This window comes from Peribacillus sp. FW305-BF15 (assembly GCF_058783805.1).
The window spans coordinates 1-57,671 of the sequence record NZ_JBYSYV010000008.1 but is presented as its reverse complement, the minus strand read 5'-3'; the positions used below and the strand labels follow the sequence as shown (position 1 = coordinate 57,671).

At 42.0% G+C, this 57,671-nt stretch carries 48 protein-coding genes (1 of these 48 running past the window's edge); 46 read left to right on the top strand and 2 right to left on the bottom strand.

All coding sequences use genetic code 11. The features are described from left to right. The 19 genes from infB to AC3WLU_RS10100 all read left to right on the top strand — a co-directional run. A protein-coding gene (gene infB, locus AC3WLU_RS10190; protein ID WP_413000437.1) for a translation initiation factor IF-2 crosses the window boundary here: on the top strand, positions 1-1,319 show its 3' portion. The gene continues 835 nt to the left of window position 1, outside the view; the window shows 1,319 of its 2,154 coding nt (coding positions 836-2,154); its start codon lies beyond the left edge, outside the window; it ends in the stop codon at positions 1,317-1,319. Next, positions 1,316-1,597: a DUF503 domain-containing protein gene (locus AC3WLU_RS10185; protein WP_034313609.1), complete on the top strand. Its 282-nt coding sequence runs from the start codon at positions 1,316-1,318 to the stop codon at positions 1,595-1,597. Before infB ends, AC3WLU_RS10185 begins: the two co-directional genes overlap by 4 nt. Positions 1,598-1,614: 17 nt before the next feature. Then, positions 1,615-1,983: a 30S ribosome-binding factor RbfA gene (gene rbfA, locus AC3WLU_RS10180; RefSeq protein WP_034313607.1), complete on the top strand. Its 369-nt coding sequence runs from the start codon at positions 1,615-1,617 to the stop codon at positions 1,981-1,983. A gap of 152 nt (positions 1,984-2,135) precedes the next feature. Then, positions 2,136-3,056, top strand: a complete 921-nt coding sequence (gene truB / locus AC3WLU_RS10175; protein ID WP_095678838.1) for a tRNA pseudouridine(55) synthase TruB — start codon at positions 2,136-2,138, stop codon at positions 3,054-3,056. 33 nt (positions 3,057-3,089) lie between these two features. Then, positions 3,090-4,040 (top strand): bifunctional riboflavin kinase/FAD synthetase, encoded by a 951-nt coding sequence (gene ribF / locus AC3WLU_RS10170; protein ID WP_057278396.1) that lies wholly within the window; start codon positions 3,090-3,092, stop codon positions 4,038-4,040. A gap of 135 nt (positions 4,041-4,175) precedes the next feature. Further along, positions 4,176-4,445 carry a 30S ribosomal protein S15 gene (gene rpsO / locus AC3WLU_RS10165; protein WP_034313598.1) on the top strand — a complete coding sequence of 90 codons (270 nt, stop codon included), beginning with the start codon at positions 4,176-4,178 and terminating at the stop codon, positions 4,443-4,445. 310 nt (positions 4,446-4,755) lie between these two features. After that, positions 4,756-6,873: a polyribonucleotide nucleotidyltransferase gene (gene pnp, locus AC3WLU_RS10160; RefSeq protein ID WP_492597221.1), complete on the top strand. Its 2,118-nt coding sequence runs from the start codon at positions 4,756-4,758 to the stop codon at positions 6,871-6,873. Between the two features lie 157 nt (positions 6,874-7,030). Continuing rightward, positions 7,031-7,990: a polysaccharide deacetylase family protein gene (locus AC3WLU_RS10155; protein ID WP_492597220.1), complete on the top strand. Its 960-nt coding sequence runs from the start codon at positions 7,031-7,033 to the stop codon at positions 7,988-7,990. Positions 7,991-8,036: 46 nt separating this feature from the next. Continuing rightward, positions 8,037-9,263: a M16 family metallopeptidase gene (locus AC3WLU_RS10150; protein WP_057278395.1), complete on the top strand. Its 1,227-nt coding sequence runs from the start codon at positions 8,037-8,039 to the stop codon at positions 9,261-9,263. Between the two features lie 157 nt (positions 9,264-9,420). Then, on the top strand, positions 9,421-9,690 hold the full coding sequence (locus AC3WLU_RS10145) for a YlmC/YmxH family sporulation protein (protein WP_048684753.1): 270 nt from the start codon (positions 9,421-9,423) through the stop codon (positions 9,688-9,690). Between the two features lie 228 nt (positions 9,691-9,918). Next, a complete protein-coding gene (gene dpaA / locus AC3WLU_RS10140) occupies positions 9,919-10,821 on the top strand; it encodes a dipicolinic acid synthetase subunit A (RefSeq protein ID WP_048684752.1) in 903 nt (300 codons plus the stop codon). Beyond that, positions 10,818-11,420, top strand: coding sequence for a dipicolinate synthase subunit B (locus AC3WLU_RS10135; protein WP_034313581.1), 603 nt, complete (start codon positions 10,818-10,820; stop codon positions 11,418-11,420). The genes dpaA and AC3WLU_RS10135 overlap by 4 nt, the downstream gene beginning before the upstream one ends. Before the next feature lie 210 nt (positions 11,421-11,630). After that, positions 11,631-12,686, top strand: a complete 1,056-nt coding sequence (gene asd, locus AC3WLU_RS10130) for an aspartate-semialdehyde dehydrogenase (RefSeq protein WP_440438629.1) — start codon at positions 11,631-11,633, stop codon at positions 12,684-12,686. 105 nt (positions 12,687-12,791) lie between these two features. Continuing rightward, entirely contained in the window at positions 12,792-14,018 is a 1,227-nt protein-coding gene (gene dapG / locus AC3WLU_RS10125; protein WP_057278394.1) for an aspartate kinase, read from the top strand. 43 nt (positions 14,019-14,061) lie between these two features. Further along, a complete protein-coding gene (gene dapA, locus AC3WLU_RS10120) occupies positions 14,062-14,931 on the top strand; it encodes a 4-hydroxy-tetrahydrodipicolinate synthase (protein WP_063576877.1) in 870 nt (289 codons plus the stop codon). Between the two features lie 264 nt (positions 14,932-15,195). Beyond that, complete coding sequence (locus AC3WLU_RS10115; protein WP_492597219.1) at positions 15,196-16,866, top strand: ribonuclease J; 1,671 nt, start codon at positions 15,196-15,198, stop codon at positions 16,864-16,866. 122 nt (positions 16,867-16,988) lie between these two features. Then, on the top strand, positions 16,989-17,735 hold the full coding sequence (locus AC3WLU_RS10110) for a ClpP family protease (RefSeq protein ID WP_034313566.1): 747 nt from the start codon (positions 16,989-16,991) through the stop codon (positions 17,733-17,735). Continuing rightward, positions 17,732-17,959 (top strand): YlzJ-like family protein, encoded by a 228-nt coding sequence (locus AC3WLU_RS10105; RefSeq protein ID WP_034313564.1) that lies wholly within the window; start codon positions 17,732-17,734, stop codon positions 17,957-17,959. The genes AC3WLU_RS10110 and AC3WLU_RS10105 overlap by 4 nt, the downstream gene beginning before the upstream one ends. Before the next feature lie 238 nt (positions 17,960-18,197). Beyond that, positions 18,198-20,525, top strand: a complete 2,328-nt coding sequence (locus AC3WLU_RS10100) for a DNA translocase FtsK (RefSeq protein WP_492597218.1) — start codon at positions 18,198-18,200, stop codon at positions 20,523-20,525. Between the two features lie 32 nt (positions 20,526-20,557). On the opposite strand, the gene AC3WLU_RS10095 is transcribed toward AC3WLU_RS10100, so the two are convergent. Then, complete coding sequence (locus tag AC3WLU_RS10095; protein ID WP_057278391.1) at positions 20,558-20,857, bottom strand: DUF6509 family protein; 300 nt, start codon at positions 20,855-20,857, stop codon at positions 20,558-20,560. 302 nt (positions 20,858-21,159) lie between these two features. On the opposite strand from AC3WLU_RS10095, the gene AC3WLU_RS10090 reads away from it, so the two are divergent. The 26 genes from AC3WLU_RS10090 (at position 21,160) to mutL (ending at position 52,804) form a co-directional block, all read left to right on the top strand. Continuing rightward, on the top strand, positions 21,160-21,885 hold the full coding sequence (locus AC3WLU_RS10090) for a GntR family transcriptional regulator (protein WP_034313556.1): 726 nt from the start codon (positions 21,160-21,162) through the stop codon (positions 21,883-21,885). 161 nt (positions 21,886-22,046) lie between these two features. Continuing rightward, entirely contained in the window at positions 22,047-23,135 is a 1,089-nt protein-coding gene (locus AC3WLU_RS10085; protein ID WP_048684735.1) for a BMP family lipoprotein, read from the top strand. Positions 23,136-23,340: 205 nt separating this feature from the next. Beyond that, positions 23,341-24,876, top strand: a complete 1,536-nt coding sequence (locus AC3WLU_RS10080) for an ABC transporter ATP-binding protein (RefSeq protein WP_268936690.1) — start codon at positions 23,341-23,343, stop codon at positions 24,874-24,876. Then, the gene (locus AC3WLU_RS10075; RefSeq protein ID WP_034313547.1) at positions 24,869-25,912 is read left to right on the top strand and encodes an ABC transporter permease; all 1,044 of its coding nucleotides are present in this window, start codon (positions 24,869-24,871) and stop codon (positions 25,910-25,912) included. Before AC3WLU_RS10080 ends, AC3WLU_RS10075 begins: the two co-directional genes overlap by 8 nt. 39 nt (positions 25,913-25,951) lie before the next feature. After that, positions 25,952-26,872: an ABC transporter permease gene (locus AC3WLU_RS10070; protein WP_048684941.1), complete on the top strand. Its 921-nt coding sequence runs from the start codon at positions 25,952-25,954 to the stop codon at positions 26,870-26,872. A gap of 210 nt (positions 26,873-27,082) precedes the next feature. Further along, on the top strand, positions 27,083-28,363 hold the full coding sequence (yfmF, locus tag AC3WLU_RS10065; protein WP_057278388.1) for an EF-P 5-aminopentanol modification-associated protein YfmF: 1,281 nt from the start codon (positions 27,083-27,085) through the stop codon (positions 28,361-28,363). Further along, the gene (yfmH, locus tag AC3WLU_RS10060; protein ID WP_492597217.1) at positions 28,363-29,649 is read left to right on the top strand and encodes an EF-P 5-aminopentanol modification-associated protein YfmH; all 1,287 of its coding nucleotides are present in this window, start codon (positions 28,363-28,365) and stop codon (positions 29,647-29,649) included. Before yfmF ends, yfmH begins: the two co-directional genes overlap by 1 nt. Positions 29,650-29,667: 18 nt before the next feature. Next, positions 29,668-30,393: an elongation factor P 5-aminopentanone reductase gene (ymfI, locus tag AC3WLU_RS10055; protein ID WP_048684725.1), complete on the top strand. Its 726-nt coding sequence runs from the start codon at positions 29,668-29,670 to the stop codon at positions 30,391-30,393. Between the two features lie 79 nt (positions 30,394-30,472). Continuing rightward, a complete protein-coding gene (locus AC3WLU_RS10050; protein ID WP_057278386.1) occupies positions 30,473-30,730 on the top strand; it encodes a DUF3243 domain-containing protein in 258 nt (85 codons plus the stop codon). Positions 30,731-30,973: 243 nt separating this feature from the next. Beyond that, positions 30,974-31,765 carry a DUF3388 domain-containing protein gene (locus AC3WLU_RS10045; protein ID WP_034313530.1) on the top strand — a complete coding sequence of 264 codons (792 nt, stop codon included), beginning with the start codon at positions 30,974-30,976 and terminating at the stop codon, positions 31,763-31,765. Positions 31,766-31,782: 17 nt separating this feature from the next. Further along, a complete protein-coding gene (locus AC3WLU_RS10040; protein WP_057278385.1) occupies positions 31,783-32,682 on the top strand; it encodes a helix-turn-helix domain-containing protein in 900 nt (299 codons plus the stop codon). 164 nt (positions 32,683-32,846) lie between these two features. Beyond that, a complete protein-coding gene (gene pgsA / locus AC3WLU_RS10035) occupies positions 32,847-33,431 on the top strand; it encodes a CDP-diacylglycerol--glycerol-3-phosphate 3-phosphatidyltransferase (RefSeq protein WP_492597216.1) in 585 nt (194 codons plus the stop codon). A 23-nt stretch (positions 33,432-33,454) separates the two neighbouring features. Further along, entirely contained in the window at positions 33,455-34,687 is a 1,233-nt protein-coding gene (locus AC3WLU_RS10030) for a competence/damage-inducible protein A (protein WP_492597215.1), read from the top strand. A 348-nt stretch (positions 34,688-35,035) separates the two neighbouring features. Further along, the gene (gene recA / locus AC3WLU_RS10025) at positions 35,036-36,082 is read left to right on the top strand and encodes a recombinase RecA (protein WP_034313522.1); all 1,047 of its coding nucleotides are present in this window, start codon (positions 35,036-35,038) and stop codon (positions 36,080-36,082) included. 353 nt (positions 36,083-36,435) lie between these two features. After that, positions 36,436-37,995, top strand: coding sequence for a ribonuclease Y (rny, locus tag AC3WLU_RS10020; protein ID WP_034313519.1), 1,560 nt, complete (start codon positions 36,436-36,438; stop codon positions 37,993-37,995). 153 nt (positions 37,996-38,148) lie between these two features. Continuing rightward, positions 38,149-38,946, top strand: coding sequence for a TIGR00282 family metallophosphoesterase (locus AC3WLU_RS10015; protein ID WP_413005421.1), 798 nt, complete (start codon positions 38,149-38,151; stop codon positions 38,944-38,946). 173 nt (positions 38,947-39,119) lie between these two features. Then, positions 39,120-39,380, top strand: a complete 261-nt coding sequence (gene spoVS / locus AC3WLU_RS10010) for a stage V sporulation protein SpoVS (RefSeq protein WP_029281188.1) — start codon at positions 39,120-39,122, stop codon at positions 39,378-39,380. Positions 39,381-39,513: 133 nt separating this feature from the next. Beyond that, entirely contained in the window at positions 39,514-40,446 is a 933-nt protein-coding gene (locus AC3WLU_RS10005) for a dipeptidase (protein WP_411739775.1), read from the top strand. Positions 40,447-40,661: 215 nt separating this feature from the next. Then, positions 40,662-42,419 (top strand): 2-oxoacid:acceptor oxidoreductase subunit alpha, encoded by a 1,758-nt coding sequence (locus AC3WLU_RS10000; protein ID WP_492597214.1) that lies wholly within the window; start codon positions 40,662-40,664, stop codon positions 42,417-42,419. Beyond that, positions 42,406-43,272, top strand: a complete 867-nt coding sequence (locus AC3WLU_RS09995; protein WP_057278380.1) for a 2-oxoacid:ferredoxin oxidoreductase subunit beta — start codon at positions 42,406-42,408, stop codon at positions 43,270-43,272. The genes AC3WLU_RS10000 and AC3WLU_RS09995 overlap by 14 nt, the downstream gene beginning before the upstream one ends. Before the next feature lie 613 nt (positions 43,273-43,885). Continuing rightward, positions 43,886-44,926 carry an L-threonine 3-dehydrogenase gene (tdh, locus tag AC3WLU_RS09990; RefSeq protein ID WP_413002056.1) on the top strand — a complete coding sequence of 347 codons (1,041 nt, stop codon included), beginning with the start codon at positions 43,886-43,888 and terminating at the stop codon, positions 44,924-44,926. A gap of 342 nt (positions 44,927-45,268) precedes the next feature. Further along, on the top strand, positions 45,269-46,813 hold the full coding sequence (gene miaB, locus AC3WLU_RS09985; RefSeq protein WP_048684706.1) for a tRNA (N6-isopentenyl adenosine(37)-C2)-methylthiotransferase MiaB: 1,545 nt from the start codon (positions 45,269-45,271) through the stop codon (positions 46,811-46,813). A 1-nt stretch (position 46,814) separates the two neighbouring features. After that, positions 46,815-47,243, top strand: coding sequence for a YlbF/YmcA family competence regulator (locus tag AC3WLU_RS09980; protein WP_034313499.1), 429 nt, complete (start codon positions 46,815-46,817; stop codon positions 47,241-47,243). A gap of 213 nt (positions 47,244-47,456) precedes the next feature. Further along, positions 47,457-47,996: an outer spore coat protein CotE gene (locus AC3WLU_RS09975; RefSeq protein ID WP_057278378.1), complete on the top strand. Its 540-nt coding sequence runs from the start codon at positions 47,457-47,459 to the stop codon at positions 47,994-47,996. A gap of 217 nt (positions 47,997-48,213) precedes the next feature. Beyond that, positions 48,214-50,838, top strand: a complete 2,625-nt coding sequence (gene mutS, locus AC3WLU_RS09970; RefSeq protein ID WP_413001898.1) for a DNA mismatch repair protein MutS — start codon at positions 48,214-48,216, stop codon at positions 50,836-50,838. Positions 50,839-50,860: 22 nt separating this feature from the next. Continuing rightward, a complete protein-coding gene (mutL, locus tag AC3WLU_RS09965; RefSeq protein WP_413001900.1) occupies positions 50,861-52,804 on the top strand; it encodes a DNA mismatch repair endonuclease MutL in 1,944 nt (647 codons plus the stop codon). Positions 52,805-53,235: 431 nt separating this feature from the next. Here the strand turns inward: mutL and AC3WLU_RS09960 are convergent, their stop codons facing one another. After that, positions 53,236-53,439, bottom strand: a complete 204-nt coding sequence (locus AC3WLU_RS09960; RefSeq protein ID WP_492597213.1) for a hypothetical protein — start codon at positions 53,437-53,439, stop codon at positions 53,236-53,238. Positions 53,440-53,928: 489 nt separating this feature from the next. On the opposite strand from AC3WLU_RS09960, the gene AC3WLU_RS09955 reads away from it, so the two are divergent. After that, on the top strand, positions 53,929-56,793 hold the full coding sequence (locus AC3WLU_RS09955) for a peptidase G2 autoproteolytic cleavage domain-containing protein (protein ID WP_492597212.1): 2,865 nt from the start codon (positions 53,929-53,931) through the stop codon (positions 56,791-56,793). The last annotated feature ends 878 nt before the right edge of the window (positions 56,794-57,671 follow it).

The window sequence follows — 57,671 nt, the reverse complement described above, 5'->3', positions numbered from 1 at the left end:
CGTTTACAACAATGCGTGCCCGCGGTGCACAAGTTACCGATATCACCATTCTTGTCGTCGCTGCGGATGATGGCGTCATGCCTCAAACGATTGAAGCGATCAACCATGCTAAAGCGGCAGAAGTTCCAATTATCGTCGCTGTCAATAAGATGGATAAAGAAGCTGCCAATCCGGATCGTGTCATGCAAGAATTGACAGAACATGGTTTAGTTTCTGAAGCATGGGGCGGAGACACAATTTTCGTACCAATTTCAGCTAAGAACGGTGAGGGTATCGATAGCTTGCTTGAAATGATTCTTCTTGTCAGTGAAGTGGAGGAGTATAAAGCGAATCCATCTCGTAAAGCAAATGGAACGGTTATCGAAGCACGTTTGGATAAAGGGCGCGGATCGGTTGCCACATTGCTTGTTCAAAACGGAACGTTGAAAATCGGGGATCCGATCGTTATCGGTAATACATTCGGACGTGTTCGTGCGATGGTTAACGATCTTGGACGCCGTGTTAAGGATGCAGGTCCTTCAACACCGGTTGAAATCACTGGATTGAACGAAGTGCCGCAAGCCGGCGATCGTTTCATCGTCTTTGAAGATGAGAAAACGGCCCGACAAGTCGGGGAAGTGCGTGCACAGAGACAACTTGCTTCACAACGCAATGAGAAATCCCGTGTAACCCTAGATACTTTGTTTGAACAAATGAAAGAAGGGGAAATTAAAGAATTGAACATCATTCTAAAAGCTGATGTTCAAGGTTCTGCGGAAGCAGTAGCCGCTTCCCTGAATAAAATAGAAGTGGAAGGCGCTAAAGTGAAAATCATTCACACAGGCGTTGGTGCCATTACAGAGTCTGACATCATCCTTGCTACAGCTTCGAATGCAATCGTCATCGGTTTTAACGTCCGTCCTGACGTGAATGCGAAGCGTGCAGCTGAATCAGAAAATGTTGATGTCCGCCTACACCGCATCATCTATAAAGCGATCGAAGAGATCGAGTCTGCTATGAAAGGGATGCTTGACCCTGAATTCGAAGAAAAAATTATCGGTCAGGCTGAGGTTCGTACGACTTTCAAAGTATCCAAGGTAGGAACGATTGCCGGTTCTTACGTAACAGAAGGAAAAATTACACGTGATAGCGGAATTCGCTTAATTCGTGAAGGTGTCGTCATTTACGAAGGTGAAATTGATGCATTGAAACGTTTTAAAGATGATGTTAAAGAAGTGGCAACGAACTATGAGTGCGGTATTACGATTAAAAATTACAACGACCTTAAAGAAGGCGATGTAATTGAAGCGTATGTAATGGAAGAGATCGAACGTAAATGATCGTTGGCTCCGTCCAATGTGAATGCATCATCCATGACACCCATTCTTTAAAAGAAAAAAGGGCCGTGCTTCAGCGTGTCATGACACGGCTTAAGCAGAAGTTCAATATTTCTGTAGCAGAGACCGATTTTCAGGATTTATGGCAGCGGACAAAGATTTCAATCGTAACCGTAACATCCTCAAGGAAGGCTACTGAACGGGAACTTCAAAATGCCCTTAAATTTCTAGATTCTTTTCCGGAACTAGAGCGAACAATAACAGATATAGACTGGCTTTAGGCTATCGAGGTGATATTATGAGCCTTCGTTCAAATCGTGTTGGCGAACAAATGAAAAAAGAGCTGAGTGAAATTATCGGCCGAAAAATTAAAGATCCAAGAATCGGATTTGTTACAGTGACGGATGTCGCGGTTACAGGCGATTTACAACAGGCAACAGTTTATATTTCCGTTTTGGGTGACCAGGAACAAAGGGAGAAAACCCTGCAAGGTCTAGCTAAGGCAAAAGGATTCATGCGTTCAGAAATTGGGCAGCGAATCCGCCTGCGCAAAACCCCTGAGCTGTTTTTTGAATTTGATGAATCGGTCGATTATGGTAATCGTATCGAGTCGTTGATTTCCCAAATCAATTCAGAGGATAAACCGGCTGAAAAAGACGAGGAATAAGCAAGCAGTAAAAGGAGGCCGACTCAATAAGTGCTTTGCACTTCTTGAAGTCGGTCTCTTTTTTTTGAAACCGAATATGAAAAAAGGAAAAACACCTTTCGGGACAGGGTTCATAATCGTTTAAGGTGTTTTATAAAAGATGAGGTGAAAGCGTGAACGGTATTCTTCCATTATGGAAACCCAAGGGATTGACATCCCATGATTGTGTTTTTAAATTAAGAAAGATTTTAAAGACAAAAAAGGTTGGTCACACAGGTACTTTAGATCCTGATGTAACAGGGGTTTTACCTATTTGTATTGGCAGGGCAACAAAGATAGCCGAATATCTGACAGAAGCCGGTAAAGCTTATGAAGGAGAAGTGACCCTTGGTTTTTCAACGACAACTGAAGACGCAAGCGGAGAAAAAGTCGAAGAGAAAAAGATTGATCAAGTGATTCAGCGTAAACGGATTCTGGAAGTGCTTGAATCATTGACTGGAAAAATTGAACAGACGCCGCCGATGTTTTCAGCGGTAAAGGTGAACGGGAAGAAATTATATGAATATGCCCGTGCAGGGATAGATGTGGAGAGGCCGACAAGGGAGGTCACCATCTATGATATTACCCTTCTCGATGATCGTTCTGAATTTAAAGGGGAAACCATATCTTTTCGTTTTCGCGTAAATTGCAGCAAAGGAACGTATATTCGGACACTTGCAGTCATGATGGGTGAAGAACTGGGTTTTCCTGCTCATATGTCAGACTTGACGCGTATTGAATCAGCAGGTTTTAAGCAGGAGGACTGTTTCACATTTTCTGAAGTGGAAGAGTTCATGGAAAATGGTCAAACGGATGAATTTCTGTTGCCTTTGGAGCGGGGATTATTTCATTTGCCCAAATTTCAGATTAGTGATAAAGTAGCAAAGAAAGTACTTAACGGCGCGGTATTGGAACAAACAAAGGATGTTGTTGTTGAAAAAGGAATGCCATTTGTGATGGTCGATCCAGCAGATAAGGCCATTGCCATTTATCAAATACATCCGACAAAAGAGGGATTAATTAAACCTGTAAAAGTATTGGCACAAGAAATATAGACCGTTTTACCGCCGGAAAGAGGAGATTGAAAGGTGAAAGTGATCGCAATAGAGCATCCTCATCAATTTAATACGGATGATTTTCCCGAGCTTGTAATGGCGCTTGGATTTTTTGATGGCATACATAAAGGCCATCAAATTGTCATTCAAACCGCCAAGCAAAAAGCCGATGAAATGAATCTTAAGTCAGCAGTCATGACATTTGACCCGCATCCTTCTGCAGTACTGGGTAGGAAAACGGAAAATATCCGCTATATCACTCCACTTGAAGATAAGGTGGATATCATAGAGTCGATGGGGATCGATTATTTATTCATTGTCCATTTCAGCAAGGAATTTGCTTCGGTACTGCCGGAACGGTTCGTTGACGAATACATTGCCGGGCTGAATGTCCGTCATGTAGTTGCAGGCTTTGATTATTCATACGGTCGCTATGGTCAAGGGTCGATGGAAGATTTGCCTGTTTACGCACAGGGCAGATTTTCGCAGACAGTCGTTGCAAAACAGACACTTGAAGATGAAAAGGTTAGCTCGACGAGAATCAGGGAAACTCTCGGTAATGGCAACTTCTCCGACTTTTATCATTTGGCTGGACGACGCTATTTAACGAAAGGTCATGTCGTTCACGGTGAAAAGCGGGGCAGGAAGTTGGGTTTCCCCACCGCTAATATTGAAGTAAGTGACGATTATATCTTCCCTGCTGCAGGCGTGTATGCCGTCAGGATCAAAATAAGCGGTAAATGGTATAACGGGGTTTGCAATGTCGGATACAAACCTACGTTCCACGAGGAAAAACCTAAATATCCCACTGTAGAGGTCCATGCCTTGGAGTTCTCGGGAGATATTTATGGCAACCAGGTTTCGGTTGAATGGCATACAAGACTTCGTAGTGAGCAGAAATTTTCCGGACTTGAAGCATTGGTCGCACAGATCGAAACGGATAAGCAAAATGCAATAGCCTATTTTGCAAAGCTTGAAGCATAAAAGACAAGACTTGCAATTTTGCTGAAAAACATGTATTCTATTGTATGTATGAGAATAACCATTGCTTGGCTAGTCGAGACTCCGACGCTGGCTCGGTAATTGGTGATTTTACAGAATTTTAGGAGGAATAATAACATGGCAATTACACAAGTACGCAAAAACGAACTTATCGCAGAATTCAGAACTCACGATACTGACACTGGATCTCCAGAAGTTCAAATCGCAGTATTAACAGAAGAAATCAACAACTTGAACGATCACTTACGCACACACAAAAAAGACCACCATTCACGTCGCGGTCTTCTAAAAATGGTAGGTAAACGTCGTAATCTTTTAACTTACCTACGTAACAAAGACGTTACTCGTTACCGTACACTAATTAACAAATTAGGTCTACGTAGATAATTTTTTCAGGAAGGCGGGAAATTTCCCGCTTTTTTGGTGTTAATCAAATGATTTGGACGTGTTCTACTTAAGGCTGGGCCTTCGTCCTTGGGACTCGGCAGGAGCCGGGTCCTTTTCCATTTATAAATGATCAGGATATACATAATCAAATTTTTATTCATTTTACTGTTAATGCTTGTTTTTTTCGTGCATAATAGGAATAGTTTGGTTTTAACTCGAGTTTAGTTACTTTCACATATAAATGATTTAATCCAATACAGGTTTAGGTAAACTAAGCCTCTAAGTGAAGATTCAGAGAGGGGTTTAATAAATGGGACAGGAAAAACATACGTATTCATTTGACTGGGCCGGCCGTAATGTAACGGTAGAGATAGGGCAATTAGCCAAACAAGCGAACGGGGCAGTTTTAGTCCGTTATGGAGAAACTGCTGTATTAAGTACTGCGACAGCTTCGAAGGAACCTAGAAATGTTGACTTCTTCCCTTTGACAGTCAACTACGAAGAAAGACTTTATGCAGTCGGTAAAATTCCGGGAGGCTTCATCAAACGTGAAGGACGACCGAGTGAAAGAGCAATTCTTGCAAGCCGTTTAATCGATCGTCCAATCCGTCCGCTTTTCGCCGATGGCTTCAGGAACGATGTTCAGATCATCAGCATGGTCATGAGTGTCGATCAAGATTGCTCTACGGAAATGGCAGCCATGCTAGGTTCTTCCCTTGCACTTTCAGTTTCCGATATTCCGTTCGAAGGTCCGATTGCTGGAGTTGTAGTGGGGAGAATCAATAATGAATTCATTATTAACCCTACTGTTGACCAATTAGCTAAAAGTGACATCAATCTGACGGTTGCCGGCACTAAAGATGCCATCAACATGGTTGAAGCCGGAGCGAATGAAGTACCAGAGGAAACAATGCTTGAAGCAATCATGTTCGGACATGATGAAATCAAGAAGATCATTGCATTCCAAGAGAAAATCGTTGCTGAAATCGGCAAGGGAAAAATGCAGGTCACTTTATACCAAGTGGATGCTGAACTGGAAGCAGAAGTGAAAGGCCTATGTGAAGCAGACTTGAACAAAGCTGTACAAGTTCAGGAAAAACATGCTCGTGAAGACGCGATCAAAGCAGTAAAAGATCGTGTATTGGTTCATTATGAAGAAGAAACTAATGAAGAAAAATTAAAGCAAATTAAAGAAATCCTTAATAAATTGGTTAAATCCGAAGTCCGCCGTTTGATCACGGAAGAAAAAGTGCGCCCGGATGGCCGTAATCCTGACGAAATCAGACCATTATCATCTGAAGTCACCATTCTGCCCCGTACACATGGTTCCGGATTGTTCACACGCGGACAAACCCAAGCACTATCCATCTGTACATTAGGTGCACTTGGTGATGTGCAGATTCTGGACGGACTTGGGACCGAAGAGTCAAAACGTTTTATGCATCACTATAATTTCCCGCATTTCAGTGTAGGTGAAACTGGTCCTATCCGTGGGGCAGGACGCCGTGAAATCGGTCACGGTGCACTTGGTGAAAGAGCATTGGAGCCTGTCATTCCAAACGATAAAGACTTCCCATATACAATCAGACTTGTATCTGAAGTCCTTGAATCGAACGGATCAACATCACAAGCAAGTATCTGTGCAAGCACTTTGGCAATGATGGATGCCGGAGTTCCATTGAAAGCTCCAGTTGCCGGTATTGCCATGGGCCTAGTCAAATCAGGTGAGCACTATACAATCTTAACGGATATTCAAGGTATGGAAGATCATCTGGGAGACATGGACTTTAAAGTCGCAGGGACTTCAAAAGGTGTTACTGCCCTACAAATGGATATTAAGATTGAAGGACTTTCAAGAGAGATTCTTGAAGAAGCTTTACTTCAAGCCAAACATGGCCGGATGCACATTTTGGAATCAATGATGTCAACGATCAATCAACCGCGTGAGCAGTTATCCAAATATGCTCCAAAAATCGTTACAATGTCCATAAATCCGGATAAGATCCGTGATGTCATTGGACCGAGCGGAAAACATATCAACAAAATCATTGAAGAAACTGGCGTGAAAATCGACATCGAACAAGATGGAACGGTATTCATATCTTCCACTGATGAACCAATGATTCAAAAAGCGAAGAAAATCATTGAAGATATCGTACGTGAAGTCGTAGTGGGCGAACTATACTTAGGTAAAGTTAAACGTATCGAAAAGTTCGGTGCCTTCGTTGAAATCTTCAATGGTAAAGACGGTTTGGTACATATTTCTGAACTGGCTGAAGAAAGAGTCGGAAAAGTGGAAGATGTCGTTTCACTTGGCGATGAATTATTGGTCAAAGTCACTGAGATCGATAAGCAAGGAAGGGTTAACCTTTCCCGTAAAGCAGTCTTGAAAGAGCAAAAAGAGGCAGCCAACCCTTCTCAATCGTAATGAAAAATAGAAATCCGGCATGCGATTCCTTGTGAATCTGCATGCTTTTTTTGTTTAAAGGTATTGGAATATCCATTGGGAGAATGGCGTCAAAAGGATGTCATGTTCTACCTTGTCCGTTTTCTTCATACATTTTGGTATGAAGGGGGCGTAAAAAATGAATAATAAATGGAAGCAGATAGTTGCGATAAGTGCCATTGCAGGTATATCATGGTTATTAGTGCAAAATCCATATACACAAATTTATTTGACCCAATTAACCGATGATTCAGTTGCTTCTATGAAGCAAGAAGACGAGCTTCTTTTACAAATAAAAGAATTAACAAAAAAATATGAGATTGCACCACAGGATGCACGAATAGATTCTGTTTGGAAAACCGTTCCTGCATATAACGGCATGAAGGTAAATATTGATGATTCGTATAAAGCCATGAAGAAGGAGGGCGTGTTCGATAAGAATAAGCTGGTATTTCAGCAGGTCCCTGCAAAGATACATATGGAGGATCTGGAGCCGGCGCCCATTTACCGGGCCCATCCCGAAAAGCCAGTGGTATCATTTTTAATCAATGTGGCCTGGGGGAATGAATACCTACAAGATATGTTGGCCGTGTTAAAAAAGAATAATGTTAAGGCCACGTTTTTCCTTGAAGGTAATTGGACCAAGAAAAATCCAGAATTGGCCAAGATGATTAAGGGTGGCGGGCACGAAATTGGAAATCATTCTTATTCACATCCAGATATGAAAAACATATCCGCACAAGCTACACGTGAGGAAATTCGAAAAACGAATGAAGTCATTGAAGCTGTGACAGGTTTGAAAATGAAATGGTTCGCACCACCAAGTGGAAGCTACCGGGATGAAACGGTGAAAATCGCGGATTCTTTCGGTATGGAGACCGCCATGTGGAGTGTGGATACGATCGACTGGCAAAAGCCAAGCCCTGAAGTCCTTCAACAAAGAGTGCTTTCTAAGGTACACCCTGGAGCATTTATATTGATGCATCCGACTGAATCTACTGCAAAATCATTGGAAACGTTAATAATTGAAATAAAAAAGAAAGATTTAGATGTTGTTACCGTTTCGGAAGCAGTAGATGAAGAGCGATCGAATCCATAATGTATTGGTAACGATATCAGCATAGAATGATTGGGAGGAATGTTAGTTGATTAAGAAATACACGTGTCAAAATGGAGTTAGGATTGTATTGGAAAATATTCCAACTGTACGTTCAGCGGCAATTGGAGTATGGATCAAAACAGGTTCAAGAAATGAAACGCCAGAATTGAATGGGGTTTCACATTTTCTGGAGCATATGTTCTTTAAAGGGACAACTAAGAGAAATGCGCGTGAAATTGCCGAATCGTTCGACAGTATCGGTGGACAGGTGAATGCATTCACTTCAAAAGAATATACATGCTATTATGCTAAAGTAATGGATAACCATGCAAGCTATGCGCTTGAAATCCTGGCTGATATGTTCTTCAACTCAACATTTGATGGGGAAGAATTGAAAAAAGAAAAAAATGTCGTCTATGAAGAAATAAAAATGTACGAAGACACACCAGATGATATTGTCCATGACCTCTTAAGCAAGGCTGTATATGAAAATCACCCCCTTGGTTATCCAATACTAGGGACGGAAAATACGCTTGAAACCTTCAATAGTGATACATTAAAAAAATACGTCCATGACATGTATACACCCGATAAGGTAGTCGTGTCCATTGCTGGGAATGTGGATGAAAAATTGATCAAGGAAGTCGAAAGCTACTTTGGCTCTTATCAAGGAGGGGATGACCGTCTTGAATTGGTCAAACCTTCCTTCCACGAAAATAGGATCACCCGTAAAAAAGATACGGAACAAGCCCACTTATGCCTTGGTTACAACGGATTGGAAATCGGCAATGATAAAACATACAGCCTGATTACCTTGAATAATATCCTTGGGGGAAGCATGAGCAGCCGTCTATTCCAGGACGTCAGGGAGCAGCGCGGCCTTGCCTATTCCGTTTACTCTTATCATTCCAGCTATCAAGATAGCGGTATGGTGACAGTATATGGGGGGACAGGCACAAATCAGCTTGACAGCCTGTATGAAACCATTCAGGAAACATTGGATACTTTAAAAAGGGATGGCATTACGGAAAAGGAATTACGGAATAGCAAAGAGCAACTTAAAGGAAGCTTGATGCTCAGCCTTGAAAGCACGAATAGCCGCATGAGCCGGAACGGAAAAAATGAGCTTATGTTGGGTGAGCACCGTTCCCTTGATGATATCATCATCAAGATTGACGAAGTGACTGAGGATACCGTCAATGAATTGGCAAATCAAATCTTTACGGAACATTCCTTGTCATTAGTGAGCCCGCTGGAAAATTGGGACAAATAATATCGAACAAGTCTGAACCTTCTTTAATGGGAGGTCAGGCTTTTTTTCTTTGAATGCGGGAGTGTCCAGTGTTATGGACAATATTTGGTTAAATGCCTTCTAAGTTTACCTTTTTCGGATATAGATTGAATAGAAGACGAAAAAGGGGGAACCAAAATTGAGGTTAAGCGAACTGAGCGGTAAGGAAATAGTCGATGTGAATAGGGCGGAAAGATTAGGAATCCTTGGTCAGACGGATTTGGAAATAGATGAAACTGGACAAATTACCTCGTTGATCATTCCATCTGTCAAATGGTTCGGCCTTTTAAGGAATGGCAGTGAAATAAGAGTGCCATGGGAACATATAAAAAAAATCGGTGCGGATATGGTCATCATTGATTTTCAGGAAGGACTTTCGCTTAAAGACGGAGAGCATATGGACGGATAATGACGCTCGCTTCATACTCCTTGGAACTTTTCGAAATGCACTCTCGAAAACGCCTTAGCTGGCAATAGCTATGGCGTTTTTTCTTTTCTTATCACCGTTTTTTAAGTAAAAACATAAGATGGCAGGGTAACTAGAGAATGTAGCAAAAACCGAATTGCTTCCTGAAGGAATTGTATCATGGGGCAAGGAATGTTTAGGATCTTTTATATAAAGAAGGTGACGGTTTTAATGCTTACAGGCATGCAAATCGCTGTAATTGGTGGAGATGCGCGTCAGCTTGAAGTTGTCCGTAAACTGACAGAGCTTGATGCAAAGCTATTATTGGTAGGTTTTGAACAGCTCGACCATGCTTTTACCGGAGCTGTTAAGGAAAAAATGGAAGATATAAACTTCAAGGAATTGGATTCAGTTATTTTACCTGTCCGGGGTACGGATTCAGATGGGAAAGTAGAAACGATCTTTTCCAGTGAAGAGGTTGTTTTGACTGAAGAAATGATAAAAAATACCCCGGAACATTGCACTTTTTATGCAGGAATCAGTAACGATTACCTCGATGAGATATTCAAGAAGGTGGATCGCAAACTTGTTCTATTGTTCGAACGTGATGATGTCGCTATTTATAATTCGATTCCCACTGTTGAGGGTGCGATCATGATGGCCATTCAACATACGGATTTTACTATCCATGGATCAAATGTAGCCGTTCTAGGACTGGGAAGGGTCGGTATGAGTGTAGCCCGGTCATTCCAGGCACTTGGAGCAAAAGTAAAGGTGGGGGCAAGAAAAAGCGAAGATATAGCAAGGATCAGTGAAATGGCATTAGCCCCTTTTCATTTAAATGATCTTGCTGCAGAAATGAAAAATGTTGATATATGTATCAATACGATCCCTTTTCCTATAATTACCGCAAAAGTCATCGCTAATATGCCCGTTCATACATTAATCATCGACCTTGCTTCAAAACCGGGGGGGACGGATTTTCGTTACGCTGAAAAAAGGGGAATTAAGGCGCTGTTGGCACCGAGCCTGCCGGGGATAGTCGCTCCGAAAACAGCTGGTCAGATATTAGCGAATGCACTGGGACTATTGATTCAAGGCGAGTTCTTGAAAAGGAAGGGGAAAATGATATGAGTCTCAAAGGTAAACGGATTGGTTTCGGATTAACAGGATCACATTGCACATATGATGAAGTGTTTCCGGAAATAGAAAAACTTGTAAATGAAGGGGCGGAAGTCATCCCAATCGTAACATCGACTGTTCAAAACACGGAAACCCGTTTTGGAAAGGGCGAAGACTGGGTCGAAAGAATAGAAAAATTGACGGGGAATCACGTCGTTGATACAATCGTCAAAGCGGAGCCTTTAGGACCTAAATTGCCACTCGATTGTATGGTGATCGCTCCTTTAACGGGTAACTCAATGAGTAAAATGGCAAATGCACTTACCGATTCGCCTGTACTTATGGCTGCAAAAGCGACGATGAGGAATCACCGTCCAGTCGTGGTCGCGATATCAACAAATGATGCACTTGGGTTAAATGGTGTCAATCTAATGAGGCTGATGGCAGCAAAAGATATTTATTTTGTTCCATATGGCCAGGATAATCCCACTGGCAAACCAAGTTCCATGGTTGCAAGGATGAGCATGATAAGGGATACGATCATATCGGCACTGGAGAGGGAACAGATTCAACCTGTCATCGTCGAAAGGTTCAAGGATGATTTAGCCTGAACAAGTTTTTGCCACGGATCTGCTTTCAACGACTGACATATATGCATAAATTTGTGGGTTGAAGTTATAAAAAACCACTCCACTACCAGAATATTTTGTTAAAGTCCGACCCTTTGGAATGTTAATGTGATAAAATAAATGATATTCTGAACAAGAAGTAATGAATCCAACAAATAACTAATTTAAGAGATAGAAAAGGAGTATGTATAAATGACTGAGACACAGGGATTGCGTATTGCAGTTGTGGGAGCAACTGGAGCAGTAGGACAACAAATGATTTCAACACTCGAACAAAGGGACTTACCGATTAAGAAAATCATCTTTTTATCATCGGCTCGTTCCGCAGGCATCAAACTTACGTTTAAGGGCGAAGAAATCGAAGTGCAGGAAGCAAAACCTGAAAGCTTTGAAGGCATCGATATCGCTTTATTCAGTGCTGGAGGAAGCGTGTCTAAGGAATTGGCTCCAGAAGCAGTGAAACGCGGTGCGATAGTGGTGGATAATACGAGCGCTTTCCGCATGGATGAAAATGTGCCGCTAGTCGTTCCTGAAGTAAATGAAGAAGACTTGAAGCAGCATAATGGGATCATTGCAAACCCGAATTGTTCAACTATCCAAATGGTTGTGGCATTAGAGCCTATCCGCCAGACATATGGCTTATCAAAAATTGTCGTTTCTACCTACCAGGCTGTTTCTGGTGCAGGTGCAGCAGCGATAAATGAATTAAAGGAACAGGCTCGCGACTTGCTTGATGAAAAAGAGATCGATCCGAAAATATTACCGGTAAAAGGGGACCAAAAGCATTATCAAATCGCATTTAACGTCATTCCCCAAATCGATAAATTCCAAGATAATGGGTACACATTCGAAGAGATGAAAATGATTAATGAAACAAAGAAAATCATGCATATGCAAGACCTGCCAGTGGCTGCAACTTGCGTGAGGCTTCCTGTTGTAACAGGTCATTCGGAATCTGTATACATTGAAGTTGAAAAAGAAGGCATAGCGGCTTCTCAAATCAAGGATTTAATGAGAACGGCACCTGGAATAGTGTTGGAAGACGAACCGGAACAACAAGTTTACCCAACACCTGCTTCATCCGTCGGCAAGAATGATGTATTCGTCGGTCGAATTCGCAAAGATTTGGATGAAGATAAAGGCTTCCATTTATGGGTGGTTTCCGATAATCTATTAAAAGGTGCAGCTTGGAATTCCGTTCAAATTGCTGAAAGCCTTTTGAAATTAGGTTTGGTTACCGTTAAGTAATAATTTATTCTTAATGAACTCGACAGAAAAATAAATTCCAATAGGATAGAGAGTTTTTGTCAGCTTCCCGGATCGGGGAGCTGGCTTATATTTGGGGTGCATATTATGAAAATTATCGTCCAGAAATACGGTGGGACATCCGTTCGTGATGAGGAAAGCCGTTCATTTGCCAAGGGGCATATCGAAAAAGCGATTAAAGAAGGATATAAAGTAGTGGTTGTGGTATCAGCAATGGGAAGAAAAGGGGATCCTTATGCAACGGATACCTTACTTTCCCTTGTAAATGGAGCCAAAGCCAGCCTTTCAAAGCGAGAACAGGATTTACTTATGTCTGTCGGAGAAACGATATCATCTGTAGTATTTACTAACATGCTCTTGGAACATGGTATTGATGCGGTTGCTTATACTGGAGCTCAAGCAGGATTCATGACGAATACCGACTATTCCAGTGCGAAAATAATCGAAATGAAATGCGATCGCCTCATGAAAGAACTTGAGGTGAAGGATGTTGTCGTTGTAGCAGGTTTCCAGGGAGCTGCTAAAAATGGTGACATCACGACCATCGGCCGTGGTGGAAGTGATACTTCAGCAGCTGCATTAGGTGCCGCTTTGCAAGCTGAACGGGTCGATATTTTTACGGATGTGGAAGGAATCATGACAGCAGATCCGCGGATTGCCGATCAAGCTCGTCCATTATCAATCGTTTCATATACGGAAGTTTGCAACATGGCATATCAAGGGGCGAAGGTCATTCATCCGAGAGCTGTTGAAATTGCGATGCAGGCGAAAGTCCCGATTCGGATAAGGTCAACATACAGCGAAGGTTTGGGAACCCTTGTTACAGGCATGAACAAGGGAAGCCAGGGCAGTGACATACGTGAAAGGCTTGTGACCGGGATTGCCCATGTACCAAAGATCACTCAAATCAAGGTCCGTGCGAAAAAAGATCAATATAATCTACAGGCTGAAGTTTTCAAAGCGATGGCAAATGCCTCCATTTCAGTTGACTTTATAAATATATATCCAAGTGGTGTAGTTTATACCGTATCGGAAGAGATGACAGAACTTGCCCTCTCGATTTTGGCCGAGCTTGGTCATGAACCGGTCATTGAAAGGAATTGTGCCAAGGTATCGGTAGTCGGTGCAGGCATCAATGGAGTACCTGGCGTGGCAGCGAAGATTGTCACAGCGCTTTCCGAAAAGGAAATTGCCATTCTCCAGTCAGCGGACAGCCATACGACAATTTGGGTACTCGTAAAAGAAGAAGATTTAATAGAAGCCGTTAATTCCCTGCACTATGCATTTCAATTGCATGAAGGGGAAGTCCAATAATCAGGTTTTTTAAGTAATGTTTTAAAAATTAAAGAGGTGTTAGATGATGATATTTGGTAGAGTATCAACCGCGATGGTCACCCCTTTCGATAGCAAGGGAAATATTGATTTTCAAAAGACGACTTCATTGGTTAATTACTTATTAACGAATGGAACCGATTCGCTTGTGCTGTCGGGAACGACAGGGGAATCTCCAACTTTATCTTCGGAGGAGAAAATCGCGTTATTGCGTCATGTTTCTAAGGTTGTTGAAAAACGTGTGCCCATCATCATGGGTACAGGAAGCAACAATACGTATGCTTCCATCGAGTTGACAAAAAAGGCGGAACAAAATGGCGCCGATGCGATAATGCTGGTTGCCCCATATTATAGTAAAACGAATCAAGAAGGGCTGTACCAGCATTTTAAGGCTATTGCAGCCAGTACGAAGCTCCCTGTTATGGTATATAATATCCCTGGGAGGGCTTCAGTTAACATTGAACCGGAAACGATCATCCGCCTTTCGAAAATTCCTAATATCGTAGCCGTTAAGGAAGCGAGCGGGGATTTAAACGCTATGACCCAAATCATAGCCGGCACGGATGAAGATTTTGCATTATATAGCGGGGACGATGCTTTAACACTACCGGTGTTGGCGATTGGTGGTGTGGGTGTAGTATCGGTTGCTTCACATATTGCTGGCAAGGAGCTGCAGAAAATAGTGGAGGCCTTCATCAGTGGGAACTTGAAAGAGGCAGCCCGTCTGCATCAGGAACTGTTACCGCTTATAAAAGGTTTGTTTGCAGCGCCAAGCCCTGCACCTGTCAAAACAGCTCTTCAGTTATATGGAATTGACGTTGGATCGGTGAGACTCCCAATCGTGCCATTGACGGAGCAGGAACGCCTGGCATTAACCAAGGTATTAAAAAAATAAAAAGACACGGAACAAGCTGATCGTTGAAGATTGGCTTGTTTTTACATAATGATGTATATGAACGGGATATACTTTCCGATTTCGGGATGATAGTATTGGAATTTTTTATGATCAATTGAAACATCTCTTACATAATAGGTTGTTTTTTTGAATTATATGAAAAAGTACCTCTGAAAATGGTAAGTGTTGTCATGTTTTTTGAACATCGGTTATAATGAAATCATCGGGAAATTATGAACGGGATTTTTTAAGGAGGATATTCGATTGGGTAAAGATAAAAATAATGGAATAAAAGTGATTTCTCTTGGAGGACAAGGGGAGCTTGGTAAAAATATGTACGTCGTTGAGGTGAACGAGGACATCTATCTTCTTGATGCAGGATTAATGCTGCCGGAAGACGAAATGCTCGGAATCGATGCGGTCATCCCAGATATTTCTTATTTGATGGATAATAAGGAACGGGTGCAGGGGATATTCATTACCCATGGTCATGAAGACCATATGGGAGCGCTTGCTTATGTCTTGAAATATTTACCGGCTCCTGTTTATGGAACTAAGCTTACACTTGCTTTAATCAAAACGAAATTAAAGGAAGATGGCTTTAACGGCAGGGCAACTTTCACTGAAATCGATTCGGATTCCCTTTTAAGTTTCCCTCAAGCAGCCGTGTCCTTTTTCCGGACTAACCATAGCATTCCCGATTCTGTCGGAGTCGTGATCCACACTCGTGAAGGTGCAATCGTTTATACAGGGGATTTCAAATTCGACCAGGCAGCAACGGATCTATATAAACCGGAAATCGGTAAGATGGCCAGTATCGGTGAAGAAGGTGTCCTATGCCTGCTTTCGGATAGCACCGGTGCCGAGAGGCCAGGTTATACGACTTCAGAAGCAGTTGTGGCCAAAGATATTACAGAGGCTTTCCATGCTGCCTCCGGAAGGATCATCGTTGCGTGCTTCGCTTCGAACATCAACCGGATTCAACATGTTTTCAATGCAGCGGCAGCAAGTCGCAGAAAAGTGGCAGTTGTAGGAAAAAGCCTTCAACGCGTTTATGAAACAGCCTTGAATCTTGGCTACTTAAAGGTCGATGAAGAGCTGATAATCCCGATTAATGAAATTGGCCAGTATGACGACCGTGAAATCGTCGTGTTATCGACAGGTCATCAGGGCGAACCCATTGCAGCACTTCAAAAAATGGCAAAGCAGACCCACAAGCAGGTAACGATCAAAAAGGGAGACACCGTTTTGATCAGTGCATCACCCCTGCAGGGCGGTGAACTTATTTTATCCAAAACCGTCGATTTACTATACAGGGTAGGTGCTGAAGTGGTATCTGCCAATAAATATAAAGTGCATGTAACAGGGCATGGCAGCCAGGAAGAGCTAAAAATGATGATCAATTTGATGAATCCTAAATTCTTAATCCCTGTACATGGGGAATATCGCCATTTATATGCCCATCAAAAAGTTGGGGTTGCTGCGGGAATTAAGCGTGAAAACATCATAATTGCCGAAAAAGGGGATGTCATCGAACTTAAGGGCAATAAAATGGGGCTTTCCGGCAAAGTCTCTGCAGGAAATATCTTGATAGATGGCAGCGGTGTTGGAGATGTGGGTAATATCGTTCTTCGTGATCGGCGCTTGTTATCACAAGATGGCATTTTGATTGTAGTTGTCACGTTGAACCGTCAGGATAAAAGCATTGCAGCAGGCCCTGAAATCATTTCAAGGGGCTTCGTATATGTTCGCGAATCAGAAAAAATGATTGCGGAAGCAACTGAAATAGTAAGTGAAATCGTAAAGAAAAATGGGTCGCGCCAGCCTTTTGATTGGTCCACGCTGAAGCAGGAAATGCGTGATGCGTTAAACCAATTCTTCTATGAAAAAACGAAACGCCGCCCAATGATTTTACCGATCATAATGGAATATTAAGTATGGAACCCCTGATTTGAACAGTCAGGGGTTCTTTTTTCTGACTCTTATATCTTGAAGAATGAAGTCCGAGGCTCGAGACATAATAAAGCTATAGGCTAAAAGAGAAAGGGGTTGGCATAGTGGATAATGCACCATTACCAAATGAAAATGAAGGCAAGCAGGAAGGTAAGAATTCAACTTTAATCGAAAAGATCCAGCAGCTGGGGGCTACTAATGTTCCGCAACTATCTCAAGACTCAAAAATCCATTGTTTGACGATCATTGGACAAATTGAAGGACATATGCAGCTGCCGCCTCAAAATAAAACGACCAAATATGAACATGTTATTCCGCAAATTGTGGCAATTGAACAAAATCCCAATATAGAGGGGCTGCTTGTCATATTAAATACAGTCGGAGGAGATGTCGAAGCGGGACTGGCAATCGCAGAAATGCTGGCTTCCCTATCAAAGCCATCCGTCTCGATTGTACTTGGGGGAGGGCACTCGATCGGTGTGCCGATTGCGGTTTCGTGTGACCATAGCTATATAGCAGAAACAGCAACGATGACGATTCATCCAATTCGTTTGACGGGGCTAGTCATTGGCGTGCCTCAAACCTTTGAATACTTGGATAAAATGCAGGAAAGAGTGATTAAATTTGTTACGCGCCACTCCAACGTTACGGAAGAAAGTTTTAAGGATTTAATGTTTGCCAAAGGAAACTTGACACGTGATATCGGTACGAATGTTATCGGGGCCGAGGCAGTTGAAATCGGTATGATCGATGATGTAGGAGGAGTGGGCCAGGCCATGAGAAAACTAAATAGCTTCATGGAAGAAAGAAGGCCAAAAATTGCCGGGGAAGAGGAGGGGCTTCTGCAATGACGCTTTATACGATCGTTCCTGAAGAAATAATTTTCCCTCATCACCATGAGAAGACGGCAAATTTAATAGAAATGATCTACAATGGTGTACATGTGATGGTTGAACATGACGGTGGCCGTACGTTTCGCATTGATCGAATCGTCAGCACCGATCCTGAAGATTATATGAATGTACACATTCAGCCGGGAGCTGTCATAAATGTGTTCGAACATATGAACCATTAGTAAATACGACTAACTGAGGTAAATTATGATATACTGGAATGAAAATCAGCAGCCGCTTGGCTGCTTTATTCATTATATGGGAAAAATGTCCGCCTAAAGAATGAATGGTATATATATCAAGGACAGGGTCATATTTATTTGGTATAATCAGTAGCGAACGTTTGTTTCGTGAAGGGAAATCAAGTAGTGATGTTGAATAGGAAAGTTAGAATAGTTTCATGAAGAATCAGGTGATATTATGGCAAAGAAGAAACGCAGAAAAAAGAATAGTACAGAAAAGTTAAAACTAACGCTTAAATATGAATTGATTGGCCTTACCATAATAGGTTTGGCCATCATTGCCATTGCCAAGCTTGGAGCAGTGGGAAACGGGACGGTCTTTTTAATCCGCTTCTTCATGGGGGAATGGTATATCCTCTTTTTGTTGGGAGCAATTGCAGCTGGTTTCTATTTGATGATAAAGAGAGAGGTCCCGTACCTGTTGAAACGGCAATTGGTCGGGATGTACTTCCTTGTTGCGAGCATGCTCCTGCTAAGTCATGTTACTCTGTTTAACATGCTTGCAGATGGGGGACCATTTACGAAGCCCAGCGTCATTTCGAATACATGGGAACTATTCTGGATGGAAGTGACCGGCAAGGCCAGCTCAAAGGACCTTGGGGGCGGTATGATTGGAGCGATATTATTTGCCGCTTCATACTTTTTATTCGACGAAGCTGGATCGAAAATCGTTTCATTCCTCTTTATCATTGTAGGTGCCGTCCTATTGACCGGGAAAACGTTAGGTGAAACCCTCGGGAAGTTTTTCAGGGGTCTTGGAGGCTTTTTCATAAAGCAATGGTCCGCATTCAGAGATGATGTGAAAACGTGGAATGAAGACAAAAAAGAAAAGAAAAAGAATCCCGTGAAAAAGAAGAAACGGCAAAACGAACCGGTGGAAGATACGGATCAGGCCCCTCTAGAAGAGGAAACACAGGAAATGGCGACGGAACGGATCATTTCCAGCTTTGCTGATAAAGCCTATAATGACGAAAACGAAATAATTCCCGCTGTTCCGGAAACTGCAGCTGAAAATGCAGGGGACCAGGATGATGCCGTTCCGCCTATGAATTTTACGGAGGTGGAGAATAAAGAATATCTTTTGCCGCCTCTTTCTTTGTTATTGCAGCCTAAAAAAACCGACCAAAGCGGAGAGTACCAATTGATTCATGAAAATGCGGCAAAACTTGAGCGCACCTTTCATAGCTTTGGAGTGAAAGCGAGGGTCACTCAAGTTCATTTAGGTCCTGCCGTAACCAAATACGAAGTACATCCGGATGTAGGGGTGAAGGTAAGTAAAATTGTCAGCCTATCCGATGACTTGGCCCTTGCACTTGCCGCAAAGGATATTAGGATCGAAGCGCCAATTCCCGGAAAATCGGCAATCGGAATAGAAGTGCCTAACTCCGAAGTGGCGATGGTGTCATTAAGGGAAGTTTTGGAGGCCAAAGAAGTTGACAAGCCTGACGCAAAACTGCAAATAGGCTTAGGGCGGAATATTTCCGGTGAAGCGGTTAAGGCGGAGCTCAATAAAATGCCGCATTTACTAGTGGCTGGTGCTACGGGCAGCGGGAAATCCGTTTGTATCAATGGGATTATTACGAGTATTCTGATGCGGGCAAAACCGCATGAAGTGAAAATGATGATGATCGATCCAAAAATGGTCGAGTTGAATGTCTATAATGGAATTCCCCACTTACTCGCACCTGTAGTGACCAATCCGAAGAAAGCTGCACAGGCTCTGCAAAAAGTGGTCAGTGAAATGGAAAGGCGCTATGAGCTATTTTCTCATTCCGGTACGCGAAATATTGAAGGCTACAATGATTACATTAACCGGTATAACATTGAAGAAGACGCCAAACAACCGCTCTTGCCTTATATCGTGGTCATTGTCGATGAGCTGGCAGATTTGATGATGGTCGCTTCTAACGATGTAGAGGATGCCATCACAAGGCTTGCACAAATGGCACGTGCAGCTGGCATCCACTTGATAATTGCCACTCAGCGGCCATCCGTAGATGTAATTACAGGGGTCATTAAAGCGAACATCCCATCTAGGATTGCCTTTAGTGTCTCATCAATGACCGATTCGAGAACGATCCTCGACATGGGCGGGGCCGAAAAACTGTTAGGCCGGGGTGACATGCTCTTCCTGCCTTCAGGAGCTTCAAAACCGGTCCGCGTCCAAGGGGCCTTTTTATCCGACAATGAAGTCGAGGAAGTTGTCACATATGTCATCTCACAGCAAAAAGCACAATACAACGAAGAAATGATACCCGATGAAATTGCAGAAACCTCAAATGGTGAAGTCGAAGATGATTTATATGGGGATGCGGTATCCTTGATCGTAGAAATGCAGACTGCATCCGTTTCCATGCTGCAGCGCCGTTTCCGGATTGGCTATACCCGGGCAGCCAGATTGATTGATGAAATGGAGGCTAGGGGAATTGTCGGTCCATATGAAGGCAGTAAACCACGAACTGTATTGGTTACAAAAGATGAACAAGATGAAGCGCATTCATCATAGGTAAAGAAAAAACCGGGCAGCTGCCCGGTTTTTTAAATATTCATCGCCTCGTCTAAATGTTGAAGGCAGAAGTCGGTAATCATCGCTTCTTCATCTTCTTCTAAATCGAATTCGAGTGCGCCTTCGTTCCCTTTTTCAAAAATATCATATTTAATCAATTTGCCTTTTTGTTCTTCTACAGCAAAAAGCACCCGGATATATAAACCATTTTCTGAAAAGAGCTCATCCTCTTCAGGCACTTCAATATCCAAGAACAACTCGTAACGTTCCCCGGACAAAATACCAAATGGATCATTCAATTTTTCGATTGTGTATTCTGTAATCTTTAACATCTTGTGTACATCCCTTCAAAGAAGATAAATCCTATTATACAGGAAAAAAGATCTTGAACATAGCTGCATGCATCTTGCATTTTTTTATAAATTTATCTGATTTAGGAGAATAATCGTACAAATTACGCGGCCACATCTAGATTGAAAGACACAGGGAAGGGTAATTTCTCCTAAATTCTTTTAAAGTAAATAGTAAAACACTATTTATTTATATTAAAAAAAATGTTATATTATTTTCGATTAGTAGGAATGATTCAACATCAGAGGTCTGATGTCTTTAGAAATTAGCTGGGGGAAACTGTATGTCAATAAAATCAGATAGTCGACATTTATATTTGCAGGTCATTGATTACCTGAAGCAGGATATTGAAGCTGGAGTCTATCAGGAAAATGAAAAATTCCCTTCAGAATTCGATCTTGCGAAAAAATTGGGAGTTAGTAGGGCGACACTTCGAGAAGCGCTGCGAATTTTGGAAGAAGAAAACATTATCATTCGCCGCCATGGAGTTGGGACTTTCGTCAATCCGAAACCTCGGTTCACTTCAGGTATCGAGCAATTAAAAAGTGTCACGAACATGATTGAAGAGGCAGGGATGAAGCCGGGTACGATTTTCTTAAGCTCGACGGCCCAAGAACCTACAGAAGAGGATATACGCAGGTTTTCTTGTTCAACAGACGAACGCATCGTCAGCATCGAACGAGTAAGGACAGCGAATGGGGAGCCAGTCGTCTACTGTATTGACAAAATTCCTGAATCTATTCTTTCAGAAAATTTTGACCGTAATGATGAGTCTCTTTTTGATATTTTGGAAAGAGATGCGCATCGGAAAATTACGCATGCCGTAGCGGAGATTGAGCCCATTGGATATCATGAGAAAGTTTCTCCTATCCTTAAATGCTCGCCAGAAGCCGCGCTACTCGTTTTAAAGCAGATGCATCTGGATGATTGGGACCAGCCTATCCTGTATTCTGTTAACTACTTTAAAGCCAATATGTTCAGCTTTCATGTTCTTCGTAAACGTGTGTAGGCCTTGACTCTGCAAACGGATGAATGCAAGCGATTGTTTCGATTCCAAAAAAGTCGATCAAAACGTATGCAAAAAAAATTAACGAGAAGTGAAAACGCAAACATGAATGACTTTTCAGAACATTCCTGCTCAAAAAACTATGTAAATTAGGGGGATAAAAATTGAAAAAGCGCAAATTAGGACTAGCTCTTTCACTTGTTCTTGCAGCCGGTACGCTACTGGGAGCATGTGGTAATTCAGAGAATGATGATAAAGAATCTTCAAATGGGAAAAACAAAGATAACTTCACTGTTGCGATGGTAACTGATACTGGCGGCGTGGATGACGAGTCGTTCAACCAATCCGCTTGGAAGGGCATTCAGGAATTCGGTAAGGATAATGGTCTGGAAAAAGGTAAAGATGGCTACAACTACCTGCAATCTAAATCTGATGCCGATTACGCTAAGAACCTGAATACGCTTGTACGTGAAGATTACCAACTAATCTATGGTATCGGTTTTCTTTTAGCGGAAGCTGTTGGTGAAGTGGCTGACCAACGTCCGGATTCACACTTTGCCATCGTGGATACAGTTGTAGACAAAAAGAATGTAGCCAGCATTAATTTTAAAGAGCAGCAAGGTTCTTTCCTAGTAGGTGTAATTGCCGGAATGCAAACGAAAACAAACAAAGTCGGTTTTATCGGCGGAGTTGAATCTGAGTTAATCAAGAAATTCGAAGTTGGCTTTAAGGCTGGGGTTTTATCTGTAAATCCGGATGCAAAAGTTGAAGTTAAATATGCCGGGGATTTCAATAAAGCTGACATCGGTAAATCAACTGCAGGCTCCATGTATTCTTCAGGTATCGATATCATTTATCATGCTGCTGGTGGAACTGGAAAAGGTGTATTCACTGAAGCAGTAGAGCAAAAGCAAAAAGATCCTAAGAGAGAAATCTATGTTATCGGTGTAGATAGCGACCAAGCTAAATTGGGAGCAGTTCCTGGAACAGACGACAACATCACTCTGACTTCCATGCTAAAACGAGTTGACGTGGCAGTTAAAGACCTTTCCGAGAAGGCGAAAGAAGGAAACTTCCCAGGCGGAAAAGTAATTGAGTACGGTATCGAAGAAAATGGTGTAGGCATTTCCGAAACAAAAGATAACGTAACAGAAGAATCTTTAAAAGCGGTCGAAGAATGGACAGAAAAAATTAAATCAGGTGAATTCGTCGTTCCGGGTACGGATGAAGAATTCGAAAAACTTGATTTATAAGCTGTAATGCCAGAAAGAATAGGGAGGCAGAATTGCCCTCTATTCTTTCTTTTCCCAATCACGCTTTGAAACTGAAAAAATATCGAATGAAAAACTATGAAAGAATCGTAGTTTTTCATTTGGTTTTTTTTAAAAAATCAATAAGCTAGTAAAAGCAATTAAATGATTTAAGAATATTTACACTCATTTTAGGAGTTGATAATACGTGGAATATGTAATTGAGATGCTTAATATCCGTAAGGAATTCCCCGGCATCGTCGCAAATGATAACGTTACACTTCAGGTTAAAAAAGGGGAGATTCACGCATTATTAGGTGAAAATGGCGCAGGTAAATCCACTTTGATGAATGTTTTATTCGGCTTATACCAGCCTGAGCAGGGAGAAATCCGTGTGAATGGCAAGCCAGTCAAGATTACCAGTCCCAACATTGCCAATGATTTAGGAATTGGGATGGTCCATCAGCATTTTATGCTCGTTGACCCTTTTACAGTAACGGAAAATATCATTTTAGGAAAAGAACCATCCAAAGCGGGTAAGATCGATTTAAAAGAAGCGAGCGAGGAAGTTAGGAAACTATCAGAACAATATCAGCTTCGTGTTGACCCCTATGCAAAAATTGCCGATATTTCAATAGGGATGCAGCAGCGTGTCGAGATTCTTAAGACGCTTTACCGTGGTGCGGAAATATTGATTTTTGATGAACCGACCGCTGTATTGACTCCTCAAGAAATCAAGGAATTGATTTATATTATGAAAGCCCTTATCAAAGAGGGTAAATCTATCATTTTAATCACACACAAACTTAAGGAAATCATGGAGGTTTGTGACCGGGTAACGGTTATCCGCAAAGGGCAAGGAATTGGTACAGTGAACGTCAACGAAACGAATCCTAACGAATTGGCGAGCTTGATGGTCGGTAGGGAAGTTCTATTCAAGACGGAAAAAACGGCCGCTACTCCTTCGGATGTAGTTCTCGAGGTTCAGGAACTGGAAGTAAAGGATTCCCGGGGCGTTTCAGCTGTTCGGAACTTGGATTTAACAGTCCGTGCAGGAGAAATTGTCGGTATTGCCGGTGTAGATGGAAACGGTCAATCCGAACTGATTGAGGCATTGGCTGGCCTAAGGAAGACAACAGCTGGTTCGATCATGCTAAATGGAAAAGAAATCAGGAATCTGAAGCCGCGTAAAATCACTGAAGCAGGTGTCGGCCATATTCCAGAAGACAGGCATAAGCATGGATTGGTTCTCGATTACAGCATTGGGGAAAATATTGTCTTGCAAACCTACTATCAAAGGCCTTTTTCAAAAGCCGGTATCTTGAACTCAAAGAAAATATTTGAAAAAGCCCGTTCATTGATCAAAAGCTATGATGTTCGGACTCCGAGTGAATATACCCCGGCAAGGGCTCTTTCTGGCGGGAATCAACAAAAAGCGATCATCGGCCGGGAAGTTGATAGGAACCCGGATTTATTGATTGCCGCACAGCCAACACGCGGGCTTGATGTAGGAGCGATCGAGTTTATCCATAAACGGCTCATTGAACAGCGTGATGCAGGAAAAGCAGTACTTCTCATTTCATTTGAATTGGAAGAAATCATGAATGTGAGCGATAGGATTGCGGTTATATACGAAGGGGAAATCGTCGCAATTGTCAATCCGAAAGAAACGACTGAACAGGAGCTTGGCCTTCTAATGGCCGGCAGTAAACGGACGGAAGCAGGTGGAAAACAAAATGTCTAAGTATTTATCTAAATTAACGAGTCCGTTAATAGCAGTTATCCTCGGCTTAGTCGTTGGGGCCATAATCATGTTGGTAAGCGGCTATGACCCAGTTGCCGGCTATGGCTCCATGGTAAATGGAATTATCGGGGATTCTTATTATGTAGGGGAATCCGTCAGGACAATCATCCCTTATATCCTTGCCGGTTTGGCAGTGGCTTTTGCTTTTCGCACGGGCCTTTTCAATATCGGTGTAGAAGGGCAATTAATTGTAGGCTGGCTGGCTGCAGTTTGGGTCGGAATCGCTTTTGATCTTCCAAGGATCATCCATTTGCCATTGGCCATATTAGCTGGTGCAGCTGCTGGGGCATTGTGGGCTTTTATCCCTGGTTATTTAAAAGCTAAGTTCCGTGTACATGAAGTAATCGTTTCCATCATGTTGAATTATACAGCTTTATATGTGACGAATTATTTAATTAGGAATGTAATGACTGACAAGCTGGATAAAACAGAAAGAATTGCTGATACAGCATCACTGCGGTCTCCTTTTTTTGAAAGCATTACGGATTTTTCCCGGATGCATTGGGGAATAGTGGTAGCGATTATTTGCGTAATCATCATGTGGTTCCTGCTTGAAAGGACCAAAACCGGCTTTGAACTGAAAGCGGTAGGTTTCAATCAGCACGCGTCCGAGTATGCAGGGATGAGTGTCAATAAGAACATTATACTTTCCATGGTTATTTCAGGTGCTTTTGCAGGACTTGCGGGTGCGATGGAAGGCCTTGGAACTTTCGGTTATGCCGCGGTCAAAGGCGGGTTCACAGGTATGGGCTTTGATGGGATTGCAGTAGCCTTATTAGGGGCGAATACGGCTATTGGTGTTGTGCTTGCAGCCTTATTATTTGGGGGACTGAAAGCCGGGGCCTTAAATATGCCGCTAGAAACCGGAATACCTAGTGAAATTGTGGATATTGTCATAGCATTGATCATTTTCTTCGTAGCATCCAGTTATTTTATTCGTTGGATTGCCGCTCGATTTAAGAAAGGGGTGAAATAAGTGGATTTTTTCCAAGTATTACAAATTATTATTCCATCTATGATAGCTCTAGCTGCTCCACTTATTTTTACTTCACTCGGAGGAGTGTTTTCTGAACGGGCTGGTGTCATAAACATCGGTTTAGAAGGTTTGATGGTCATTGGTGCCTTTACAGGGATTGTTTTTAACTTAATGTTTGCTGATGTATTTGGGGAATGGACTCCTTGGCTCGCAGTCTTAGCGGCAATGATTGCCGGCTTGCTGTTTTCCATTCTGCACGCTGTGGCATGCATTACGTTCAGGGCGGACCAAACGGTTAGTGGGGTTGCCATCAACTTGTTGGCAGTAGGTCTGACCATGTTTTTGGTGAAGCTGATTTTTGACAAAGGTCAAACTGATAGAATCACAGAAACATTCCCAAGGATTGATGTTCCATTATTAAGTGATATTCCATTTATTGGGCCCATCTTTTTCGCAAATGGTTATTACATCGTATATATAGCGATTCTCATATCTTTTGTCGTTTGGTATGTTCTTTATAAAACACCTTTCGGGTTAAGGATTCGTGCAGTGGGAGAACATCCCATGGCTGCTGATACGATGGGTGTCAATGTTACGAAAATCCGATATGCCGCCGTTTTATTATCAGGTGCTTTTGGAGGTATCGGCGGAGCGATTTATGCTACCATCTTTTCAAATGAATTCAATCATGCGACAATAAATGGTCAAGGTTTCATGGCCATTGCCGCCATGATTTTTGGTAAGTGGCACCCGATCGGGGCAATGGGAGCAGCTTTATTCTTTGGTTTGGCTCAAAGTTTAAGTATCGTTGGCTCGAGCCTTCCCTTCTTCAAGGATATTCCATCAGTTTACCTCTTGATCGCTCCATATGTTCTGACGATCATTGCGCTAACTGGTTTCATTGGACGTGCTGATGCTCCAAAAGCATCCGGACAGCCATACATCAAAGGGAAAAGATAAGTGTCTAACCGGTCAGCAAACTGTGCTGGCCGGTTTTTTCTTTAGAGATTGAGCCATAAATGATGGTGAGCTGGTGAAAAACCAAAAAAAGTAGCTGTAACTTGCATGATTTTTCCTTTCACATGTATATTTTAAGTAGATGTTTAAAAGGGTTCCAATCTACAAACAATAAGCTAATAAAGGTGATTTATATTATGAGGAGGATTATTCATGTCTATTGCTTCCGATACAATTACGGAAAAAAGCGGCTACAAGCTTCATGTGGTCCGGACGGATAAATATAAAACGAATACTCTCGTGCTGAAGATGAAGGCCGCTTTGACAAAAGAGGACGTTACATATCGTGCACTGCTGCCATATGTGTTACAAAGCAATACAAGTAAATATCCTACAACACCCGAGCTTCGATCTTATCTTGATGATTTATATGGAGCAGGGTTTTATGTCGATGTAGCTAAAAAAGGAGAATATCAAATCATAAGTTTTACGATTGATATCGTCAATGAAAAATTCCTTAGTGATTCAACCCCGCTTCTCGAAAAGGCTTTTGGGTTATTATCAGAGGTGATCTTCAATCCGAAGAAAAACGGCGAAGCCTTTGACTCTAAAACGGTTTCCAATGAAATCCGTTCCTTAAAACAGCGGATTCAATCCATTTCCGATGACAAAATGCGATATTCAGCTACACGTCTTGTAGAGGAAATGTGCAAAAACGAACCATATGCTTTAGAAGCGAGCGGTAATCTTCAAGACTTGGAAACGATAACTCCAGAGTCCCTATTCGCCTACTATAAAAAAATGCTGTCGGAAGATGAAATCGATTTATATGTAATCGGCGACATCGATGGATCGGAAGTGGAGGCACTTGCTGACAAGTATGTGTCGTTGCAAGAACGTGAGCCTGTTAGACTGCCGAGGGATACGGGCAAGGCAGTGGAGAAGGAAAAAGAAATCATCGAGAATTCGGATGTGAAACAAGGGAAATTGAATATCGGTTATCGAACCCAAGTTGCATACGGTGATCCGGATTATTATGCTCTTCAGCTTTTCAATGGGATTTTTGGTGGCTTTTCACATTCAAAACTTTTCATTAATGTCAGGGAGAAAGCAAGCCTTGCTTATTATGCAGCTTCAAGGCTTGAAAGTCATAAAGGACTATTGATGGTCATGGCTGGCATTGAAAATGCCAACTACAAGCAGGCATTGGATATCATTCATGCACAAATGAAGGAAATGAAGCAAGGTAACTTTTCCGATGAAGAACTTGCACAGACAAAGGCGGTCGTTAAGAACCAGCTCCTTGAAACCATTGACGTTTCGAGAGGGCTTGTGGAAATTTTATATCATAATGTGATTTCCGGGCAGGATATATCACTCGACGAGTGGTTTACAAAAACAGAGCGGACTACAAAGGAAGAAATCATTGCAGTTGGTCAAAAGATCCAGCTTGATACGATTTATTTCCTAACGGAAGCGGAGGTGCAAGGGTAATGGAAAAAATAGCATTCACTCAATTGAAAGAAGAGCTTTTCCATGAAAAAATGGATAATGGTCTCGAAGTATATATTCTTCCGAAAAGCGGGTTCAATAAATCATTTGCGACTTTCACGACGAATTATGGTTCAATCGACAACCATTTCAAACCATTGAATGAAACGGAATTCTCTAAAGTACCAGATGGGATTGCCCATTTTCTTGAACATAAGCTATTTGAAAAGGAAGATGGTGATGTTTTTCAGCAATTTTCAAAGCAGGGAGCATCTGCAAATGCCTTTACCTCTTTTACCCGTACAGCTTATTTATTTTCCAGCACGTCTGATTTCGAGAGGAATCTTACTACCTTAATTGACTTTGTCCAGGACCCTTACTTTTCGGAAAAGACGGTAGAAAAGGAAAAAGGAATCATTGGGCAGGAAATCAACATGTATGATGATAATTCAGACTGGCGGTTATATTTTGGGACGATTGCCAATATGTATCATCAGCATCCAGTGAAAATCGATATTGCCGGTACTGTGGAATCGATTGCAGGTATTACGAAAGATATGCTTTATGAATGTTATAATACGTTTTACCATCCTAGCAACATGCTCCTATTTGTTGTAGGACCGGTAGATGTCGAAAGTACCATGAAACTGATTCGGGATAACCAAAATGATAAAGGGTACAAGGAACAACCAGCAGTGGAACGTAAATTTGACGAAGAGCCGGAAATCGTTGCCAAGGATAAGGAAGTCTTAAGGATGAATGTCCAGACACCAAAAGTGATGCTGGGCATCAAGGCCATCAATGTAAACCAATCCGGTTTACAGCTTTTGAAAAGGGAATTGGCGACCAATATTTATTTGGAAATGCTGTTTGGCAAAAGTTCGCCTTTGCATGAGGAGCTGTATGAGGAAGGGTTGATCGATCAAAGCTTCTCATATGATTACACACAGGAACAAGGTTTTGGGTTTGCGTTAATTGGCGGGGACAGTGCCAAACCTGATGAGTTGATGGAGTCTTTATTCGGTATCCTGCAAAAATCAAAAGCCGGAACCGGCCTGAATGAAGAAAGCCTGCAAAGGACTATCAAGAAAAAAATCGGTTCTTTCCTTCGTTCCTTGAATTCGCCGGAATATATAGCGAATCAATTCACCAGATATGCATTCAATGATATGAACTTGTTCGATGTTGTATCAGTATTGGAAAAACTAACTATCGAAGATATTAGGGAGGTCGCCAAGGACTTAATTTCCGATGAACGGATGACAGTCTGTCAGGTACTTCCGAAATAATATAAAGGGGGCGTGAAAGTGGGGAAACGTTTTGCCCTTATTACAGGAGCCAGTGGAGGAATCGGCAGGGAAATCGCTATAAAGCTCGCCGAGGAGAATTACTCACTTTATTTACATTATAACAGCAATGAAGAAGCGATACTTGCCCTGATTGAAGAACTAAAGCCTCATCAAGTCGAACTTATTCCGATACAAGCGGATTTGGCTGCACCGGACGGCTATAAGAAATTGGCGGAAAATATTTTTGCCCTTCATGCAATCGTCCTTAATAGTGGCAATAGCTATTATGGGCTTATATCTGATATGGATGAGACTATCGTTACTGAAATGGTTCAGCTGCATGTAACGAGCCCTTTCCAATTAACAAAGGAACTGCTTCCAAAGCTTATGTACCAAGAACAGGCTGCCATCGTTGCCGTCACATCAATTTGGGGGCAGACAGGTGCATCTTGTGAAGTATTATATTCAATGGTCAAAGGCAGTCAAAATGCTTTTATCAAGGCGCTTAGCAAAGAAGTATCGCTTAATGGAATCCGGGTGAATGCCGTTGCCCCCGGTGCGATTTCCACTTCCATGCTCGAATCCTTCAGTGCAGAAGATCTGGAAATCATCAAAGGCGATATCCCGATGGGCAGGATGGGGCATTCCAAAGAGGTCGCGGAGGCCGTATACTATTTGCTTTCCGACAAGTCGTCCTATATAACCGGGCAGATTTTAGGCGTAAATGGCGGATGGTACACATGATTTTTTAAAGACATGTATAATTCCCTCAATTTCTTCACAAAATATCTTTGTACTATTTTGAAGGAAAGGGTGACCATTCATGTCTGTACTGGACAATTGGGATCAATGGAAAAACTTCTTAGGCGACAGATTACATCAAGGTGAACAACAAGGCTTGTCAGAAGGCGCTGTTACCAACTTGGCTTACGAAATCGGTGATTACCTAGCTAATCAGGTTGAGCCCCAGAATGACCAAGAGAAAGTGCTTGCTGATCTTTGGTCAGTGGCAAGCGATCAAGAAAAACATGCCATGGCAAGTGTCATGGTCAAGTTAGTCGAGAACAATGGAACGAAGTAAAATATCAATCCAAAAGGCCCTGTTATTAATTAACAGGGCCTTTTGGATTCGAGGGGGATGACTATTTGTCCTCTTATATAAAAATGAATACTTTTATAGGGTTTTTCCTTTTAACTTATCACGAAATGCTATATTATAGAAGCTAGACAATTAATATTAAAGTGTTCAGACCTTGAAATTTACGATGGATAAGTTTTTTGCCCATGATTAGGGTAAAAGCTTTTAGGCTTAAGGAGTGTTATCGTGGATAATAAAGAATGGTATTTTGAATATGAAATTCAAGTCAACCGTCCTGGTTTATTAGGGGATATTTCATCCCTTCTGGGTATGCTTTCCATTAATATCATCACCATTAACGGGGTCGATGAAGGAAGGCGTGGGTTACTTTTGTTGGCCAAAGACAGCCGTAATATAGAAAGATTCGAGTCAATTCTCCGTACGATGGATACGATAAAGGTCATTAAGCTTAGGGAACCTAAATTACGTGATCGCCTCGCAGTCAGGCATGGACGCTATATTCAGCGCGATGCCGATGAGAAAAACACTTTTAGGTTTGTTCGTGATGAACTAGGCTTGCTTGTCGATTTCCTGGCCGAGCTATTTAAACAGGAAGGTCATAAATTGATCGGGATCCGAGGGATGCCCCGTGTCGGAAAAACTGAATCTATCGTGGCATCGAGTGTTTGTGCTAATAAGAGATGGTTGTTTGTGTCCTCGACCCTTTTAAAGCAGACTATCCGCAGCCAGCTTATTGAGGATGAATATAATAATGATAATTTGTTCATTTTAGATGGAATTGTTTCCACTCGCCGTGCAAATGAGCGTCATTGGCAGTTGATTCGTGAAATAATGAGGCTTGATGCTGTCAAAGTAATCGAACATCCGGATGTTTTTGTCCAAAATACGGAGTATACCCTCGAAGACTTTGATTATATTATTGAATTGCGAAACAATCCTGAAGAAGAAATAACATATGAAGTTGTCGACCAAAAAGACCAGTTTTCAGGGTCCGATTTTGGTTCCTTTGACTTTTAAAATGGCAGGTGTTTTATTTGACTGAGTTGGGTAATCGATTAAAGGAAGCTAGGGAAGCCAAAGGTCTTAGCCTAGAAGATTTGCAGGAATTAACGAAGATCCAAAAGCGTTACCTCATTGGCATTGAAGAGGGAAATTACAGTATGATGCCAGGAAAGTTCTATGTACGGGCATTCATAAAGCAATATTGTGAAGCGGTCGGACTGGATTCAGAAGAGATTTTCGAACAATATAAGAGTGAAATACCATCGGTCTATAGTGAGGAATTGCCAGAACAGCTTTCACGGGTCCAATCCCGGAAAACCATTCCGGCAGGAGATTCAAAGGTAGTGGAATTGTTACCGAAGATCTTGGCAGCGGTTTTAGTCATTGGTGCGGCCGTATTGATTTGGGTTCTGGTATTGAACTATATGAGTAATCCGGATAACGAGGACAAAAAGGACGCGAAACAAAGCGATGCCGTGGGTTACAATAAAAGTGAAGAGTTTAACAAAGAAGAAGAGAATGCAGACCAAAAACAGAATGAAGAAAAATCAGATTCATCTGAAAAGAAGAATGAAGATGATACAGCAGTCAAAGATGAAGAGAAAGAGCAAAATCTTGCCGTCACAAGTTCCAGCGGTAAAAATAGTACGTATGAATTAAAAAATACCGATACTTTTAAATTAAAGGTGACCTCCAAAGGCTCACCATGGGTCGGCATAAAAAATGGTGAAGGTAAATTACTTTTCCAAGGCACTATCGAAAAGGACAAAAGCCAGGAAATTGATTTCACCAATGAAAAAGAAGCTGTCATCAATATAGGCAGGGCATATGAAACAGAGATTTATGTGAATGATGAGAAGCTGGAGTATTCCATTTCACCGACTGAAGTGAATACGCAATTGGTTACGATACAATTTACGAAAGCCGAATAGTCATCTTATAGATGACTATTTTTGCTCTATTTAATGGTAAGGCGGCGGGAAATGATCCACTCGGCATATAAGATTGGATTTTGAGTTAAATTATACATATAAGCATTATTTTAGATCTAAGACGCAGGCCCGAATGGCAGGCGTAAATTTTGGAGGTAAAAGTTTTGAATCTGCCTAATAAGATTACAGTAGCAAGAATCTGTTTAATACCAGTATTTTTAATCATCATGCTCGTTCCTTTTTCATGGGGGACTCTGGCTTGGGGAGAATACAGTTTGCCAGTGGCACACCTGGCTGGAGCCATCCTCTTTATAATCGCTTCCACTACGGATTGGATCGATGGCCATTTTGCCAGAAAATATAATATGATTACTGATTTAGGGAAATTTTTAGATCCATTGGCAGATAAACTTCTTGTTTCGGCTGCCTTAATCGTTTTGGTTGATCTGGATTTAATGTACGGTCAATCTTGGATTGCCATCGTGATCATAAGTCGCGAATTTGCAGTCACTGGATTGCGTTTGGTGTTAGCGGGTACAGGGGAAGTGGTTGCAGCGAACCAGCTAGGTAAAATTAAAACATGGGCACAAATTGTTTCTATTTCGGCTTTATTGCTGCATAACCTTCCATTTGCCCTCATTTCACTTCCATTTGCCAATATCGCATTATGGATTGCATTAATCTTTACAATCTGGTCAGGTTTGGATTATTTTATAAAAAACAAAGAAGTATTTGTTAATTCAAAGTAAAAACGAATGGTGGTTTTGAAAAGATGGATGCAGAAATCATTGCAGTGGGCTCAGAGCTTCTTTTAGGTCAAATCAATAACACTAATGGAAGATTCTTATCGCAGCAGTTTGCGGAAATGGGGATCAACGTTTTTTACCATACTGTGGTCGGGGATAACGACCGTCGATTACAACAAGCTATAGAAATCGCTGAATCGAGGGCGAACTTGATTGTTTTTACCGGTGGGCTTGGTCCTACCAAAGATGACTTAACGAAAGAAACGATTGCTCGCCATATCGGGAAAAAGCTCGTTTTTAATGATGAAGCTTTGCAATCCATTGAAGCTTACTTCCAAAAACGGGAACGGCCGATGACGGAAAACAACAAAAAGCAGGCCCTTGTCTTAGAAGGCAGTGAAGTGTTGGCAAACGATCATGGCATGGCCCCAGGAATGGTTTTGTCCAAATCCGGGATTACATATATGCTCCTGCCTGGTCCACCAAGTGAAATGGAGCCGATGTTTTTAAGTTATGGTTATGAAAAGATCATGAATAAATTGGAAAAGCATGAACGGATCGATTCCAAGGTTTTACGGTTCTACGGTATAGGTGAAGCCGAACTGGAAACGGTGATTGAAGATCTCCTTGTCAATCAAACGAATCCGACAATCGCTCCGCTGGCAGCCGAAGGGGAAGTGACGTTAAGGATCACCGCCAAAGGCCCTTCCAAAGAAAAATGCGAAGAACTTATTTTAGAAACGGAAAAAGAAATTCTTGGCAGGGTCGGCAAGTTCCATTATGGAAGTGATAATACTTCGCTAATAAAGGAACTTGTAAAAGAATTAACGGTCCGCAAGCTTTCAATCGCAGCAGCTGAAAGCTTGACCGGGGGGATGTTCCAAGAACAGCTGACAACCATCCCGGGCGCCGGTAAAGTCTTCAAGGGCGGAATGGTCTGCTATACGAATGATGCGAAGTCCAATGTCCTCAGCGTCAGTGATGATACCATATCTGAGTATGGGGTGGTCAGCGGTGAGTGTGCAATGGAAATGGCCTCTAATGTCCGGAGTAAGCTCGATACGGATGTAGGCATAAGCTTTACGGGTGTTGCAGGGCCGGATGAACAAGAAGGCAAGCCTGTTGGTACAGTATTTATTGGCATTTCCTATCGCGATGGAAACACTCATTTCAAGGAGTTGAATCTTTCCGGTAGCAGGGCGCAAAACCGTATTCGGAGTGTGAAATACGGCTGTCATTACCTATTAAGGGATTTATAAACGCCATAAGCAGAGCTTTAATACAGCTCTGCTTTTTATTTGGTTTTAGAAGTTTGTTTCTTGAAAAATAGGGAAAAAAGAAAAAAGTTAATTCAATAAAAATGTATTTTTTAGGGAGTAAGTGAAGCGAAATGGAAATTTCCTTAAGCTAAAACGCTTTTTTACAAAGAATATCCCGAAAGAAAAAAACGAATGAATGTTCGACTTTTTGCTTGGCAAAATAGTAAAAAGAGTATATAGTAAAGATAGGTTTTGAGACAGGGTACAAACCTTGAACTCGAATAATTGCTAACGTAAGTACACCTTTAATCGGACAGCCGATTAGTTGAATATAGAGGAGGAAATTAAGTGAGTGATCGTCAAGCGGCTTTAGATATGGCGTTAAAACAAATTGAGAAACAATTTGGTAAAGGTTCGATTATGAAACTTGGGGAACAGACTGATCGTAGAATTTCAACGATCTCAAGCGGTTCTTTAGCATTGGACGTAGCGTTGGGAGTAGGCGGATATCCAAGAGGCCGGGTCATTGAGATATATGGACCTGAAAGCTCCGGTAAAACGACTGTAGCATTACATGCCATTGCAGAGGTACAAAAGACTGGCGGAACGGCTGCATTCATTGATGCCGAGCATGCTTTAGATCCAGCATATTCAGAAAAACTTGGTGTGAATATCGATGAGTTACTGCTTTCACAGCCTGATACGGGTGAACAGGCCCTAGAGATCGCTGAAGCGTTAGTTCGAAGCGGAGCGGTAGATATCATTGTCATTGACTCCGTGGCGGCACTTGTACCAAAAGCTGAAATCGAAGGCGAAATGGGAGATTCCCATATGGGTCTCCAAGCCCGGATGATGTCTCAGGCACTTAGAAAACTGTCTGGTTCCATTAATAAATCAAATACCATTGCCATTTTCATTAACCAAGTCCGTGAAAAAATCGGTGTTATGTTTGGGAATCCAGAAACGACTCCGGGAGGCCGGGCACTGAAGTTCTATTCAACTGTTCGTCTGGAAGTGCGCCGTGCGGAGCAATTAAAACAAGGTAATGAAATCGTCGGTAATAAAACGAAAATCAAAGTTGTAAAAAACAAGGTTGCTCCACCATTCCGCCAAGCTGAAGTTGACATCATGTATGGTCAAGGGATTTCGCAGGAAGGTGAAATCATCGATATGGGTGCAGACCTTGATATCGTCCTTAAAAGCGGCTCATGGTATTCATACAATGAAGAGCGTGTCGGACAAGGCCGTGAAAATGCGAAGCTTTTCCTGAAAGAAAATCAGGATATCGCTCAGGAAATTTCTCAGAAAATCAGAGATCACTATAATCTTGATGGAGAGCATGAATTACCACCAGAAGAAAATGAAACAGAAGAGCATTTTGAATTGCTTGATTAATGATATTTGGAAAAGGCCTAAGCTTATTCGCTTAGGCCTTTTATGTATATTTTAAGAAAAATGCGAAATTTTCAGCGGATTAAATGGCATTGTAATCAGATTTACAGACTGCTTCCATAATGTATGCTGTACATTATGATGGTTAATATTAAGAAAACTTGAATAATCATTGATACATAAGGGACAAACGCTTGACAATAAAAATTCTCAACTATACAATTAATATGTATATTTTACAATTTTTCAAACTAAAATTTTGAAAATTAAGTGCTGTATATTGAATTTATGTGCAATGTACTTGCCGACAGTTCAACATTTTATGTAAAAAGTTCATAGCAAGGGGAGGTGAAACGATGGAACCCATGACAATCATCTTCACTTTGCTTGGCCTAATCGTCGGTGCAGTTGTTGGTTATTTTATTCACAAATCAAAATTTGAGAGTAGAATAGCAGGGGCAAAGGGCTCTGCAGAACACATCCTTGAGGATGCAAAACGTGAAGCGGAAGCACTTAAGAAAGAAGCCTTGTTGGAAGCAAAAGATGAAATTCATAAAGTTCGTGCCGATTCGGATCGGGAAGCCCGTGAAAGAAGGAACGAATTACAAAAACAAGAAAATCGGTTATTGCAAAGAGAAGAGAATCTGGACCGTAAGGATGAAACGTTAGACAAACGTGAGAGCCTTTTGGAGAAAAAAGATGATTCTCTAAACCAAAGACAACAGCATATTGAAGAGATGGAAAGCAAAGTGGAAGAGATGGTTCGTAAGCAGCAAACAGAGCTTGAACGTGTTTCCGGTTTAACTCGTGAAGAGGCTAAAGCAATCATTATAGACCGAATGGAAAACGAGCTTGCTCACGATGTAGCGCTTATGATTAAAGAAAGTGATACCCGTGCCAAAGAAGAAGCTGATAAAAAAGCAAAAGAAGTCCTTTCTCTTGCCATTCAGCGTTGTGCGGCTGATCATGTTGCAGAGACCACCGTTTCTGTAGTAAATCTTCCAAACGATGAAATGAAAGGACGGATAATCGGACGTGAAGGACGAAATATCCGGACGTTAGAAACGCTAACAGGTATTGACCTTATTATTGATGATACTCCTGAAGCTGTCATTTTATCTGGATTCGATCCAATTAGACGGGAAACGGCACGCTTGGCTCTTGAGAAACTTGTTCAGGACGGACGGATCCATCCGGCTCGCATTGAAGAAATGGTTGACAAAGCAAGACGTGAGGTAGATGAACATATTCGTGAAATTGGTGAACAGACTACTTTTGAAGTTGGAGTTCACGGTCTCCATCCAGATCTCATCAAAATACTAGGACGTTTGAAATTCCGTACCAGTTATGGGCAAAACGTACTTAAACATTCAATTGAAGTGGCCCAGCTTTCAGGTTTACTGGCCGCTGAGCTCGGTGAGGATGAAGTTCTTGCCCGCCGTGCAGGTTTATTGCATGATATTGGGAAAGCGATCGATCATGAAGTGGAAGGCAGTCACGTTGAAATTGGCGTTGAATTAGCAACCAAATATAAAGAGCATCCAACTGTCATTAACAGCATCGCTTCACATCATGGCGATACGGAACCAACTTCCATCATTTCAGTGCTTGTGGCTGCCGCTGATGCATTATCAGCTGCAAGACCGGGAGCAAGAAGTGAAACGCTTGAAAATTACATTAGAAGACTTGAAAAGCTTGAGGAAATTTCCGAGTCCTATGATGGAGTGGAGAAATCTTTTGCGATTCAAGCCGGACGAGAAGTGCGGATTCTAGTGAAACCAGAACAAATCGATGACCTTTCGGCACATCGACTCGCACGTGATATCCGGAAAAGGATTGAAGAAGAGCTCGATTACCCAGGTCATATAAAAGTCACGGTCATCCGTGAAACAAGAGCAGTCGAATATGCCAAATAATTGTTAGTGAAAGACGAAGTGGTGCAAACCACTTCGTTTTTTTCTTTTTCCGATATGAATCGTTAAGCATAATTCTTATAATTACCCCCAATTATGTTACAATACATACTTGAATAATTCATATAATCAGGTGAATCCAGAAAGGGTTTTACAATGAAATTGCTATTTATAGGGGATGTAGTGGGATCTCCAGGTCGTGACATGATCCAAGAATACCTTCCTAAGTTAAAAGAAAAGTATCGTCCGCATATCACGGTCATCAATGGCGAGAATGCAGCAAGTGGCCGGGGGATTACAGAAAAGATTTACCGCAGTTTTTTAGAGTGGGGAGCGCAGGCAGTGACCATGGGAAACCATACATGGGATAATCGTGATATTTTCAACTTTATTGATGAAGCGAAATATCTTGTCCGTCCAGCAAACTTTCCAGACGGGGTACCCGGAGAAGGTATGAAATTTTTAAAATTTAACCAGCATGAAATAGCGGTCATCAATTTGCAAGCGAGAACGTTCATGCCGGATTTGGACTGTCCGTTTAAAAAGGCGGAAGAACTAGTGGCGGAGGCTCGAAAAAAGACACCGATTATCTTTGTCGATTTTCATGGTGAAGCGACAAGTGAAAAGCAAGCCATGGGTTGGTTCCTGGATGGTAAGGTTACAGCAGTCGTTGGTACACACACACACGTCCAGACAGCAGATAACCGTATATTACCTGCAGGCACCGCTTACATATCAGATGTAGGCATGACAGGACCATATGATGGCATCCTTGGTATGGAAAGAGAGGCAGTCATCCATCGGTTCCTGACCAGCCTTCCAGTTCGTTTCGAAGTCCCAAAAGAGGGACGTACCCTATTAAGCGGGGTTCTCCTTGAAATTGATGAGAAAACTGGCAAGGCAAAGAAGATAGAAAGGATCCTGATTAACGAAGATCATCCCTTTTACCATTGATTCGAACGGATGGACAGTCAAACTGCCATCCGTTTTTCCATTCTTTAATAAATGGTGTACAATCCAGGTTTTCTTTGTCATACAAGTTTTACTTGATGAATATAGTAGCAGTGGAAAGTGTTATAACTATTGAGCCAAGTTAGAATCGGCAGGGAAAACAAGGAGGACTAGGAATGGAAATATTAAAAGTTTCAGCAAAATCTAATCCTAATTCTGTAGCAGGCGCACTAGCGGGAGTGCTCAGGGAAAGAGGAGCAGCCGAAATTCAAGCAATCGGTGCAGGTGCGTTAAATCAAGCCGTCAAGGCAGTAGCAATCGCAAGAGGGTTTGTCGCACCTAGTGGAGTTGACTTGATTTGTATTCCTGCCTTTACAGATATACTTATTGATGGCGAAGAGAGAACGGCAATAAAACTAATCATTGAACCAAGATAATTGCAAGTTTGGGTGTCCTGTTTGTCGGATGGCGAGCAGGCTCTTTTTTGTCGTGAATTCCAAATGACGAAAGGCCCGTGTCGCTTTATAATGGTATATATAATCATAAAAAAGTACAGGAAGGGGGATTACATTGGAGATTTTTGATGCACATTGTGATGTGCTGATGAAGATGTTCATCGATCCGGATATTTCTTTTACAAATAGTGATAAATTACATATAACAAAGCGGGGTTTATTGGACGAAGGGGGAAAAGTCCAATGTTTTGCCATATATATACCTGAAAAAGTCCACCCTGATATGAGATTTCAAGCGGCTTTGGCGATGGTGGATATTTTTCATGAAAAGATTTTGTCGGAGCCGGAAATGAAATTTATAAAGACCAAGGCAGATATCGAATCTTTAAAAGAAAAGGAAATCGGTGCAATGCTAACTTTGGAGGGGTGCGATTGCATTGGGAATGATTTGTTGAAACTGAAAACCCTTATTCATCTTGGAGTATCCTCCGTAGGTTTGACTTGGAATCACGCTAACTTGGTAGCGGATGGGGCATTGGAAACAAGAGGGGGAGGCTTGACCGGGTTTGGAACGGAAGTGGTCGCGCTACTGAATGAGAAGTCAATTTGGTGTGATTTATCCCATTTATCTGAAGCTGGATTTTGGGACACCCTAAAGTTGGCGAAATTCCCGATCGCCTCCCATTCGAATGCTTATCAGCTTTGTCCGCATCCGCGAAATTTAAAGGACGGGCAGATAAAAGCCCTTTTACAGAAAAATGGGATGATCGGAGTAACCTTTGTCCCGCAATTTCTAGCAAATGGCCCGGTTACGATAAAGGATATCTTGAAACATATAGAGCATATATGCAGTTTGGGCGGGGAAAGACAAATTGGATTAGGGTCCGACTTCGATGGAATCGATCATATGGTAGAGAAGTTAACGTCATATAAGGATTATCATAACTTAATAAATGAATTGAACAGGCTTTATTCCAGTGAGTTTGTAAAAGGTCTCCTTTTTGATAATTTCACTCGTAATTTTCCGCTTGAAAAGGAAATATCTTAAGTGATTTTCAATTCTTACTATATAGATATGAATAAATATTCTGAAAATATAAAAAATAAAAGCAAAAAGGTTGCAATTTGATGATTTAACCGATAGAATTGAAAGCGTTTAGTACACCTTTCCTAAATTAGAACGATAATTATACATAGTTGAATGTTCTAAGAGAGGTGCGGTTAAATGCATTTATATACGAACGTCCTAAAGGAGTGTAAGACATGATCAATCAACTTTCATGGAAAGTTGGCGGACAACAAGGTGAAGGTATTGAAAGTACAGGAGAAATATTCTGTATTGCCCTCAATCGCTTAGGTTATTACTTGTATGGCTACCGTCATTTCTCATCCCGAATCAAGGGTGGACACACGAATAACAAAATTCGTGTAAGTACTACGGAAACTCGTGCTATCTCTGATGATTTAGACATCTTAGTTGCTTTTGACCAAGAAACAATTGAGGTCAATTATAAAGAATTACATGAGGGTGGCATCATAATTGCAGATGCAAAATTCAAACCTGTCTGCCCAGAAGATACAAAGGCAGAATTATATATTGTTCCTTTTACGGAAATAGCAGCCGAATTAGGAACATCATTAATGAAAAATATGGTTGCCATCGGTGCAACATGTGCTGTTCTCGGAATGGAAATTTCCGTATTCAACGATGTGGTTGATGAAATATTCGGCCGTAAAGGTGAAGAAATCGTTAAGAAGAATATGGATGCCATTACTGCCGGCTATAAGGCAATGGAAGTATTGCTTGGAGAAAAACTGGGCGCGATGGAGCTGGAAAAGGCAGACGGCCAAAAACGAATGTTCATGATTGGAAACGATGCTATCGCTTTAGGCGCAGTTGCAGGAGGTTGCCGCTTCATGGCAGCTTACCCGATTACTCCGGCTTCGGAAATCATGGAATACTTAATTAAGAAACTTCCTCAATTTGGCGGGACGGTCATACAGACTGAAGATGAAATCGCGGCAGCCACAATGGCTATCGGTGCGAACTATGGCGGTGTACGTGCCATCACAGCTTCAGCTGGACCTGGGCTTTCCTTGAAAATGGAGGCGATAGGTTTAGCGGGCATTACCGAAACGCCAATTGTCATCGTCGATACTCAACGTGGCGGTCCATCTACGGGACTTCCTACAAAACAGGAGCAATCCGATTTAATGGCCATGATTTATGGTACACATGGTGAAATACCTAAAATCGTCATGGCTCCGAGTACTGTTGAGGAAGCTTTTTATGATACTGCAGAAGCATTCAACCTTGCAGAGGAATATCAATGTCCGGTTATCGTTTTATCCGACTTACAGCTATCATTAGGTAAACAGACGGTTCAGCCGCTTGATTACGGCAAAGTGGAGATAAGACGCGGAAAATTGGTTGACTTTGAAATTGAAGAGCCGGAAAACAAATCTTACTTCAAGCGTTATGAAGTAACGGAAGACGGAGTCTCACCACGGGTAGTGCCTGGTATGAAAAATGGAATTCACCATGTTACGGGTGTTGAACATGATGAAACGGGCAGACCTTCCGAGACGGCCTTGAATCGCAAATTGCAAATGGATAAACGGATGCGTAAGCTGAATAATTTAACTAACACATTCCAAACACCAGTATACAAAAACACACCGCATGAAGAAGCGGATTTATTAATTCTTGGTTTTAACTCAACACGCGGGACGATTGATGAAGCGATCGGCCGTTTAGAAACGGACGGAATGAAAGTGAATCATGCCCAAATCCGCTTGATTCATCCTTTCCCAGCTGATGAAGTCCTTTCATTGGTGCAAAGTGCTAAGAAAGTAGTAGTTATTGAAAATAATGCGACTGGACAATTGGCTAATATTATCAAGATGAATGTCGGACATGTTAATAAAATAAAAAGCATCCTAAAATATGATGGCAACCCATTCCTCCCGCATGAAATTCACACACAATGCAAGGAGATGTTCGAATATGGCAACGTTTAAAGAATTTCGGAATGATGTAAAACCAAACTGGTGTCCTGGCTGCGGAGATTTCTCCGTTCAGGCTGCCATGCAGCGTGCGGCAGCCAATGTGGGATTGGAGCCGGAGAATTTGGCCGTTGTTTCCGGTATCGGCTGTTCAGGGCGTATATCCGGTTACATCAAGTCATATGGTTTCCACGGCATCCATGGGCGCTCACTACCAATTGCCCAAGGAGTAAAAATGGCCAACCGTGAATTGACGGTTATAGCTTCAGGCGGTGACGGGGATGGTTTTGCAATCGGGATGGGACACACCATCCATGCGATCCGCCGTAATATCGACATTACGTATATTGTCATGGATAACCAAATTTATGGATTGACTAAAGGCCAGACTTCTCCTAGATCAGCTGCTGGATTTAAAACGAAATCCACTCCAGAAGGATCAATAGAACAGGCTGTTTCACCTATGGAATTAGCATTGTCAGCTGGCGCTACGTTTGTCGCCCAAAGCTTTTCCACTGACTTGAAAGACCTTACGGCGATCATTGAAGCAGGGATAAACCATAAAGGGTTCTCCTTTATCAATGTTTTCTCTCCTTGCGTAACATATAATAAGATCAATACGTATGATTGGTTTAAACAAAACTTAACTAAATTGAACACGATTGAAGGCTATGATTCATCAAATAAAGAACAGGCCATGCAGACTTTGATGCAGCATGACAGCCTTGTGACAGGGATCATTTATCAAGATTCTTCACGCCCTTCGTACCAGGAATTAGTGCCAGGGTATGCTGAAAAAGCGCTAAACAAATCAGATTTGACACTGGATCAAGCGCACTTTGATAAGCTTGTTGCTGAATTTATGTAAAAGTTAAAAGGTTCACCCCTTAAGATGGGGTGAACCTTTTTTTTGTGATTAACTGGAAAGCTCAGTAGAGAGAATCACTAGCCTCCCTAGATTAGCTTACCACCAACCGTTATTGCATCCACAGAAGAAATTGCAACGATTCCTTCTTCTGCAACAATTGTGATGGCGGTTGTGGTCGCGGTCGCGGTCCCGATCGCGGTCCCGATCGTGGTCCCGATCGTGGTCCCGATCCCGGTCGCGATCGCGCCTATTGCAGCCCCTCACAGCACGACAAAAATCGTCTGCGATTCTCTTGTTATCTCTGTCCCGATCTCTATCCCGATCTCTGTCCCGATCGCGATCCCGATCATGATTATTGCATCCACATGACATATAAGTCACTCCTTCATTGTTTTTGTTTTTTGTTGTACAAGATATCTTATTCGAGAGCGGACAAGATGCTATAGAAACATGACCCATTTAACAAAAATGTATGAATGCCTAAAAATCATCATTATTAATGTGAAAATGCCGGTACAAAAGTGATTATGGTATTTTTGTGATTGATTTTTCATATCTTTACATATTAAGGTAGATGAAAAAGCACAGCCCTATTTCAGGGGGAATGTACATGTTGAGAGGTAAAATGAAAGCGATCGTCAAACATCACCGAGGTTATGGGGCACAATTACTAGTTGTCGATATACCGGACATTCGTGATGACGAGGTCTTGATTCGAGTGAAGATGACCTCGATCTGCGGAACGGATATTCATATTTTCACCTGGGATGAATGGTCACAAGGAAGGGTGAGCCCGCCATACGTATTTGGGCACGAATTTGCAGGGGAAGTAATCAAGATAGGAGCAAGTGTCAGTAATGTTTCAGTTGGTGATTGTGTATCTGCCGAAACACATATAGTTTGCGGTACATGCAGGCAATGCTTAACCGGACAATTCCATATCTGTAAAAAAACAAACATTATCGGTGTGGATAAACAAGGGTGCTTTGCAGAGTACATAGCTCTGCCAGCCAAGAATTTATGGAAAAATCCAAGTGATATGCCACTCGATATAGCTACCATCCAAGAACCGATGGGGAATGCCGTCCATTCAGTGCTAGCTGGCGAGGTGCTGGGTAAAACGGTGGCAATAATCGGTTGTGGTCCAATTGGGCTTATGGCGATTGCTGTAGCAAAGGCCGCAGGTGCTGATAAAGTAATCGCTCTTGATATTAATGATTATCGACTTCAGCTAGCCAAAAAGATGGGTGCCACACACCTCATTCATTCAATGAATCAGGATCCAGTGGAAATCACGAAAAGCATTACAAGTGGGGACGGGGTGGATGTTGTTTGTGAAATGAGCGGGAATCCAGCAGCTATCCAACAAGGGTTCAAGATGGCGACCAATGGTGGAAGAATATCCATTCTAAGTCTGCCTTCTAAGCCCGTCACGATTAATATAACAGAGGATATCGTATTCAAGGGTCTTACTGTCCAAGGGATTACTGGAAGGAAGATGTTTTCAACCTGGCAACAGGTTTCAAGTCTGCTTAAAAGTGGCAAGGTTGATGTAAAACCAATGATTACCCATCGGTTCTCACTCAGTGATTTTGAAAAGGGATTTGAACTGATGATCAAAGGCCAGTGTGGTAAGGTTCTCCTTATACCTTGAACACCTAAAAAGGTGGAAATTGCATGCTCTGCATTTGAAAAATAATGAAAGGGGAAAGCGTCATCCAAAAATGATAAGAAGAGGCTAAATTCGTCATAGCCTCTTCTTTCATGTTCTTATTTTCAATATTTGTGAAAAATTTCTTACAATTGAAGAAGCCACGACAGAATGATTGTTTCTTGCTGTTAAAAGCTTTATACTATGATAATGTGGATATATCACACTTAATAGCTAATATTTACTGGAAATTCTTAAAAAGGAATCCGTATAAATCCATTTGATGATAGGTCTTGAAATAGTTGGTGAAAGAAATAAACTAACTATTTTGAAAGGAGATTAACTATGAACGAGAAACAACGATTAGAATCACAACAAGTACAGGCTGAGAATCCAGCGGACAAAAAATCCGAAAAGGACTTCAGTAAGTACTTTCAAGCCGTTTATATTCCACCTTCCTTAAAGGATGCGAAAAAGCGGGGAAAAGAAGAAGTAGAATATCATGATGACTTTGCCATTCCTGAAGGTTTCCGCGGAATGGGAGAAGGTAAAAAGTTTTACATTCGCACTTTTGGCTGTCAAATGAACGAACATGATACAGAAGTCATGGCGGGCATCTTTATGGCACTTGGTTATCAGGCGACAGACTCGGTGGATGATGCTAACGTCATTTTACTTAACACTTGTGCGATTCGGGAAGGCGCAGAGAATAAAGTGTTCGGTGAATTGGGGCATTTGAAATCATTGAAATTGGAAAAGCCGGATCTACTGCTTGGGGTTTGCGGCTGTATGTCACAAGAGGAGACAGTTGTAAAGCGGATTCTAGAGAAGCACCATTTTGTAGATATGATTTTCGGAACGCATAACATCCACCGCCTGCCGCAAATTCTTAATGAAGCTTACCTTTCCAAGGAAATGGTCATTGAGGTTTGGTCTAAAGAAGGTGATGTAATCGAGAACCTTCCGAAAGTGCGTAAAGGAAAAACCAAGGCATGGGTCAATATCATGTATGGATGCGATAAGTTTTGTACATACTGCATCGTACCGTATACGAGAGGGAAAGAAAGAAGCCGCAGGCCTGGAGATATCATCCAGGAAGTCCGTCATTTAGCGGCACAGGGTTACAAGGAAATAACCCTGCTTGGACAGAATGTGAATGCTTACGGTAAAGATTTTACGGATATCGATTATCGTTTCGGCGATTTGATGGATGAAATCCGCAAAATCGACATTCCGCGTATTCGTTTTACGACAAGCCATCCCCGTGATTTTGATGATCATTTGATTGAAGTACTGGCTAAAGGCGGAAATCTCGTTGACCATATCCATCTTCCAGTTCAATCGGGAAGTACGGAAACACTTAAAATCATGGCCCGTAAGTATACACGCGAACAATATTTAGAGCTAGTTAAAAAAATAAAGGAAGCTATCCCAAGTGCATCGCTAACCACGGACATCATTGTAGGTTATCCGAATGAAACGGAAGAGCACTTTGAAGAAACGATGTCATTATACCGTGAAGTTGGTTTTGATGCAGCATATACTTACATCTATTCACCACGTGAGGGAACACCGGCTGCGAAAATGCAGGATAATGTACCGATGGAAGTGAAAAAGGAACGTCTGCAACGCTTGAATGCCCTTGTAAATGAAACGTGCGCATTGAAAATGAAAGAGTATGATGGACAGATTGTTGAAGTGCTCGTTGAAGGCGAAAGCAAGAAGAATGCGGAAGTATTAGCAGGTTATACAACGAAAAATAAGCTCGTGAACTTCAAAGGACCAAAATCCGCTATTGGCAAAATCGTAAAAGTGAAAATCACCGGAACGAAAACATGGTCATTAAATGGGGATATGGTTGAAGAAGCAACGGCGATTGAGGTGGAGTAATATGACTAAATATACTAAAGATGACATTCTGAATAAAGCGGCCGAGCTTGCTGAAATGATCGCCAGCACGGAAGAAGTCGATTTCTTTAAACGGGCAGAAGCTCACATCAATGAAAATCAGAAAATCCGTGAAATGATCGCCAGCATCAAGAGTTTGCAAAAACAGGCTGTAAACTTCCAACATTACGGCAAAGAGAAAGCATACAGTCAAGTGCAGGCCAAAATTGATGCACTGGAAAAACAATTGGATGAACTTCCGATCGTGCAAGAATTCAAACAATCCCAAGTGGATGTAAATGATCTTTTACAAATGGTCTCATCACAGGTATCGAATAAGGTGACGGACCTGATTATTGAATCGACCGAAGGCGATGTCCTTCGCGGTGAGACAGGTTCACAGGTACAAGCAGGCGGCGGAAGCTGTTCATGAATATTAAAAAAGCCCTTCTGGTTTCAGAAGGGCTTTTTTAATATGCGGAAATCCTTATACAGTGCCCATTCGTGACACATATCCCAAAACATGCGCATAAAATAACCTAGGTTTAAAACATTACAGCAGTTTTCAAACAATTAAAATTCTACGCACAATAGACTTTTACCACGCATAGGATGAATGGAAACTGTATGAGGAGGGTTCGCTAGCATGTCACAATATAGAGAGATAATTACTAAAGCGGTGGTGGCAAAAGGACGTAAATTCACAAAGTCCTCTCACACCATTTGCCCGGCTCATCATCCTTCTAGCATTCTAGGTTGTTGGATCATCAACCATAAATACGATGCAAAGAAAGTCGGCAAAAAGGTAGAAATTCACGGCAGCTACGAAATCAACGTCTGGTATTCTTATAACCATAATTCGAAGACGGAAGTTGTAACTGAAAAAGTGCAATATACCGACGTTATTTCGCTGAAATACCGTGATCCCGATTATCTTGATGACCATGAAATCGCTGCAAAAGCTGTCCAACAGCCGAATTGTTTAGAAGCATGCATCTCCCCATGTGGACAAAAAATCATTGTCCATGTGGAAAGGGAATTCTTTGTGGAAGTCGTCGGCGAAACGAAAATTTGTGTCGCTGTAAGTCCAGATGGCCGCTGTGAGGATGACTGGGGCTCTGATTTCGATGATGAGGATTTCGAAGATTTAGATCCGGATTTCCTTGATGAATTCGAAGACGAATAGAATATAGAAATTAATACCGGATGACATTCCCTTCATCCGGTTTTATTTAATTTGAAGCGGGACAAGTCCCTATGGCTTTACAGATACAGCTAGCTTACAATGTAAAGGATAATTGATTTACCATGCAATTTCGAATACAGGCCATGTTGCATTTTCGTATGTTATAATGAAGGACATAAATGTGTAATAGATTTTAGTTTGGAAAGGTTTTGAAGGAATGGCTGGATATACTCCAATGATACAGCAATATTTAAAAATTAAGGCAGAGTATCAGGATGCCTTTTTATTTTTTCGTTTAGGCGATTTTTATGAAATGTTTTTTGATGATGCACTGAATGCATCACAAGAGCTCGAAATCACATTAACGAGCCGAGAAGGCGGTAGTGAAGAGCGAATTCCGATGTGCGGCATTCCGTATCACTCGGCTGCTAATTATATTGATATATTGATAGAAAAAGGTTTTAAAGTAGCTATTTGTGAACAGACCGAAGATCCGAAGCAAGCCAAAGGTGTGGTACGCAGGGAAGTTGTCCAGCTGATTACCCCGGGAACGAAAATGGATAGTAAGGGTCTTCGTGAAAAGGAAAATAATTATATTGCCACCATCACTTATTTTACGGATGGTCAGTTTGGCTTTGGATACAATGATTTATCGACAGGGGAAAATAAGGTTACATTGATTGAGAGTTTCGAGGAAGTTCTGAATGAATTTGCCATCCTTGGTGCGAGTGAAGTGGTCATTGCCGAGGATTTCAATGAAGAATGGAGAAAAATGCTTCAAGAACGGGGCGCAGCCGCCCTATCCCTAGAGAGTAATTTGGTCCAAAGCGAGTCATTCGCTCCATTGCTTCATTTGTTAAAAGACCAGAAACTGGCGACAACGACCTCACGTTTATTGAATTATCTATACCGTACCCAAAAACGCAGCCTGGATCATTTACAGCCAGTGCTTGCATATGAAACATCACAATATATGAAAATTGATTATTATAGCAAACGTAATTTGGAATTAACTGAAACCATTCGTTCCAAAGGTAAAAAAGGCTCATTACTATGGCTGCTTGATGAAACAAAAACAGCCATGGGCGGAAGGATGTTGAAGCAATGGATTGATAGACCGCTCATTAATAAAAAACAGATCGAGCGGAGACAAAGCCTTGTTGAAACCCTGAAAAATCAATACTTCGAACGACAAGACTTACGTGAACGCCTGAAGGAAGTGTACGACTTGGAGCGGCTTGCCGGAAGGGTGGCCTTCGGGAATGTAAACGCTCGGGACTTGATTCAACTGAAACGTTCCTTGCAACAGGTGCCGGTCATTCGTGAAATCGTGAAGTCAATGGCTTCCAATCAGGATATTTCAATCCTGGCCGATAAATTGGATCCTTGTGAAGAAGTGACGGATTTACTTGAAACGGCGCTTGTAGAAAACCCTCCATTGTCCGTGAAGGAAGGGAATATCATTCAGGATGGTTTCCATACGGAGCTGGATACATACAGGGATGCCAGCAGAAACGGAAAAACTTGGATTGCACAGCTTGAACGCGAAGAGCGGGAACGCACCGGGATCAAATCCTTGAAAATCGGATATAATCGTGTATTTGGCTATTACATTGAAGTCACACGAGCAAATTTGCATCTGCTTGAAGAAGGCCGTTATGAACGGAAGCAGACTTTAACGAATGCCGAACGTTATATCACACCTGAATTGAAAGAAAAGGAAGCTTTGATTTTACAAGCAGAAGAAAAAAGCATCAGTTTGGAGTATGACTTATTCCTCAATCTTCGTGAAGAGGTCAAAAGCTATATCCCTCGCTTACAGGATTTGGCGAAAGGCGTCAGTGAACTGGATGTCCTGCAGTGCTTTGCGACGATTAGTGAAGAACGCCATTATGTGAAGCCTGTCTTTTCCGATGATCGAAGAATCGTACTGAAGGAAGGCAGGCATCCAGTGGTCGAGAAAGTCCTTCAATCACAGGAATATGTCCCCAATGACTGCTTTATGGATGGAGATCGGGAGTTACTCTTGATCACAGGGCCCAATATGTCGGGTAAAAGTACGTATATGCGTCAAATAGCGCTAACATCGATTTTAGCGCAAATTGGATGCTTCGTATCCGCAAGTATAGCTGAATTACCTATTTTTGATAAGGTATTTACCAGGATAGGCGCGGCAGATGATTTGATTTCCGGTCAAAGTACATTCATGGTCGAGATGCTTGAAGCAAGAAATGCCATCATGAATGCGACAGAAAACAGTTTGATATTATTCGATGAAATAGGCCGGGGAACATCAACTTATGATGGGATGGCGCTTGCTCAGGCCATCATTGAATATATTCATGAGGAAATTGGGGCAAAGACACTCTTTTCGACTCATTATCACGAATTGACTGTATTGGCAACGGAACTCCCAAAATTGAAAAATATCCATGTAAGTGCCATTGAGCAAAATGGAAATGTCGTTTTCCTTCATAAAATTAAAGAAGGGCCAGCAGATAAAAGCTATGGAATTCATGTGGCTAAGCTTGCTGATTTACCGGAGCAGTTAATAGATCGGGCGGCTGCTATTTTAGCCCAGCTAGAGAATGAAAATGGACAGGCAAAGGCGATTCCTGAACAGCCTGCTGCTGAAAAAACATCTATTGCCGAAGCTGCCCCTGTTACATCCGTCAATGAGGCACAGCTTTCCTTCTTTGGAGAAGAAGCTCCTAAAGGAAGGGTGAATTCTTCACCAAAGGAAAAAAAGGTGCTGGATGACATAAAATCACTGGATATCCTTGAAATGACGCCGCTTGAGGCAATGAATACCCTTTATAAATTACAAAAGAAACTTAAATGAGAATTAAAGCGAGGCGATAAAAATGGGAAAAATCATACAGCTTGATGAGGCTTTATCTAATAAAATCGCAGCTGGCGAAGTTGTTGAACGCCCAGCCTCAGTCGTTAAGGAACTTGTGGAAAACGCAATAGATGCAAACAGTACCATTATAGAGATTGAATTGGTGGAGGCTGGACTTGGTTCCATTCGGATCGTGGATAATGGCGATGGGATTTTACCTGATGACATAGAAGCGGCATTTAAACGTCACGCCACTAGTAAAATTAAAGACGAAAATGATCTCTTCCGAATCCGAACACTTGGCTTCCGCGGTGAAGCCATGCCCAGTATTGCTTCAGTTTCCCGTTTTGAAATGAAAAGCAGCACTGGCGAAGGGGTAGGAACGCGCATACTTCTTGAAGGAGGCTTGGTTAAGGAACTTGAGGCTTCATCCAGCCGTAAAGGAACGGATATCCTGGTTTCCGACTTGTTTTTTAATACCCCTGCACGGTTGAAATATATGAAAACCATTCATACCGAGCTGGGAAATATTACGGATGTCGCTAACAGGCTCGCACTTTCACATCCGGATGTTTCTATACGGTTAACACACAATGAGAAGCGTATCCTCCATACGAATGGTAACGGTGATGTCAGGCAGGTGCTAGCGGCAATCTATGGTACGAATATTGCCAAAAAGATGATTCCGGTTCAGGCAAGCTCCTTGGATTTTAAATTATCCGGATATATCGTCATGCCTGAGATCACCCGGGCATCAAGGAATTACATTTCAACCATGATAAACGGGCGCTTCATTAAAAACTATGCGCTCGTGAAAGCAATCCTGGATGGGTATCATACACTTCTTCCAATTGGACGTTTTCCAATCGCTTTGCTGAATATCGAAATGGATCCGATTCTTGTCGATGTCAATGTACATCCATCCAAAATGGAGGTAAGGCTCAGCAAGGAACAGGAATTGTACAGTCTTGTATCGGAAACGATTAAATCTTCGTTTAAAAAGATGTCTCTAATACCAAGTGGATATACACCAGCAGCAAAGCCGGAACAGGTGAAAAGTGAGCAAACCACTCTGGAATTGGACCATGTTGTGGAAAGCGGCAAGCGGGTCCTGGAAGAAGCCAAGAAAGAAGCTTCCCTCTTGAAGGATACCTTGATACGGGAAAAGCAGGAACAAAAGAATTACGTGAATCATAATGAAGATTTCAATCTTGAACCAATAAAGGAAATAATCTATAGCACTGAACAGCAGCAAATGGAAGATGTCTATGTACCGGTCTTACTAGATGATGAAAGCAAATCATCATATTTCGAGTCAGCTGAAAAGTTTACAACCTACACAGTCGAACAAGAGGAGGAAATCGAGGCGAATGAACCGGAAAGCCGCATCCCTCCGATGTACCCGATTGGGCAAATGCATGGAACATATATTTTCGCCCAAAACGAAAAGGGCTTGTATATCATAGACCAGCATGCTGCCCAGGAACGGATCAAATACGAATACTTTAAAGAAAAAGTCGGTCGGGTTGAAAACGAGCTACAGGATATGCTTGTCCCCATTACCCTTGAATTTTCAACGGACCAATGTATCCGGATAAATGAATATCGGAATGAGTTGGAAAAAGTCGGCGTCTTTTTAGAGGATTTTGGCTATAATGCCTATATTGTCCGATCGCATCCACAATGGTTCCCTAAAGGAATTGAACAGGAAATCCTTGAGGAAATGATAGAACAATTGCTATCGATGAAAAAGGTCGACATCAAAAAATTGCGCGAAGAAGCAGCCATCATGATGAGCTGTAAAGCCTCCATAAAGGCAAACCGTCATCTGCGCAATGATGAAATCCAAGCACTACTGGATGAACTGAGGCGGACAACAGATCCCTTCACATGCCCTCATGGAAGACCTATCATCATCTCATATTCCATATATGAAATGGAAAAAATGTTCAAACGGATCATGTAATTAAAAGCAATGGAGAACCCTTATGTAATAGGGTTTTCCATTGCTTTTTTAGTTAAATGACCACAAAATGACCACATTTATTGGTCTATGCTCTTAATTCCTAGAGCTTTTGAATGTGTTGAGTGGGGCAGTTCCTCCTGACCAAATTAGTATTTGTGTCAGTATTAGCTTCCCTTACTAATAATATGGGTAGTCCAAATTGAAAAGACATTGAGGGTTCAATTTGTAAAAAAACGGAGCCTTCCCAGAAAGGAGTGGATGATGGAGGTTGTCCTACTTTAGTATCAGCAATCTCAACGAGGAAGCGATGAAAGTTGATTGCTAATATTCCATAGCTTCATGAAACCAAGCGGCGAATGCTTGTTAAAATGGTTTCCGGTATTGTTCACTTACAGGCAATGTACGTGGAAAAGCAATGCGTTCTCAATCTCTTAAATAAGTCGGTTTTGAAACTGTTGTTGAATTGGATTTAACGTATTTGTTGTACTTGATAATATTGGAATACGAAAGGCACGATCAACGCATTCCTGGTATTTCAATGATGGATATTCTTCTTTCTTTAAAGGTTCATTTTTAGATATGCTTAAGGAGTCTGAACCTTTATGATCTTTATCTTTATTTTTATCACTACTCACTTTTCTCATCTCCTTTTTAAATTAATGTATGGGTAAGGATCAATTTTTGATTGGACAAAGTAGCCTGAATTTATCCAAAGGAGTGGCGGGATTTTTGAACCTATTAAAAAGGCAGAAATAAAGAACTGAGATTCGAATTTGATTTTGAATTAATGGAAGATACTTCTGAAAATTTCACATAAAGCAATAGGCCATCCAAACCTGTATCAATATGTTTGGCCGTACCATCATCCAATCCGAATTAAATGTAAAGAAAGATAAAAAGATTGTGAAGGACGAAATGTAATATCGTTTATATGTCAGACCAAACCGAACATGCCGTAATATGATCTCCGTGATAGACCACTTTATTATAACAACGCAATTATTTAGTCGGAATCCTAAATTAGCTATTTAGTAAATGGTGCTTGTCTATACCATTTTTTAGAATATGCATAACATAATATAGGTTTTTTATATGCACAAATTTTATAAGAATGGAGAACGATAATGGCGAATGGATGTAACCAAAATCCGATAGGGGCTTGTTCGGAAGCGGAAGGAATCAATACAACTGCTAATGGTACAGCTTCTCATGCGGAAGGAATGAATACAATTGCCAACGGGACAGCTTCTCATGCGGAAGGAAGTACCACCATTGCAGGCGGTAACGCTGCACACACGGAAGGGTATGATACCGAAACAACAGCTGATACGGCCCACGCAGAGGGGTCCACTACGACAGCAAGCGGGGCAGCATCTCATGCAGAGGGATTTCAAACAGTAGCCAGTTCAAATACAGCTCACGCAGAGGGATCTACTACGATAGCAAGCGGGGTTGCCTCCCATGCGGAGGGTTATCTAACTAACGCTATTGCAAATACTTCCCATGCGGAAGGAAGTGAAACAATTGCTACGGGAGACTCCTCCCATGCGGAAGGGTTTCGGACAGCGGCGACAGCAGGTACAGCACATGCAGAGGGATCTTCTACCACAGCAAGCGGGATAGCTTCCCATGCGGAAGGTTTTGAAACTAATGCAATTGGAGCTCAATCGCATGCAGAGGGGAACAACACAACAGCAGCCGGAGCTAATTCGCACACAGAAGGAATGAATACCCAAACAACGATCAGCGGTGTTAACGCGCATGCGGAAGGAGAAGGGAATACAGCAAGTGGCAGGGCTTCCCATGCGGAAGGGGGTGGAGTAGATCAAATGGGTAATCCATTACCTACCTTAGCAAGCGGAGATGGTGCTCACGCAGAAGGCGTAGGGACAACCGCGAGTGGACCTGCATCTCATGCCGAGGGCTTCGATACATCTGCCGGTAATCCTGCTGCCCATGCGGAAGGAATTAGTACAATCTCCAATGGACTTGCTTCCCATGCCGAAGGTGTCAATACAAATGCGAGTGGATTTGCTGCCCACGCGGAAGGGTTAGGAACAAATGCGGGTGGGGATTCCTCCCATGCCGAAGGGGAGGGTTCTGTCTCCAGTGGGCCACGTTCCCACGCGGAAGGGCAAAGTACAACCGCAAGTGGGGAAGCTTCTCATACTGAGGGTAGCAATACAAACGCTACTGCAACAGATTCCCATGCCGAAGGATTTCAGACTACGTCCAGTGGATTTGCATCCCATGCCGAAGGCAATACAACTTTGGCACAAGGTGATAGTGCTCATGCGGAAGGATCCTCTACAATAGCAAGCGGAATAGTTTCCCATGCCGAAGGAATTAGTACAACTGCAAGCGGAGATGTTTCTCATGCGGAAGGTGTCAATACAATTGCAAATGGATTTGCGTCCCATGCCGAAGGCCAGTCAAGAGCTTTTGGATTGACTTCTCATGCGGAAGGCGCTTCGATTGCCAACGGAGCATTTTCTCATAGCGAAGGTTTGTTTACAACTGCCAATGGAGATGCGTCCCATGCTGAAGGGAACAATACAACAGCAGCCGGAGCTAATTCGCACACCGAAGGATTGAGTACGCAAACAACGATCAGCGGTGTTAACGCGCATGCGGAAGGAGAAGGTAATACAGCTAGTGGAAGAGCCTCCCATGTGGAAGGCGGCGGCTTAGATCCATTGGGTAATCCAGCTCCTAACTTGGCGAGTGGAAATAGTTCCCATGCGGAAGGCATCGGTACAACTGCAAGTGGTTTTGCTGCTCATGCGGAAGGGGGAACCGAAGATATTACGTCCCAATCTGGTCCGCAAGCTTTGGGGGATTTCTCTCATGCAGAAGGAATGAATACAATTGCAACTGGAAACTTTGGTGCTCATGCCGAGGGGCAACGAACAACCGCTAGTGGATCAGCTTCCCATGCTGAGGGTTTTCAGACTACCGCCGTTGGAACTTCTTCCCATGCCGAAGGGGCAAATACAATTGCCAGCGGGGCCTTCTCCCATGCAGAAGGTATCGGTACAACCGCTAATGGGATTTACTCTCATTCTGAAGGGGCAGATACAACTGCCAGTGGGCAAGCATCTCATGCGGAAGGACTAGGAACGATTGCAAATGCTGACTTCTCACATACTGAAGGGTTGAATACTACAGCAAGTGGTCTGAATGGAGTTCACGTAATGGGGCAAAATGGTGGACCAGCTGTAGGAGACTTACCTTTTTCATGGTACCTAGTAAACGGTGCGTTGGGTGGAGTCGTTGCCAAAATACTAAACGATGGATCGGCCTGTTTTGAAGGAGATGTATCTGCCAACATCGTTGCACCCGTGGCCTGTGACTTTGCTGAAATGTTTGAAACGTCCAACGGTAAACCGATTGATGTTGGTTATTTTGTCACGTTTGACGGGGAAACTGAAAAAATTCGTATAGCGAATTCATTCGATGATTTTATCGTAGGAATTACTAGTTCGAATCCTGCTGTACTTGCTGATATTCAAGACCCTGAATGTAGTAAATATTTACTGGATGAATGGAACAGGCCTGTCTACGAAGAAGTCATAATTCCGGACGTAACTGATAATGAAGGAAACATTCTAATAGAAGAGCACGAGCTATCAAGAAAGAAACTAAATCCTTTGTGGGATCCATCCAACCAATGCGGTTCAAGGTTAGAAAAACCTGAATGGGTGGCGGTAGGACTAGTCGGGAAGCTTCTCGTTCGCGATGACGGTACATGTAAGGCAGGCGGTTACTGTCGTCCTTTTAAAGAAGGTATTGCTACAGCTGCAGATCAAGGTTTCAGGGTAATGAAACGTACTGGGCAAAATCAAGTATTAATACTGCTTAACTCAATTCCTTCAATAAAAGAGATTGATATTGTTGAAAAGTTAGAAAAACTAGCAAAATTAAAAGAACAAGGATTTCTAACAGATGAAGAGTTTCAGATTCAAAAACAAAAATTATTATCGTTATAAGAAGCCTTTTCTATTTTAAAAAACCAGCCTGTTCGCATAACTTGGCTGTTTTTTTTATAGTAAATAAAATTTAGTCCTAACCTTCTTAACTAACTCAGTAATATCAACTTCATCATTATAAATCACTTGATCTATTCGGAAATCTTCACTAGCTGCGTAGCTACTTTTAATTTGTTTAATTCAATCGTAGGCTGCAATGGCTGCAGTCCAGTCAGCTTCCTTCTTAAAGTCTGAACTTAAAACAGGGAAGTTGCCACTTTGTAAAAAGTTAGCCTTTGTAAAGTTTTCTGCTGAAGAGTCCTGATTTTGAATGTGCTAATCTTTCTGATACCACTTTAGCATTTTCTCCGAACTCCAACATTATAGTTGCAATTTTATGGAATTGGATTGAACACTTTGATATCTGTAGGTACCTTTATAGAAGAAAAGCGCTGAGCCAACCGCAAAATTGAAATGAATCATCTGTTGTTATAGATGGGGGGCAGAACCTCTTATATTATAAGAAGAAACTCGGTAGAATATAAAGAGAAGTATAACTGATTGTATCCAAGCGTACCCTGGATTTTTAATGCCCATAAACCACATTAGGTGACTACCATAATATAAGATGTGGCGTGAAAAACGGATCATGTAATTAAAGGCAATGGAGAACCCTTATGTAATAGGGTTCTCCATTGCTCAGTTTGTAGACAAAAGGGGTTCGGAATTAAAAAATTCCGAACCCCTTTTTGAGATTCCCTTTGAATTTTTTCCTGAAGTTAAGAGGTTGCGGCTCTACGAGCCCACATGTTAGGCCATTTTTGGACCTCGCCATGTCCAATTGGCCATCTTCTTTAAATTAATGGCAGCGAAAGTAAGCATCGCCTGCATTGACAATT

Excerpts from the sequence above, each read along its gene's own strand:
- AC3WLU_RS10185 (WP_034313609.1), top strand. The coding sequence starts at position 1,316 with ATGATCGTTGGCTCCGTCCAATGTGAATGCATCATCCATGACACCCAT.
- rbfA (WP_034313607.1), top strand. The coding sequence starts at position 1,615 with ATGAGCCTTCGTTCAAATCGTGTTGGCGAACAAATGAAAAAAGAGCTG.
- rpsO (WP_034313598.1), top strand. The coding sequence starts at position 4,176 with ATGGCAATTACACAAGTACGCAAAAACGAACTTATCGCAGAATTCAGA.
- pnp (WP_492597221.1), top strand. The coding sequence starts at position 4,756 with ATGGGACAGGAAAAACATACGTATTCATTTGACTGGGCCGGCCGTAAT.
- AC3WLU_RS10155 (WP_492597220.1), top strand. The coding sequence starts at position 7,031 with ATGAATAATAAATGGAAGCAGATAGTTGCGATAAGTGCCATTGCAGGT.
- dpaA (WP_048684752.1), top strand. The coding sequence starts at position 9,919 with ATGCTTACAGGCATGCAAATCGCTGTAATTGGTGGAGATGCGCGTCAG.
- AC3WLU_RS10135 (WP_034313581.1), top strand. The coding sequence starts at position 10,818 with ATGAGTCTCAAAGGTAAACGGATTGGTTTCGGATTAACAGGATCACAT.
- asd (WP_440438629.1), top strand. The coding sequence starts at position 11,631 with ATGACTGAGACACAGGGATTGCGTATTGCAGTTGTGGGAGCAACTGGA.
- dapG (WP_057278394.1), top strand. The coding sequence starts at position 12,792 with ATGAAAATTATCGTCCAGAAATACGGTGGGACATCCGTTCGTGATGAG.
- dapA (WP_063576877.1), top strand. The coding sequence starts at position 14,062 with ATGATGATATTTGGTAGAGTATCAACCGCGATGGTCACCCCTTTCGAT.
- AC3WLU_RS10105 (WP_034313564.1), top strand. The coding sequence starts at position 17,732 with ATGACGCTTTATACGATCGTTCCTGAAGAAATAATTTTCCCTCATCAC.
- AC3WLU_RS10100 (WP_492597218.1), top strand. The coding sequence starts at position 18,198 with ATGGCAAAGAAGAAACGCAGAAAAAAGAATAGTACAGAAAAGTTAAAA.
- AC3WLU_RS10095 (WP_057278391.1), bottom strand. The coding sequence starts at position 20,857 with ATGTTAAAGATTACAGAATACACAATCGAAAAATTGAATGATCCATTT.
- AC3WLU_RS10090 (WP_034313556.1), top strand. The coding sequence starts at position 21,160 with ATGTCAATAAAATCAGATAGTCGACATTTATATTTGCAGGTCATTGAT.
- AC3WLU_RS10075 (WP_034313547.1), top strand. The coding sequence starts at position 24,869 with ATGTCTAAGTATTTATCTAAATTAACGAGTCCGTTAATAGCAGTTATC.
- AC3WLU_RS10070 (WP_048684941.1), top strand. The coding sequence starts at position 25,952 with ATGATAGCTCTAGCTGCTCCACTTATTTTTACTTCACTCGGAGGAGTG.
- yfmF (WP_057278388.1), top strand. The coding sequence starts at position 27,083 with ATGTCTATTGCTTCCGATACAATTACGGAAAAAAGCGGCTACAAGCTT.
- yfmH (WP_492597217.1), top strand. The coding sequence starts at position 28,363 with ATGGAAAAAATAGCATTCACTCAATTGAAAGAAGAGCTTTTCCATGAA.
- AC3WLU_RS10050 (WP_057278386.1), top strand. The coding sequence starts at position 30,473 with ATGTCTGTACTGGACAATTGGGATCAATGGAAAAACTTCTTAGGCGAC.
- AC3WLU_RS10030 (WP_492597215.1), top strand. The coding sequence starts at position 33,455 with ATGGATGCAGAAATCATTGCAGTGGGCTCAGAGCTTCTTTTAGGTCAA.
- rny (WP_034313519.1), top strand. The coding sequence starts at position 36,436 with ATGGAACCCATGACAATCATCTTCACTTTGCTTGGCCTAATCGTCGGT.
- AC3WLU_RS10015 (WP_413005421.1), top strand. The coding sequence starts at position 38,149 with ATGAAATTGCTATTTATAGGGGATGTAGTGGGATCTCCAGGTCGTGAC.
- spoVS (WP_029281188.1), top strand. The coding sequence starts at position 39,120 with ATGGAAATATTAAAAGTTTCAGCAAAATCTAATCCTAATTCTGTAGCA.
- AC3WLU_RS10000 (WP_492597214.1), top strand. The coding sequence starts at position 40,662 with ATGATCAATCAACTTTCATGGAAAGTTGGCGGACAACAAGGTGAAGGT.
- AC3WLU_RS09995 (WP_057278380.1), top strand. The coding sequence starts at position 42,406 with ATGGCAACGTTTAAAGAATTTCGGAATGATGTAAAACCAAACTGGTGT.
- miaB (WP_048684706.1), top strand. The coding sequence starts at position 45,269 with ATGAACGAGAAACAACGATTAGAATCACAACAAGTACAGGCTGAGAAT.
- AC3WLU_RS09980 (WP_034313499.1), top strand. The coding sequence starts at position 46,815 with ATGACTAAATATACTAAAGATGACATTCTGAATAAAGCGGCCGAGCTT.
- AC3WLU_RS09975 (WP_057278378.1), top strand. The coding sequence starts at position 47,457 with ATGTCACAATATAGAGAGATAATTACTAAAGCGGTGGTGGCAAAAGGA.
- mutS (WP_413001898.1), top strand. The coding sequence starts at position 48,214 with ATGGCTGGATATACTCCAATGATACAGCAATATTTAAAAATTAAGGCA.
- mutL (WP_413001900.1), top strand. The coding sequence starts at position 50,861 with ATGGGAAAAATCATACAGCTTGATGAGGCTTTATCTAATAAAATCGCA.
- AC3WLU_RS09955 (WP_492597212.1), top strand. The coding sequence starts at position 53,929 with ATGGCGAATGGATGTAACCAAAATCCGATAGGGGCTTGTTCGGAAGCG.